This is a genomic window from Citrobacter sp. Cpo045 (assembly GCF_030332875.1).
Lineage (GTDB): Bacteria > Pseudomonadota > Gammaproteobacteria > Enterobacterales > Enterobacteriaceae > Citrobacter > Citrobacter portucalensis.
The window spans coordinates 1-57671 of record NZ_JAOWGZ010000091.1 but is presented as its reverse complement, the minus strand read 5'-3'; the positions used below and the strand labels follow the sequence as shown (position 1 = coordinate 57671).

General features: G+C 52.6%; 52 protein-coding genes (1 of these 52 running past the window's edge). 36 read left to right on the top strand and 16 right to left on the bottom strand.

The window, feature by feature from the left end; translation table 11 throughout:
- The 6 genes from OGY13_RS09070 to fhuB form a co-directional block, all read left to right on the top strand.
- A protein-coding gene (locus tag OGY13_RS09070) for a fimbria/pilus outer membrane usher protein (protein ID WP_191215149.1) crosses the window boundary here: on the top strand, positions 1-1892 show its 3' portion. 595 nt of this gene lie to the left of the window's left edge; the window shows 1892 of its 2487 coding nt (coding positions 596-2487); the start codon falls outside the window, past its left edge; it ends in the stop codon at positions 1890-1892.
- A gap of 34 nt (positions 1893-1926) precedes the next feature.
- Positions 1927-2925, top strand: coding sequence for a fimbrial protein (locus OGY13_RS09065; RefSeq protein ID WP_250153164.1), 999 nt, complete (start codon positions 1927-1929; stop codon positions 2923-2925).
- 210 nt (positions 2926-3135) lie between these two features.
- Entirely contained in the window at positions 3136-5385 is a 2250-nt protein-coding gene (gene fhuA / locus OGY13_RS09060) for a ferrichrome porin FhuA (RefSeq protein WP_048227070.1), read from the top strand.
- A gap of 47 nt (positions 5386-5432) precedes the next feature.
- On the top strand, positions 5433-6230 hold the full coding sequence (gene fhuC, locus OGY13_RS09055) for a Fe3+-hydroxamate ABC transporter ATP-binding protein FhuC (RefSeq protein WP_003829206.1): 798 nt from the start codon (positions 5433-5435) through the stop codon (positions 6228-6230).
- Complete coding sequence (gene fhuD / locus OGY13_RS09050) at positions 6230-7120, top strand: Fe(3+)-hydroxamate ABC transporter substrate-binding protein FhuD (protein ID WP_213752867.1); 891 nt, start codon at positions 6230-6232, stop codon at positions 7118-7120. Before fhuC ends, fhuD begins: the two co-directional genes overlap by 1 nt.
- 14 nt (positions 7121-7134) lie before the next feature.
- On the top strand, positions 7135-9174 hold the full coding sequence (fhuB, locus tag OGY13_RS09045) for a Fe(3+)-hydroxamate ABC transporter permease FhuB (protein WP_213752869.1): 2040 nt from the start codon (positions 7135-7137) through the stop codon (positions 9172-9174).
- A gap of 113 nt (positions 9175-9287) precedes the next feature.
- Here fhuB and hemL read toward each other — a convergent pair whose 3' ends face one another.
- Entirely contained in the window at positions 9288-10568 is a 1281-nt protein-coding gene (hemL, locus tag OGY13_RS09040; protein ID WP_100271481.1) for a glutamate-1-semialdehyde 2,1-aminomutase, read from the bottom strand.
- Between the two features lie 168 nt (positions 10569-10736).
- Between hemL and clcA the strand changes: the two genes are divergently transcribed.
- Genes clcA through erpA form a run of 3 tightly spaced genes read left to right on the top strand, consistent with a single transcriptional unit; the run spans position 10737 to position 12584 of the window.
- Positions 10737-12158, top strand: coding sequence for a H(+)/Cl(-) exchange transporter ClcA (clcA, locus tag OGY13_RS09035; protein ID WP_111466095.1), 1422 nt, complete (start codon positions 10737-10739; stop codon positions 12156-12158).
- A 23-nt stretch (positions 12159-12181) separates the two neighbouring features.
- The gene (gene yadW, locus OGY13_RS09030; RefSeq protein ID WP_122973801.1) at positions 12182-12247 is read left to right on the top strand and encodes a small protein YadW; all 66 of its coding nucleotides are present in this window, start codon (positions 12182-12184) and stop codon (positions 12245-12247) included.
- Positions 12240-12584 carry an iron-sulfur cluster insertion protein ErpA gene (gene erpA / locus OGY13_RS09025; RefSeq protein ID WP_008786260.1) on the top strand — a complete coding sequence of 115 codons (345 nt, stop codon included), beginning with the start codon at positions 12240-12242 and terminating at the stop codon, positions 12582-12584. The genes yadW and erpA overlap by 8 nt, the downstream gene beginning before the upstream one ends.
- A gap of 119 nt (positions 12585-12703) precedes the next feature.
- Here erpA and OGY13_RS09020 read toward each other — a convergent pair whose 3' ends face one another.
- From OGY13_RS09020 to mtnN, 3 genes are read right to left on the bottom strand one after another with little or no spacing between them, the layout of a single operon-like run.
- Positions 12704-13327, bottom strand: coding sequence for a TRIC cation channel family protein (locus tag OGY13_RS09020; protein ID WP_003829199.1), 624 nt, complete (start codon positions 13325-13327; stop codon positions 12704-12706).
- Positions 13328-13364: 37 nt separating this feature from the next.
- Complete coding sequence (gene btuF / locus OGY13_RS09015; protein WP_079934975.1) at positions 13365-14165, bottom strand: vitamin B12 ABC transporter substrate-binding protein BtuF; 801 nt, start codon at positions 14163-14165, stop codon at positions 13365-13367.
- On the bottom strand, positions 14158-14856 hold the full coding sequence (mtnN, locus tag OGY13_RS09010) for a 5'-methylthioadenosine/S-adenosylhomocysteine nucleosidase (RefSeq protein ID WP_079934974.1): 699 nt from the start codon (positions 14854-14856) through the stop codon (positions 14158-14160). The genes btuF and mtnN overlap by 8 nt, the downstream gene beginning before the upstream one ends.
- Before the next feature lie 83 nt (positions 14857-14939).
- On the opposite strand from mtnN, the gene dgt reads away from it, so the two are divergent.
- The 3 genes from dgt to cdaR all read left to right on the top strand — a co-directional run bounded on the left by dgt (position 14940) and on the right by cdaR (position 19326).
- On the top strand, positions 14940-16457 hold the full coding sequence (gene dgt, locus OGY13_RS09005) for a dGTPase (RefSeq protein WP_079934973.1): 1518 nt from the start codon (positions 14940-14942) through the stop codon (positions 16455-16457).
- Positions 16458-16586: 129 nt separating this feature from the next.
- The gene (gene degP / locus OGY13_RS09000; protein WP_003829191.1) at positions 16587-18020 is read left to right on the top strand and encodes a serine endoprotease DegP; all 1434 of its coding nucleotides are present in this window, start codon (positions 16587-16589) and stop codon (positions 18018-18020) included.
- A 148-nt stretch (positions 18021-18168) separates the two neighbouring features.
- Complete coding sequence (cdaR, locus tag OGY13_RS08995; protein WP_003829189.1) at positions 18169-19326, top strand: DNA-binding transcriptional regulator CdaR; 1158 nt, start codon at positions 18169-18171, stop codon at positions 19324-19326.
- Between the two features lie 94 nt (positions 19327-19420).
- On the opposite strand, the gene OGY13_RS08990 is transcribed toward cdaR, so the two are convergent.
- The 4 genes from OGY13_RS08990 to map all read right to left on the bottom strand — a co-directional run bounded on the left by OGY13_RS08990 (position 19421) and on the right by map (position 24353).
- Positions 19421-19807, bottom strand: a complete 387-nt coding sequence (locus OGY13_RS08990; protein WP_005132126.1) for a DUF3461 family protein — start codon at positions 19805-19807, stop codon at positions 19421-19423.
- Positions 19808-19916: 109 nt separating this feature from the next.
- Positions 19917-20741, bottom strand: coding sequence for a 2,3,4,5-tetrahydropyridine-2,6-dicarboxylate N-succinyltransferase (dapD, locus tag OGY13_RS08985; RefSeq protein ID WP_003829186.1), 825 nt, complete (start codon positions 20739-20741; stop codon positions 19917-19919).
- A 31-nt stretch (positions 20742-20772) separates the two neighbouring features.
- On the bottom strand, positions 20773-23445 hold the full coding sequence (gene glnD, locus OGY13_RS08980; RefSeq protein ID WP_003829184.1) for a bifunctional uridylyltransferase/uridylyl-removing protein GlnD: 2673 nt from the start codon (positions 23443-23445) through the stop codon (positions 20773-20775).
- Between the two features lie 113 nt (positions 23446-23558).
- Entirely contained in the window at positions 23559-24353 is a 795-nt protein-coding gene (gene map, locus OGY13_RS08975) for a type I methionyl aminopeptidase (protein ID WP_003829182.1), read from the bottom strand.
- A 449-nt stretch (positions 24354-24802) separates the two neighbouring features.
- Between map and rpsB the strand changes: the two genes are divergently transcribed.
- From rpsB to tilS, 20 genes are all read left to right on the top strand, one after another.
- Positions 24803-25528, top strand: a complete 726-nt coding sequence (rpsB, locus tag OGY13_RS08970; protein WP_003018553.1) for a 30S ribosomal protein S2 — start codon at positions 24803-24805, stop codon at positions 25526-25528.
- A 264-nt stretch (positions 25529-25792) separates the two neighbouring features.
- A complete protein-coding gene (tsf, locus tag OGY13_RS08965) occupies positions 25793-26644 on the top strand; it encodes a translation elongation factor Ts (RefSeq protein ID WP_186413705.1) in 852 nt (283 codons plus the stop codon).
- A gap of 145 nt (positions 26645-26789) precedes the next feature.
- On the top strand, positions 26790-27515 hold the full coding sequence (gene pyrH, locus OGY13_RS08960; protein WP_003018549.1) for a UMP kinase: 726 nt from the start codon (positions 26790-26792) through the stop codon (positions 27513-27515).
- A gap of 139 nt (positions 27516-27654) precedes the next feature.
- Positions 27655-28212 carry a ribosome recycling factor gene (frr, locus tag OGY13_RS08955; RefSeq protein ID WP_003018547.1) on the top strand — a complete coding sequence of 186 codons (558 nt, stop codon included), beginning with the start codon at positions 27655-27657 and terminating at the stop codon, positions 28210-28212.
- 183 nt (positions 28213-28395) lie between these two features.
- The gene (gene ispC, locus OGY13_RS08950) at positions 28396-29592 is read left to right on the top strand and encodes a 1-deoxy-D-xylulose-5-phosphate reductoisomerase (protein ID WP_003829176.1); all 1197 of its coding nucleotides are present in this window, start codon (positions 28396-28398) and stop codon (positions 29590-29592) included.
- A 187-nt stretch (positions 29593-29779) separates the two neighbouring features.
- Complete coding sequence (gene ispU, locus OGY13_RS08945) at positions 29780-30538, top strand: (2E,6E)-farnesyl-diphosphate-specific ditrans,polycis-undecaprenyl-diphosphate synthase (protein ID WP_008786266.1); 759 nt, start codon at positions 29780-29782, stop codon at positions 30536-30538.
- Positions 30539-30550: 12 nt separating this feature from the next.
- Positions 30551-31408 (top strand): phosphatidate cytidylyltransferase, encoded by an 858-nt coding sequence (gene cdsA, locus OGY13_RS08940; RefSeq protein WP_111466091.1) that lies wholly within the window; start codon positions 30551-30553, stop codon positions 31406-31408.
- Between the two features lie 11 nt (positions 31409-31419).
- The gene (rseP, locus tag OGY13_RS08935) at positions 31420-32772 is read left to right on the top strand and encodes a sigma E protease regulator RseP (RefSeq protein WP_060682721.1); all 1353 of its coding nucleotides are present in this window, start codon (positions 31420-31422) and stop codon (positions 32770-32772) included.
- A 29-nt stretch (positions 32773-32801) separates the two neighbouring features.
- Entirely contained in the window at positions 32802-35219 is a 2418-nt protein-coding gene (bamA, locus tag OGY13_RS08930) for an outer membrane protein assembly factor BamA (RefSeq protein ID WP_111466090.1), read from the top strand.
- A 122-nt stretch (positions 35220-35341) separates the two neighbouring features.
- The gene (gene skp / locus OGY13_RS08925) at positions 35342-35827 is read left to right on the top strand and encodes a molecular chaperone Skp (protein ID WP_003018533.1); all 486 of its coding nucleotides are present in this window, start codon (positions 35342-35344) and stop codon (positions 35825-35827) included.
- A gap of 3 nt (positions 35828-35830) precedes the next feature.
- Complete coding sequence (lpxD, locus tag OGY13_RS08920; protein ID WP_003018531.1) at positions 35831-36856, top strand: UDP-3-O-(3-hydroxymyristoyl)glucosamine N-acyltransferase; 1026 nt, start codon at positions 35831-35833, stop codon at positions 36854-36856.
- A 103-nt stretch (positions 36857-36959) separates the two neighbouring features.
- A complete protein-coding gene (fabZ, locus tag OGY13_RS08915; RefSeq protein ID WP_003018528.1) occupies positions 36960-37415 on the top strand; it encodes a 3-hydroxyacyl-ACP dehydratase FabZ in 456 nt (151 codons plus the stop codon).
- Between the two features lie 3 nt (positions 37416-37418).
- Entirely contained in the window at positions 37419-38207 is a 789-nt protein-coding gene (gene lpxA, locus OGY13_RS08910; protein ID WP_003018525.1) for an acyl-ACP--UDP-N-acetylglucosamine O-acyltransferase, read from the top strand.
- A complete protein-coding gene (gene lpxB / locus OGY13_RS08905) occupies positions 38207-39355 on the top strand; it encodes a lipid-A-disaccharide synthase (protein WP_003829168.1) in 1149 nt (382 codons plus the stop codon). The genes lpxA and lpxB overlap by 1 nt, the downstream gene beginning before the upstream one ends.
- Positions 39352-39948 (top strand): ribonuclease HII, encoded by a 597-nt coding sequence (gene rnhB, locus OGY13_RS08900; protein WP_048214887.1) that lies wholly within the window; start codon positions 39352-39354, stop codon positions 39946-39948. Before lpxB ends, rnhB begins: the two co-directional genes overlap by 4 nt.
- A gap of 24 nt (positions 39949-39972) precedes the next feature.
- Entirely contained in the window at positions 39973-43455 is a 3483-nt protein-coding gene (gene dnaE, locus OGY13_RS08895; protein WP_008786271.1) for a DNA polymerase III subunit alpha, read from the top strand.
- A 12-nt stretch (positions 43456-43467) separates the two neighbouring features.
- Positions 43468-44427 carry an acetyl-CoA carboxylase carboxyl transferase subunit alpha gene (accA, locus tag OGY13_RS08890; RefSeq protein WP_003829164.1) on the top strand — a complete coding sequence of 320 codons (960 nt, stop codon included), beginning with the start codon at positions 43468-43470 and terminating at the stop codon, positions 44425-44427.
- Between the two features lie 99 nt (positions 44428-44526).
- Positions 44527-46665, top strand: a complete 2139-nt coding sequence (ldcC, locus tag OGY13_RS08885) for a lysine decarboxylase LdcC (protein WP_048236098.1) — start codon at positions 44527-44529, stop codon at positions 46663-46665.
- A gap of 66 nt (positions 46666-46731) precedes the next feature.
- Positions 46732-47121, top strand: coding sequence for a VOC family protein (locus OGY13_RS08880; RefSeq protein ID WP_003829160.1), 390 nt, complete (start codon positions 46732-46734; stop codon positions 47119-47121).
- Between the two features lie 61 nt (positions 47122-47182).
- Positions 47183-48478: a tRNA lysidine(34) synthetase TilS gene (gene tilS / locus OGY13_RS08875; RefSeq protein WP_213752868.1), complete on the top strand. Its 1296-nt coding sequence runs from the start codon at positions 47183-47185 to the stop codon at positions 48476-48478.
- A 42-nt stretch (positions 48479-48520) separates the two neighbouring features.
- Here tilS and rof read toward each other — a convergent pair whose 3' ends face one another.
- Both rof and OGY13_RS08865 read right to left on the bottom strand, forming a co-directional pair.
- Positions 48521-48781 (bottom strand): Rho-binding antiterminator, encoded by a 261-nt coding sequence (gene rof, locus OGY13_RS08870; protein ID WP_003018503.1) that lies wholly within the window; start codon positions 48779-48781, stop codon positions 48521-48523.
- The gene (locus OGY13_RS08865; protein ID WP_003018499.1) at positions 48768-48968 is read right to left on the bottom strand and encodes a YaeP family protein; all 201 of its coding nucleotides are present in this window, start codon (positions 48966-48968) and stop codon (positions 48768-48770) included. Before OGY13_RS08865 ends, rof begins: the two co-directional genes overlap by 14 nt.
- 188 nt (positions 48969-49156) lie before the next feature.
- Here OGY13_RS08865 and OGY13_RS08860 point away from each other — a divergent pair, with 188 nt between their 5' ends.
- From OGY13_RS08860 to nlpE, 3 genes are read left to right on the top strand one after another with little or no spacing between them, the layout of a single operon-like run.
- Positions 49157-49702, top strand: coding sequence for a YaeQ family protein (locus OGY13_RS08860; protein ID WP_003018497.1), 546 nt, complete (start codon positions 49157-49159; stop codon positions 49700-49702).
- Positions 49699-50121, top strand: a complete 423-nt coding sequence (gene arfB, locus OGY13_RS08855; RefSeq protein ID WP_032942412.1) for an alternative ribosome rescue aminoacyl-tRNA hydrolase ArfB — start codon at positions 49699-49701, stop codon at positions 50119-50121. Before OGY13_RS08860 ends, arfB begins: the two co-directional genes overlap by 4 nt.
- Positions 50122-50151: 30 nt before the next feature.
- On the top strand, positions 50152-50850 hold the full coding sequence (gene nlpE, locus OGY13_RS08850) for an envelope stress response activation lipoprotein NlpE (protein WP_085951559.1): 699 nt from the start codon (positions 50152-50154) through the stop codon (positions 50848-50850).
- 44 nt (positions 50851-50894) lie between these two features.
- Here the strand turns inward: nlpE and proS are convergent, their stop codons facing one another.
- The 6 genes from proS to metN all read right to left on the bottom strand — a co-directional run bounded on the left by proS (position 50895) and on the right by metN (position 56489).
- The gene (gene proS, locus OGY13_RS08845; protein WP_057067120.1) at positions 50895-52613 is read right to left on the bottom strand and encodes a proline--tRNA ligase; all 1719 of its coding nucleotides are present in this window, start codon (positions 52611-52613) and stop codon (positions 50895-50897) included.
- Between the two features lie 113 nt (positions 52614-52726).
- Entirely contained in the window at positions 52727-53434 is a 708-nt protein-coding gene (gene tsaA, locus OGY13_RS08840) for a tRNA (N6-threonylcarbamoyladenosine(37)-N6)-methyltransferase TrmO (protein WP_003829147.1), read from the bottom strand.
- Positions 53431-53835, bottom strand: a complete 405-nt coding sequence (gene rcsF / locus OGY13_RS08835; protein WP_003018477.1) for an envelope stress sensor lipoprotein RcsF — start codon at positions 53833-53835, stop codon at positions 53431-53433. The genes tsaA and rcsF overlap by 4 nt, the downstream gene beginning before the upstream one ends.
- Before the next feature lie 116 nt (positions 53836-53951).
- The gene (metQ, locus tag OGY13_RS08830; protein WP_003829145.1) at positions 53952-54767 is read right to left on the bottom strand and encodes a methionine ABC transporter substrate-binding lipoprotein MetQ; all 816 of its coding nucleotides are present in this window, start codon (positions 54765-54767) and stop codon (positions 53952-53954) included.
- Positions 54768-54811: 44 nt separating this feature from the next.
- A complete protein-coding gene (locus OGY13_RS08825; protein ID WP_003018471.1) occupies positions 54812-55465 on the bottom strand; it encodes a methionine ABC transporter permease MetI in 654 nt (217 codons plus the stop codon).
- On the bottom strand, positions 55458-56489 hold the full coding sequence (gene metN / locus OGY13_RS08820) for a methionine ABC transporter ATP-binding protein MetN (protein WP_003829140.1): 1032 nt from the start codon (positions 56487-56489) through the stop codon (positions 55458-55460). The genes OGY13_RS08825 and metN overlap by 8 nt, the downstream gene beginning before the upstream one ends.
- Positions 56490-56678: 189 nt before the next feature.
- On the opposite strand from metN, the gene gmhB reads away from it, so the two are divergent.
- A complete protein-coding gene (gene gmhB, locus OGY13_RS08815) occupies positions 56679-57245 on the top strand; it encodes a D-glycero-beta-D-manno-heptose 1,7-bisphosphate 7-phosphatase (RefSeq protein ID WP_008786280.1) in 567 nt (188 codons plus the stop codon).
- Positions 57246-57671 lie beyond the last annotated feature (426 nt).

Below are 57671 nucleotides of genomic sequence, written 5' to 3'. Positions count from 1 at the left end.
ATTCCGGTCTAAATCTTGGCGCCTGGCGGCTTCGTAATTCAAGTACCTACAGCAATTCGGATGGCTGGGATGCGATCAGCACCACGCTGGAGCGGGATATTAAATTTCTGCAAAGCCAGCTTGAAATTGGCCAGACATATACCAACGGCGAACTGTTTGACAGCGTACAGATGACAGGGGTGAAGCTGGAAACCGATACCAGCATGTTACCCAATAGCTTACAAGGGTTTGCGCCTGTTGTGCGCGGAATTGCTAATAGCGATGCAAAAGTAACGATTAAGCAAAATGGCTACACGATATATCAGACTTATGTCTCCAGCGGCCCCTTTGAAATCAGAGATCTCAGTCAGGTAACAGCAGGGTCAGATTTACAAGTTACCGTTAAAGAGGCTGATGGAAGCGAGCATTCGTTTATTCAGGCAAGCGCTTCGGTACCCATCTTACAGCGTGAAGGTGCGCTGAAATATAGCCTTGCTGGTGGAAAATACCGTGATAGCGATAACGGCGAGGAACCTGGGTTTGGTCAGGCGACGGTAATCTACGGCATGCCTCATGGCATTACGCTGTATGGCGGAGCGCTCGACGCATCAATTTATCGTGCCGGTCTGGTCGGGGCGGGGGCCGATCTCGGTGAGCTTGGTTCTGTGTCTGTAGATGTTACTGCGGCCAGAACCCAGTTTGACGATGGGCGTGGTAATGCCAACGGTTTATCCTGGCGTGCACAATATTCCAAAGACTTTTCTGCAACAGATACCACGGTGACGCTGGCCAGTTACCGTTATTCCACTTCTGGTTTTTATACCTTCCAGGAAGCTCTCGATCAGCGCGATAGGGGCGAAGATGATGGAATTTACAATTACCGTAAAGCGAACAATCGCCGTAGCCGTTTACAGTTGAGTATGTCGCAATCATTGGGCTCTGTAGGGTCTGTGTATATCAATGGTTATCAACAAGATTACTGGGATATGAGTGGGCATGAGCGCAGTGCCAGTATGGGATTCAGCTCCAGTTGGCAGGACATCACCTGGTCTGTGAACTATAGCCTGACAAAAACACCAAACAGCGATAATGACCAGCAGGTTGCATTTTCCGTCAATATTCCCTTGTCACGTTGGCTGTCAAACAGTTGGGCGACCTATAACCTAAACAGCGCTAAAAATGGCAATACCGTGCATCAGGTTGGGATTGGCGGGACTGCGCTGGAAGATAACAACTTAAGTTATAACCTGCAGCAAAGCTATACCGATCACGATACTGGATATGGTGCGAGCATGACGGGGCGTTATCGTGGCTCATACGGTGAAATTGGGGCGAACTATAGCTATGCCAAAGATAGCAAACAGTGGAACTACAGCGCGCAAGGATCCGTCGTCGCACATCCTTATGGTATTACGCTGGGGCAATCTGTCCAGGATGCTTTTGCTATTGTCCATATTGACGAGGGAGCAGATGTTAAAGTCCAGAATATGCAAGGTATTTACACTGACTACTGGGGAAATGCGGTCGTACCATATCTAACTAATTATCGTCGTAATACCGTCACGGTGAACAGCGGGGAACGTGACGATCTGGATATCGAAAAACCGGCCAAAGATGTCGTACCTACGAAAGGGGCAGTTGTCGCAGCTAATTTCTCTGCCCGCCAGGGTATTCGCGCCTTATTAACACTTCACCATGGATCGAGTTTTGTGCCTTTCGGCGCGGTACTGTCAATTGAGGGGGGCTCCTCAATAGTCGGAGATGGTGGCGAAGTTTATCTGACCGGTTTGAAAGGTAATGTACCGTTTAAAGTACAGTGGGGTAGTGCTCCAGAACAGCGCTGTGAAGGAAATGCGCAGATCCCGGAAGATATCGAGTCCTCTATTTACCAGGCTGCGGTTGAGTGTCGATAGTGTAAAGGGAAAACATAAAATGGACTGTGGGAATATGAATAATTATATGATTTTTAGATTGATTCTATGTTGCGGTCTATTGTTCGCACAGCAATCAGTTCAGGCATCCTGCAAAATTGAGAATGATGCGTCGCCGTCAACCTCTACGTTCAATATGCCGTCGTTTACGGTAAATGCGGACGCCGCTCCAGGTACGATCATTGCAACCCAGGAAGTGACTGGCGATCTTATTAAAGTCGTGGACTGTACAGATAATGGCGATATCTATACAGGCTATACCGTATTCACGAGTAGCGATGCCCGCACGGATAATCCCCTTAGCCGCGTTTATCAAACAAATGTTCCGGGAATAGGTTTTCGGGTCGCCTGGGTTAAAGATAACGCTTCCGCCCTAACAGAAGGTTCGGTGGTTACCCCTATGCATCTAGGGACGTCAAAAACAACCCACTTAAGTGACTATAGTATTCAATCACGTGCGAGAGCTGAATTTGTCGTCACTGGTGTTGTGCAGTCAGGGGTTATTGACGTCAACATGCTCAATGCGGACTGGATTTATGATTCGCAGGTTATTGCTCAAATTCGCTTTGCGCCAATAGCGATTAACGTTACTGCTAACACCTGCAATTTAGTTGAAAAAAATATCACAGTGCCGCTAAAGAGAATCATGACTAGCGATATTGTGGAGGGCTATTCCGATGTTGTGTCTGATGATAGTTTCAAGATTCAGCTGGAACAGTGTGTTGCTGGCATCAAACTTGATTATAAATTCACCACTGCCGGTTCAACTGGCGTGAGTGGCAATAGCGACATCCTGGAGATCGCCAGTGGTAATGACGCAGCCGAAGGGGTCGGATTACAAATTCTCGACAGCAACAATAATGTGCTGAAATTTGATCATGATTACAACGCGGTAGCGCAAACAACCGATAGGCAGTCTGTCACTATCCCTTTGAAAGCGAGATATGTACAAACAGGCACTGTAAAAGCGGGAAAGGTTGACTCTGTTGCGACATTTAACGTTTTTTACCGCTAGCCAAAAATAGCCTGTGTATTTGCAGGCTTTTCTTTTCAACATTCCAGCCTAATTTATTAACCCTTTCTTTTCATCTGGTTATTTCTTAACCCCTCAGTTTTAGTAGGGACGCGTATTGCTTGCTATCTCGCCAGAGTTTCGAATATTATGCTGCCGTTATAATAATAATTCTCGTTTACGTTATCATTCACTTTCATCAGAGAAATACCAATGGCGCGTCTTAAAACTGCTCAGCCAAGTTCATCGCTGCGTAAAATCGCAGTAGTGGTAGCCACAGCGGTTAGCGGCATGTCTGTCTATGCACAGGCGGCGGTTGACCCGAAAGAAGAAACCATCACCGTAACTGCTGCACCTGCTCCGCAGGAAAGCGCATGGGGGCCTGCGGCAACCATCGCTGCACGACAGTCTGCTACGGCGACCAAAACCGACACTCCGATTCAAAAAGTTCCTCAGTCTATTTCAGTGGTCACCGCCGAAGAGATGGCGTTGCATCAGCCAAAATCGGTCAAAGAAGCGCTCAGCTACACCCCGGGCGTTGCCGTGGGTACGCGTGGCGCGTCCAATACCTATGACTACCTGATTATTCGCGGATTTGCCGCAGACGGCCAAAGTCAGAATAACTATCTGAATGGCCTGAAGATGCAGGGCAACTTCTACAACGATGCGGTCATCGACCCTTATATGCTGGAGCGCGCCGAAGTGATGCGCGGTCCGGTTTCCGTTCTGTACGGAAAGAGCAACCCGGGTGGGTTGTTGAACATGGTCAGCAAGCGCCCGACAACGGAGCCGCTGAAAGAAGTTCAGTTCAAAATGGGCACAGACAGCCTGTTCCAGACCGGTTTTGACTTCAGCGATGCGCTGGATGACGATGGTGTGTACTCATACCGCCTGACCGGCCTGGCGCGTTCCGCGAATGCGCAGCAGCAGGGCGCAGAAGAACAGCGTTATGCTATCGCGCCATCTTTCACATGGCGTCCGGATGATAAGACGAATTTCACCTTCCTCTCCTACTTCCAGAACGAGCCGGAAACCGGTTATTACGGCTGGTTGCCGAAAGAGGGGACCGTGTCTAAGCTGCCAAATGGTTCACGTCTGCCGACTGATTTCAACGAAGGTGCGGACAACAATACCTACTCTCGTAACGAGAAGATGGTGGGCTACAGCTTCGACCACGAATTTAACGACACCTTTACCGTACGTCAGAACCTGCGTTATGCCCAAAACAAAGTGTCGCAGAAAAGCGTGTACGGCTACGGCATGTGCTCCGATCCGCTGTATACCAAGGATCCGGCTAACAGCCCTTGTGCCAGTATCCCTCAGTCAGATTGGGATCACACGCTGACTCGTCAGTACGTTGACGATAATGAAAAATTGCAGAATTTCTCTGTTGATACCCAGTTGCAGAGCACATTCGCCACCGGTTCCCTGGATCACACATTGCTGACCGGCGTTGACTATATGCGTATGCGTAACGATATCAACTCCTGGTTCGGTTGGGCTGGTTCGGTAGCGCCGTCTGATATCTATAATCTTGATCGTAGCGATTTTGACTTTGGCTCGCACCCTGGACCTGGCGCAGCTTATCGCGTTCTGAATAAACAGGAACAAACGGGCCTGTACGCTCAGGATCAGATGCAGTGGGATAAGGTGCTGGTCACTCTGGGCGGTCGTTACGACTGGGCTAAGCAGGACTCTCTGAACCGCGTTTCTGGTGTGCTGGACTCCCGTGATGACCGACAGTTCACCTGGCGTGGCGGTGTTAACTACCTGTTCGATAACGGTGTAACCCCGTATTTCAGCTACAGCGAATCGTTTGAACCTAATTCTCAGGTTGGGGAAAGCGGCAATATCTTTGCGCCATCTAAAGGTAAGCAGTACGAAGCGGGCGTGAAGTACGTACCGAGCGATCGTCCGATCGTGTTGACCGGTGCCGTTTACCAGTTGACCAAAACCAACAACCTGATGGCCGACCCGAATGGATCGATCTGGTCAGTTGAAGGCGGCGAAATTCGTTCACGCGGTGTGGAAATTGAAGCGAAAGCGGCGCTGTCAGCCAGCGTTAACGTGGTGGGTTCTTATACCTACACCGATGCGGAATACACCACTGACACCAACTACAAAGGCAATACGCCTGCCCAGGTGCCAAAACATATGGCATCACTGTGGGGGGATTACACCCTCTATGATGGTGCGCTTTCCGGGCTGACGTTGGGTACGGGTGTTCGTTATACTAGTTCCAGTTATGGCGATCCGGCAAACTCCTTCAAAGTGGGAAGCTACACGCTGGTAGATGCGTTAGTACGTTACGATCTGGCGCGTGTTGGTATGGCTGGCTCCAACGTGGCGCTGCATGTGAACAACCTGTTTGACCGTGAATACGTCGCCAGCTGCTTCAATACTTATGGCTGCTTCTGGGGCGCAGAACGTCAGGTCGTTGCAACTGCAACCTTCCGTTTCTAATTTCTCTTTGGGCACGCTTTGCGTGCCCGTTTTACAAGTTGGCTGCTATGCAGGAAAACAGATCCCATCCCGACACCACTTTTGCGTTGCGTAATGTCTCCTTTCGTGTGCCTGGTCGCACGCTTTTGCATCCTCTCTCATTAACTTTTCCTGTAGGGAAAGTGACGGGTCTTATCGGCCACAACGGTTCCGGTAAATCGACATTATTGAAAATGCTGGGACGTCATCAGCCGCCGTCAGAAGGTGAAATCCTGCTCGACGAACAGCCGCTGGAGAGCTGGAGTAGTAAAGCGTTTGCCCGCAAGGTCGCCTATCTGCCGCAACAGCTGCCGCAGGCAGAAGGGATGACCGTACGCGAACTGGTGGCGATTGGTCGTTATCCGTGGCACGGGGCGCTGGGGCGTTTTGGCGTTGCCGACAGAGAGAAGGTAGAAGAAGCAATTTCGCTGGTCGGTTTAAAGCCGCTGGCGCACCGTCTGGTCGATAGCCTGTCCGGTGGGGAACGCCAACGCGCATGGATTGCCATGCTGGTGGCACAGGACAGCCGCTGTCTGCTGCTTGATGAACCGACTTCCGCGCTGGATATTGCCCATCAGGTTGACGTGCTGGCGCTGGTGCACCGCTTAAGCCAGCAGCGCGGGCTGACGGTGGTTGCGGTGCTGCATGATATCAATATGGCGGCCCGTTACTGCGATTACCTCGTTGCGCTGCGCGGCGGTGAGATGATTTCTCAAGGAACGCCTGCTGAACTGATGCGCAGTGAAACTCTGGAACAAATTTACGGTATCCCGATGGGCATTTTGCCGCATCCGGCCGGTGCCGCACCCGTGAGTTTTGTCTATTAATGATCGGATTACATCATATTACCCGTCGGCGGCTGCTTACGGCGATGGCGCTGTCGCCTCTGCTGTGGCGGATGAATACGGCGCACGCCGCGGCGGTTGAGCCACAGCGCATTGTAGCGCTGGAATGGCTGCCGGTAGAGCTGCTGCTGGCGCTGGGTATTACGCCGTATGGCATCGCAGATATCCCTAACTACAAGCTGTGGGTCAGTGAGCCTCCTCTGCCGGACTCGGTAATTGACGTCGGGCTACGTACGGAACCCAATCTCGAACTGCTGACCGAAATGAAGCCCTCATTTCTGCTCTGGTCGGCAGGTTACGGTCCTTCCCCTGAAAAGCTGGCGCGGATTGCACCTGGCCGGGGATTTAACTTCAGCGATGGCAAAAAGCCGCTGGCCATTGCGCGACAGTCGCTGCAGGAAATGGCGCAATTGTTCAATCTGCAAGCTTCTGCTGAACGCCATTTGACTGAGTACGATCATTTTATCGCCAGCCTGAAACCGCGCTTTATGCAACGCGGCGCGCGTCCCGTACTCCTGACATCCCTGCTTGATTCGCGGCATATGTTGGTGTTTGGCTCAAACAGCCTGTTCCAGGACGTACTGGACGAATATGGGATCCCTAACGCCTGGCAGGGAGAAACAAACTTCTGGGGCAGCACTGCCGTGAGTATTGACCGTCTGGCTGCTTATAAGGATGTCGATGTGCTGTGCTTTGATCATGGCAACGATAAAGAGATGGCTGCGCTGATGTCTACGCCATTATGGCAGGCGATGCCGTTTGTCCGTGGCGGACGTTTTCAACGTGTGCCTGCCGTTTGGTTCTATGGCGCAACGCTATCGGCCATGCATTTTGCCCGTATTCTGGATAATGCGTTGGGAGGCAAAGCGTGAGCAGGAAACTTGAAATGCCGGATGGCGGCGCGAAAAGCGCTTTATCCGACCTACGGTTTGGGCGCTTTGTAGGCCGGATAAGGCGAAGCCGCCATCCGGCGTTGCTGTTGTTGGTGCTGTTTGTTGCTGCCTGCTGGCTGACATGGGTTAACTTCTCCGTTGCGCTACCGCGCAGTCAGTGGCAACAGGCTATCTGGTCACCGGATATCGACATCATTGAGCAGATGGTTTTTCACTATAGCCTGCTGCCGAGGCTGGCGATATCGCTATTGGTCGGCGCCGGGCTGGGTCTGGTCGGCGTGTTGTTTCAGCAGGTGTTGCGTAACCCGCTGGCGGAGCCAACCACGCTGGGCGTTGCGACTGGTGCGCAGATGGGCATTACGGTTACCACGCTGTGGGCTATTCCTGGTGCGCTGACCACGCAATTTGCGGCGCTGGCGGGAGCATGTGTCGTTGGGGTGCTGGTGTTTGGCGTTGCCTGGGGCAAGCGTCTTTCTCCGGTGACGTTAATCCTTGCCGGGCTGGTGGTCAGCCTGTACTGCGGGGCGATTAACCAGTTGATGGTTATCTTCCATCACGATCAGCTGCAAAGCATGTTTTTATGGAGCAGCGGCACGTTAACGCAAACCGACTGGAGCGGCGTACAGCGTCTGTGGCCGCAGCTGTTGGGCGGTGTGATGCTGACTCTGTTGTTATTACGCCCAATGACGCTGATGGGACTGGATGACGGCGTGGCGCGCAACCTCGGTCTGGCGCTGTCGCTGGCACGTCTGGCGGCGTTATCGCTGGCCATTGTCATCAGCGCCTTACTGGTTAACGCGGTTGGGATTATCGGCTTTATTGGCCTGTTTGCACCGCTGCTGGCGAAAATGCTCGGTGCGCGTCGTTTGCTGGCACGTCTGGTGCTTGCCCCGCTGATTGGTGCGTTGATCCTCTGGCTCTCCGACCAAATCATTCTGTGGCTGACCCGCGTATGGATGGAAGTCTCCACCGGTTCAGTGACGGCGTTGATTGGCGCACCGTTGCTACTGTGGTTGTTGCCGCGCTTGAGGAGTATGAGCGCCCCGGATATGAACGCCAGTAATCGCATCGCCGCTGAGCGTCAGAATGTGCTGATGTTTGCGCTGGCAGGTGGCGTTATCTTGCTGCTAACCCTCGTGGTGGCGCTGTCGTTTGGCCGCGACGCACATGGCTGGACATGGGCCAGCGGCGCGATGCTGGATGAGCTGATGCCCTGGCGCTGGCCTCGCATTCTGGCGGCCCTGATTGCCGGGGTGATGCTGGCGGTAGCGGGCTGTATTATTCAACGTCTGACGGGCAACCCGATGGCCAGCCCGGAAGTGCTGGGCATTAGCTCCGGTGCGGCATTTGGCGTGGTGCTCATGCTGTTTTTGGTCCCCGGAAATGCTTTTGGCTGGCTGCTGCCTGCCGGAAGCCTCGGGGCCGCGGCTACTCTGCTTATCATTATGATTGCCGCCGGGCGCGGTGGTTTTTCACCGCATCGTATGCTGTTGGCCGGCATGGCGCTCAGTACGGCCTTTACTATGCTGCTGATGATGCTGCAGGCCAGCGGCGATCCGCGCATGGCGGGCGTGTTGACCTGGATTTCCGGCTCAACCTATAACGCGAGCGGAGAGCAGGTACTGCGTACCGGGATTGTGATGGTGATTCTGCTGGCGATGACGCCGCTGTGCCGCCGTTGGCTAACAATTTTACCGCTCGGCGGCGATACGGCGCGGGCTGTCGGTATGGCTATCACGCCATCACGCGTGGGGTTACTGCTGCTGGCGGCAGGGCTGACGGCGACAGCCACCATGACTATTGGACCGTTGAGCTTTGTCGGGCTGATGGCTCCGCATATTGCCCGTATGATGGGTTTTCGTCGGGCGATGCCGCATATGCTGATTTCGGCGCTGGCGGGTGGCGTGTTGCTGGTCTTTGCTGACTGGTGCGGCAGGATGGTGCTGTTTCCGTATCAGATCCCGGCGGGATTATTGTCGACGTTTATTGGTGCGCCGTACTTTATCTATCTGCTGAGAAAGCAGAGCCGCTGAGGCTGACCCCTTTCATGTAGGCCGGATAAGACGCTTTGCGTCGACATCCGGCAATAAAAAAGCCGGGTGGCGGCTTCGCCTTACCCGGCCTACATTTCTGCACGTTCTCTTGTTTACAATTTCGCAAACACCCGGCGCGCGGCGTCGATGGTGTTATTGATATCGTCTTCACTGTGCGCCACGGACATAAAGCCCGCTTCGAAGGCAGACGGCGCCAGATAAATTCCTTCATCCAGCATCATGTGGAAGAAGCGCTTGAAGCGTTCGACGTCGCATGCCATCACATCCTGATAGCAGGTTACGGTTTCTGCATCTGTGAAGAAAATCCCGAACATCCCGCCCACATGGTTAACCACCAGCGGAATATTCGCTTCTTCGGCAGCTTCCAACAGACCTTCCGCCAGACGCGTCGTCAGTTCGTTCAGCGTTTCATGAATACCCGGTTGGGCGACTTCGGTCAGACAGGCATAACCTGCCGCCATCGCGATCGGGTTACCGGAAAGCGTCCCCGCCTGGTAAACCGGACCGGTCGGCGCCAGTGCGTCCATCACATCGCGGCGACCGCCGAATGCGCCAACGGGCATTCCGCCACCGATGATTTTACCGAGGCAGGTCAGATCCGGCACGACGCCGTAATAATCCTGTGCTCCGGCCAGCGCTACGCGGAAACCGGTCATCACTTCATCGATGATCAACAGTGCGCCAAACTCATCGCACAGCGCACGCAGGCCCGGCAGGAATTCCGGCAGCGGCGGGATGCAGTTCATGTTGCCGGCAACCGGCTCAACGATGATGCACGCGATCTCCTGCGGATACTGTTCAAATGCCGCACGTACTGAAGCGAGATCGTTGTAGGTGCAGGTCAGGGTGTGTTTCGCGAAATCGGCCGGAACGCCTGGGGAGTTCGGCTGGCCCAGCGTTAATGCACCGGAACCAGCCTTAACCAGCAGGCAGTCGGCATGGCCGTGGTAGCAGCCTTCAAATTTGATGATTTTATCGCGACCGGTGAAACCGCGCGCCAGACGGATTGCGCTCATTGTCGCTTCCGTACCGGAGTTCACCATGCGCACCATGTCCATGGTCGGCACTAATTCGGTGACCAGCTCCGCCATTTTCACTTCCATCTCGGTCGGTGCACCGAAGCTTAAACCGCGCTCCGCAGCTTCAATCACCGCATTACGGATTGCCGGGTGGTTGTGACCCAGTACCATCGGTCCCCAGGAACCGACGTAATCGACATAGGCTTTACCATCGACATCGTACAGATACGCGCCGTCCGCTTTTTCGATAAACAGCGGAGTACCACCCACGCCAGTAAAGGCGCGAACGGGGGAGTTAACGCCGCCTGGGATAAGTTCGCGTGCTGCGCTGTAGAGATTTTCAGACTTACTCATGGATGGGGTCCTGGTTCGTAGAAAAAGTAAATGCCCGCTATTCTAGTTATTCAGAGAAGGTTATGAAAGTTTTACGCATTTGAAACAATGCGATTTGCAGGGGATTTTCGCGAAATGTGCGAGTAGAATGCCGATTCCGTATTTGTATTACCAATTAATGATCATCTGATGAAGACAGACACTCCCTCTTTTGAAGCACAGCAAATTGTGCGTTTACGCCGCAGGGATCAAATTCGTCGTCTCCTGGAACGAGACAAAACGCCGTTGGCGATCCTGTTGATGGCCGCAGTAGTGGGTACTGTGACAGGGCTTGTTGGCGTGGCATTTGAGAAAGCGGTGACCTGGGTGCAGAATCAGCGCATTGGCACGCTGGCTCAGGTTGCGGACCATGACATTCTGCTGTGGCCGCTGGCGTTTATTCTCTCGGCGTTGCTGGCGATGGTCGGCTATTTCCTGGTGCGTAAATTTGCGCCGGAAGCCGGTGGTTCGGGGATCCCAGAGATTGAAGGTGCGCTGGAAGAGCTGCGACCTGTGCGTTGGTGGCGTGTCCTGCCGGTGAAATTTATCGGCGGCATGGGCACGCTGGGTGCTGGCATGGTGCTTGGGCGTGAAGGTCCGACCGTGCAGATTGGCGGTAACCTCGGGCGCATGGTGCTGGATATTTTCCGCATGCGTAGCGCCGAAGCGCGGCATACCTTATTGGCTACCGGTGCCGCAGCGGGCCTTTCGGCGGCGTTTAACGCTCCGCTGGCGGGGATCCTGTTCATCATTGAAGAGATGCGCCCGCAGTTTCGCTATAACCTTGTGTCGATCAAAGCCGTGTTTACCGGCGTTATTATGTCGAGCATTGTGTTTCGTGTTTTCAACGGTGAAGCCCCGATAATTGAAGTCGGGAAACTGTCTAATGCGCCGGTGAATACGCTGTGGCTGTATCTCGTGCTCGGGCTTATTTTTGGCTGTGTCGGGCCATTGTTCAACACCATGGTGTTGCGCACCCAGGATATGTTCCAGCGCTTTCACGGCGGTGAAATTAAAAAATGGGTGCTGATGGGCGGCGCGATCGGCGGTCTGTGCGGTATCCTGGGATTAATTCAACCTGAAGCGGCAGGCGGTGGCTTTAACCTGATCCCGATTGCCGCAGCAGGCAATTTTAGCGTCGGTCTACTGCTGTTTATATTTATCACCCGGGTGATCACCACGCTGCTGTGCTTCTCATCCGGCGCACCCGGTGGGATCTTTGCCCCGATGCTGGCGTTGGGGACGTTGCTTGGTACGGCGTTCGGTATGGCTGCGGCGGCCTCTTTTCCGCAGTATCACCTGGAGGCCGGAACCTTTGCCATTGCCGGAATGGGGGCTTTGTTGGCTGCTTCGGTGCGTGCGCCGCTAACAGGTATTGTACTGGTGCTGGAGATGACCGATAACTATCAGCTCATTTTGCCAATGATTATTACTTGTCTTGGCGCAACACTATTAGCCCAATTTATGGGCGGAAAGCCGCTATACTCGACTATCCTGGCTCGTACGCTGGCAAAACAGGAAGCGGAGCAGGCGGCAAAAAGCCAGGGTACTGCCGCTGGCGAGAATACTTGAACGAAATACCAGGGTATTAGATAATGGCCCAAAATATTGGGTTGAAATTTACCCAATTGCCGATGTCGTTTGGAGCAAAATATGAGTGATGACGTAGCGCTGCCACTGCAATTTACTGAAGCAGCAGCCAATAAAGTTAAAAGCCTGATCGCTGACGAAGATAACCCGAATCTGAAATTACGCGTGTATATCACTGGCGGTGGTTGCAGCGGTTTCCAGTACGGTTTCACCTTTGATGATCAGGTCAATGAAGGTGATATGACCATCGAGAAACAAGGTGTTGGTCTGGTCGTTGATCCGATGAGTCTGCAATATCTGGTGGGCGGCGCGGTTGACTATACCGAAGGTCTGGAAGGTTCCCGCTTCGTTGTGACTAACCCGAATGCGAAAAGCACCTGCGGGTGTGGTTCTTCTTTCAGCATCTGATTGCTGTCTGTAATACTGATGGTCTGATGTTGTAGGCCCGGTAAGCGCAACGCCACCGGGCAATGTGCCGGATGGCGGCGTAAACGCCTTATCCGGCCTACATATTCTGTATCGTCATATCAACGCCCGTTATCATCCAGCGCAAACGTCGGCAATTTCAGATGCCAGCGAATGGCGGCAAGCCGAATCAGCAGCGTGACAATCATCCCCATCATACTGGCGTTTTCCAGTGAAACATCAAAGGTATAAAACGCTGTCGCATGCACGATCCCGCCGATAATACAGGCTGTGGCGTAGATCTCGGTGCGCAAAATCATCGGGACTTCACGAGCTAACACATCGCGAATGATCCCACCACCAACGCCGGTAATCACCCCCATACAAATCGCCACCAGCGGCCCTGTTCCTGCGAGAAATGCCTTGTTGACCCCAATACCTACGAACACAGCCAGACCAACGGCATCCAGCACCGGAAGGATCCATTTCGGTATGCGTCTTGGTTGACGTACCAACAGGATCGTCAGCATGCTGGTGATCATCGCCACCACCAGATCGGTCGGATCCTTAACCCAAAAAACCGGTCCATTATCCAGCGCCATATCGCGGATCGTTCCACCACCAACGGCGGTAACCACGCCAAGTACCAGGACGCCAAACGGATCCATACGTAATTTTCCGGCCAGTAATACGCCAGAGATTGCAAATACCGCGGTGCCGACAATATCAAGCCAATAGACGAGCATTTTTAAATCCTCACAACAGACCTGGTGGGGGCAGGCGCTAATTTATCTGTGAAAGCGCATTACAGAGTTGTTTTGCGGCGAGGATAATACGCGGGCTCGCGCGTTCGAACCAGTCACTATTAAGTGTAATAATGGGTATTTTTAGCTGGTTTCCCCAGTATTGCTCAATTTTCAGAGTTTCGCCTGGACCGCCGGTTGCAACAATAGCCTGGGGGGCTCGTGCCAGGACCTGCTCACGGCTAACCTGCGGCCAGGGAACCCGACTACCGGCAAAGATGTTTTCTCCGCCGCATACCTCAAGAACTTCGTGCTGAATAGAACCTTTTCCACTGGTAAACAGAGGATTGGCACCAAACTGGAGAAACACGCGTTTTTTCGGTTTGTTGGCATACTGAGATTTAAGTAAAGCATAGTCATCAAGCATGGTTTGCGCCGCTTGTTTAGCTTGTTCAGGCTTGGGGCTCCATGCTGCCAATTGGCGTAGCGCATCGGCAACCTGCTCAATGGTAACGGCGTCCACCCAGATGACCTTAATTCCCAGAGAGGTCAGTTGATTCACCTGCCGCTCAGCATTTCCCCCGCGCCAGGCGACGACCAAATCAGGTTTCAGCGCCACAATACGTTCAAGATTCATCCCTTGCCAGGTTGAGACTTCCTCAATACTTTTGGCTTCTGGCGGGTAGTTAGAATAGCTGCTGACGCCAACGGGGGTAATGCCAGCGGCAAAAGCGAGTTCAGTATTGGCAGGAGAAAGCGTCACAACACGCGGCGCGGCGTAAAGGAACGCCGGGAGAGTGAAAAGCAGGGCGACCAGCGCCCTGGAGAGTAATTTAGCCATGCGCCAGTTTCTGTACCAGCGTTTCAACCATCAGGCTTGACTGCTTCGCGGCAACCACCAGGAATTCGTCAAAGCTGAGATGGGACTGCTGATCGGCAACGTCAGAGATGGCGCGAACCACGACGAACGGTACGTTAAAGTTATGGCAAACGTGCGCAATAGCGGTGGCTTCCATCTCAACGGCAATCGCCTGTGGGAAGTTGTGCTTAATTTTAGCCAGCCCTACGGATCCATTAATGAAGGCATCGCCGCTGACGATAAGCCCACGAACGGCATGCAGATTCAGTTCCGCAATGCAGGATTCTGCTGCGGCAACCAGCGCAGGATCGGCTTTAAAACCCGCCGGGCAGCCCGGTAGCTGACCAAATTCATAGCCAAAGGCAGTGACGTCGGCGTCGTGATAGCGCGCTTCGTCAGAAACTACGATATCCCCGACTTTCAGCGTAGAGGCCAGGCCGCCCGCTGAACCGGTATTAATGATGGCGTCCGGCTTGCAGCGTTCAAGCAGCAACGAAGCGCCCAGTGCCGCAGCCACTTTACCGATACCCGATTTCAGCAGCGCAACCTCTGTACCGTTCAGTTGGCCGGTGTAAATTTCACAACCGCCGAGCGCGATGGTCTGACGGTTTTCGATTTTGTCACGCAGCAGCGTAACTTCTTCTTCCATTGCACCAATGATGCCGATTTTCATAGATTTACTCGCGATAAGCCAGATTTGAGGGCATAGTCTATCATGCGCTTAAGGGGTAGCGCATTTCTCAGGCGGGAGAGGACATGGCACAGATCGATTTCCGAAAAAAAATAAACTGGCATCGTCGTTACCGTTCGCCGCAGGGCGTGAAGACTGAGCATGAGATCCTGCGTATTTTCGAAAGCGATCGCGGACGTATTATCAATTCACCGGCCATTCGCCGACTGCAACAAAAAACGCAGGTCTTTCCGCTGGAGCGTAATGCGGCAGTACGCACGCGCTTGACGCACTCGATGGAAGTTCAGCAGGTTGGGCGCTATATCGCGAAAGAGATCCTCAGCCGACTGAAAGAACTAAAGCTGCTTGAGCTGTATGGCCTGGATGAACTGACAGGGCCATTTGAGAGTATTGTCGAAATGTCCTGCCTGATGCATGACATTGGTAATCCGCCGTTTGGCCATTTTGGGGAGGCGGCAATTAATGACTGGTTCCGCCAGCGGCTGTATCCCGCAGATGCAGAAAGTCAGCCCCTAAGTGATGACCGTTGCCAGGTGACGGCATTACGGTTGCGTGAAGGCGAAGAGTCGCTGAATGATATTCGCCGTAAGGTACGCCAGGACCTGTGCCATTTTGAAGGCAATGCGCAGGGTATTCGCCTTGTGCATACGTTGATGCGTATGAACCTTACCTGGGCGCAGGTTGGCGGTATTTTAAAATATACCCGTCCGGCGTGGTGGCGCGGCAGTGCACCCGAGACACACAACTATTTAATGAAGAAGCCGGGTTATTACCTTTCTGAAGAACCGTATATTGAGCGGTTGCGTAAAGAATTATCATTAGCGCCTTACAGTCGCTTTCCATTAACCTGGATTATGGAAGCTGCCGATGATATCTCTTATTGCGTGGCGGATCTGGAAGATGCCGTTGAGAAAAGAATCTTTAGCGTCGAGCAACTTTATCACCACCTGCATGAGGCGTGGGGGCAGCATGAAAAAGGTTCCCTGTTTAGCCAGGTTGTTGAAAACGCCTGGGAGAAGTCACGTTCAAATACATTAAGCCGGAGTACCGAAGATCAGTTCTTTATGTATTTACGCGTCAATACGCTGAATAAACTGGTGCCATATGCGGCCCAGCGGTTTATTGATAATTTGCCGCAGATTTATGAAGGCAGCTTTAATCATGCGCTGCTAGAAGATGCAAGTAGCTTCAGCCAGTTACTGGGTGTTTATAAAAATGTGGCGGTAAAACATGTGTTTAGCCATCCGGATGTTGAACAACTGGAACTACAGGGCTATCGGGTGATCAGCGGGTTGCTGGAGATCTATCAGCCGTTATTAAAAATGTCTCAGTCAGATTTTTCTGAACTGGTCGACAATGAAAGAGTAAAACGTTTTCCTATCGAGTCCCGTTTATTTCAGAAGTTGTCTACCCGCCATCGTCTTGCGTATGTTGAGGCGGTTAGTAAAATATCGACGGGGTGCGCCGAGTATTCGGTTCTGGAATATTATTATCGCTGTCGGCTGATTCAGGATTATATCAGCGGAATGACAGATTTGTATGCCTGGGATGAATATCGTCGCTTGATGGCCGTAGAACAATAAATACTCATTTGTAAAGACGGACAATAAAATTTTACTTTTTCCTTAAACTTAATTCTGGAACTTAGCGCTATAAAACGACTCTGACGTATACAGCAATTTTGCGTTACCTGTTAATCGAGAACGAAACACATGAAAAAAACCACATTAGCAATGAGTGCACTGGCTCTGAGTTTAGGTTTGGCGTTGTCCCCCCTGTCTGCTACAGCGGCTGAGACGTCGTCTTCAGCAATGACCGCCCAACAGATGCCAAGCCTGGCCCCGATGCTCGAAAAAGTGATGCCATCGGTGGTAAGTATTAACGTCGAGGGGAGCACGACGGTAAATACGCCGCGCATGCCGCGTAATTTCCAGCAGTTCTTCGGTGATAATTCACCGTTCTGCCAGGACGGTTCTCCGTTCCAGAGTTCTCCGTTCTGCCAGGGCGGCGCACCGGGCGCTGACAATGGCGGCGGCCAGCAGCAGAAATTTATGGCACTCGGTTCCGGCGTAATTATTGATGCCGCGAAAGGGTATGTCGTGACCAATAACCACGTGGTAGATAACGCCACGGTGATTAAAGTTCAGTTGAGCGATGGTCGTAAATTTGACGCGAAGATCGTGGGTAAAGATCCGCGCTCCGATATCGCGCTGATCCAAATTCAGGATCCGAAAAACCTGACGGCGATTAAGCTGGCAGATTCCGATGCGCTGCGCGTGGGTGATTACACCGTGGCAATTGGTAACCCGTTTGGCCTCGGCGAAACGGTGACTTCCGGTATCGTTTCTGCACTGGGCCGTAGCGGCCTGAATGCGGAAAACTACGAAAACTTTATTCAGACGGATGCTGCGATCAACCGGGGTAACTCCGGTGGTGCGCTGGTCAACCTGAACGGTGAGCTGATCGGTATTAACACCGCGATCCTCGCGCCGGACGGCGGTAACATCGGTATCGGTTTTGCGATCCCAAGCAACATGGTGAAAAACCTGACCTCGCAGATGGTTGAGTTTGGCCAGGTTAAACGCGGTGAGCTGGGCATTATGGGTACCGAGCTGAGCTCTGAGCTGGCGAAAGCGATGAAAGTTGACGCTCAGCGTGGCGCATTCGTCAGCCAGGTGATGCCGAACTCTTCCGCAGCGAAAGCGGGGATTAAAGCCGGGGATGTGATTACCTCCCTGAACGGCAAACCTATCAGCAGCTTCGCCGCCCTGCGTGCGCAGGTCGGTACGATGCCGGTTGGCAGCAAAATCACCCTGGGTCTGCTGCGTGACGGCAAGCCGGTCACCGTGAACCTGGAATTGCAGCAGAGCAGCCAGACTCAGGTTGACTCCAGCTCTATCTTTAAAGGCATCGAAGGTGCCGATATGAGCAACAAAGGCCAGGACAAAGGTGTCGTGGTAAGCGACGTGAAACCGAATTCTCCGGCTGCACAGATTGGCCTGAAGAAAGGGGATGTGATTATCGGCGCGAACCAGCAGCCGGTGAAAAACATCGCTGAACTGCGCAAAATCCTCGACAGCAAACCGGCTGTACTGGCGCTGAACATTCAGCGCGGTGACAGCTCCATCTATCTGTTGATGCAGTAATCTCCCTCAACCCCTTCCTGTACAGGAAGGGGTTTCTTTTTGTGATACTTCCCACAACTCCATACTTCTCCCTTTCGCTTTGTGCATTTGCACAATGTCGCCGCTTATTATCTTCCCTATGCTTGAGCTCTGCTCACAGGAGGGGTTTATGGCTGGTTGGCATCTTGATACCAAAATGGCGCAGGATATCGTGGCGCGTACCATGCGCATCATTGATACCAATATCAACGTAATGGATGCCCGTGGGCGGATAATCGGCAGCGGCGATCGCGAACGTATTGGTGAATTGCACGAAGGCGCGCTGCTGGTGCTTTCGCAGGGTCGGGTGGTCGATATCGACGATGCGGTGGCACGTCACTTGCACGGTGTACGACAGGGGATAAACCTGCCTCTACGTCTGGAAGGCGAAATCGTTGGCGTTATCGGCCTTACCGGCGAGCCGGAGCATCTGCGCAAATACGGCGAGTTAGTATGTATGACCGCCGAAATGATGCTGGAACAGTCGCGCTTGATGCATCTGTTAGCGCAGGATAGCCGTCTGCGTGAAGAGCTGGTGATGAACCTGATTCAGGCGGAAGAGAATACGCCAGCGCTGATGGAATGGGCCCAGCGTTTAGGCATTGATTTGAACCAGCCACGCGTGGTGGCGGTGTTGGAGGTCGATAGTGGCCAGCTTGGCGTTGACAGTGCGATGGCGGAGTTACAGCAATTGCAGAATGCGTTGACCACACCCGAACGTAATAATCTGATTGCGATTGTTTCCCTGACCGAGATGGTGGTGCTGAAACCGGCGCTCAATCAGTTTGGCCGCTGGGACGCTGAAGATCATCGTAAGCGCGTTGAGCAGCTTATTGCCCGTATGAAAGAGAACGGACAGCTGCGTTTTCGCGTATCGCTGGGCAACTATTTTACCGGGCCCGGTAGCATTGCCCGTTCGTATCGTACGGCGCGCACTACCATGATGGTCGGCAAGCAGCGGATGCCGGAAAGCCGTAGCTATTTCTATCAGGATTTGATGCTGCCAGTACTGCTGGACAGCCTGCGCGGCGGCTGGCAGGCCAATGAGCTGGCGCGTCCGTTGGTGAGGCTGAAAGCGATGGATAACAATGGGTTGCTGCGTCGGACATTGGCGGCATGGTTTCGTCATAACGTCCAGCCGCTGGCCACCTCAAAGGCACTGTTTATTCACCGCAATACGCTGGAATATCGCCTGAATCGTATTTCAGAACTGACCGGGCTGGATCTGGGGAATTTTGACGACAGACTGCTGCTGTATGTGGCGTTACAACTGGATGAACAACATTGATTAACTGCCTGATGGCGCTACGCTTATCAGGCCTACGAGGATATACCTATAGGCCGGATAAGGCGTAAGACGCCGCCATCCGGCAACAAACGGCTTATTTACGCGTCAGTTTTTCCAGATCGGCTTCAATTTCGCTGATCTTGTTGGTCACGACGCTTTCGAGATGACGTAAATCATCAAGGATCTTGCGTTTAAGATCGACTTCGCTGCGATCGCGCTGGCAGATCTGATCCAGTTCATCGATCACATAGCGCAGGTTGGGACTGATCTCCTGCACTTCTTTGTAACCCTGGCCGATGCCATCAGCTACCACCGTTTTGCGCTGACGGGGATATTTGAACTTCACGCTCTTGGCAAAAAACTCGCCTTTATCCTTTTGGAAATAGATTTTCAGGATATCGTTGTTGGCTTCTTGCCGCAGGCTGTAACGATCGATCTCTTCAGGATTAGTAATGCCCAGACTTTTCAGATTGTCATACATAGCGGTACCCTTAAGCTCACTATAACCATTGAATAATTAACGAAAAGCCTTGTTTATGCCACTCGCAGATGTAAAAAAAGCGGGCTAAGCCCGCTTTTTCAAATCGCTGTTAGTCGATAGTGCGCAACAGTTCGTTGATTCCCACTTTGCCACGCGTTTTGGCATCGACTTTCTTCACAATCACCGCGCAGTACAGGCTGTATTTACCATCTTTCGACGGCAGGTTGCCGGAGACGACCACGGAGCCTGCCGGAACGCGACCGTAATGCACTTCGCCAGTTTCGCGATCGTAAATACGGGTGCTCTGACCGATGTACACGCCCATGGAGATAACAGAACCTTCTTCGACGATCACGCCTTCAACCACTTCAGAGCGTGCGCCGATGAAGCAGTTGTCTTCGATGATGGTTGGGTTAGCCTGCAACGGCTCCAGTACGCCGCCGATGCCAACGCCGCCGGACAGGTGTACGTTTTTACCGATTTGCGCACAGGAACCGACTGTCGCCCAGGTATCAACCATCGTACCTTCATCAACATAAGCGCCGATGTTTACGTAAGATGGCATCAGCACGGTGTTACGGGCGATAAATGCACCCTGACGCACGGCCGCAGGCGGAACCACGCGGAAACCTTCCTTCTGGAAGCGCGCTTCGTCGTAGTTGGCGAATTTCATCGGTACTTTATCGAAGTAACGGCTTTCCGCACCTTCGATGACCTGATTATCGTTAATACGGAAAGAGAGCAGGACCGCCTTTTTCAGCCACTGATGCGTGACCCACTGACCCTCAATCTTCTCTGCGACGCGCAGTGCACCGGAATCCAGTAAAGAAATAACCTGATTCACCGCTTCGCGGGTTACGGTATCTACATTTGCCGGAGTAATGTCGGCACGGCGCTCGAAAGCGGACTCAATAACGTTCTGTAACTGCTGCATTGTTAAACTCTTTCCATAATAAATAAAAACATCACCCTTTATCGTTTGGATTGAGGGCCTCTGTCAACCGTTGATGCACTTCCTGCTGCAGCTCATTATTAAGGGCGCGCCGGTCGGCGGTGGCGATTATGAATAAATCTTCTACTCGCTCGCCAATGGTTGTAATTCGGGCGCCATGCAGCGAAATTCCCAGATCGGCAAAAATCTGCCCGACCCGCGCCAGCAGGCCGGGCTGGTCGAGAGCGATAAGCTCCAGGAATGATTTTCGGTCGGTATGGGTCGGCAAAAAGGTGACCTCAGTATCGACGGTAAAGTGGCGTAATTTTGCCGGCTGGCGACGCGGTTGCGGTGGCTGCCAACTGCGCTGCGTGATGGCCTGTTCCAGTCCAAAACGGATCGCTTCGTGTCGATCTGAAGACAACGGGCTGCCGTCCGGTTCCAGCACGATGAACGTATCCATCGCCATCCCATCGCGGGTAGTGAAAATCTGCGCATCGTGGACGCTAAGATTACGCCTGTCCAGTTCAGCGCAGACGGCGGCAAACAGGTAAGGGCGGTCAGGGCTCCAGATGAAAATTTCTGTCCCGCCGCGCGTGGCCTGTGGGCTGAGCAGGATCAGCGGCTTGCTGAGATCGTGTTGCAGCAGATGGCGCGCATGCCAGGCCAGCTGATTTGGGCTGTGACGCACGAAGTAGTTGGCGCGACAGCGTGACCAGATGTGGTGCAACGCTTCTTCATCAATGTTGTCCATTCGCAGTAGCGCCAGCGCCTGAAGCTGATGATGGCGTACACGCTCACGCATATCCGGCGTATTTTGCATGCCACGACGGAGTTGTTTTTCCGTTGCGAAGTACAGCTCGCGTAACAGGCTTTGCTTCCAGCTATTCCACAGCGTTTCGTTGGTGGCGCAAATATCCGCGACGGTCAGACACACCAAAAAGCGCAGACGGTGTTCCGTTTGTACCTCTTCGGCGAATTGCTTAATTACTTCGGGATCCTGAATATCGCGGCGCTGAGCGGTCACCGACATCAGCAAATGCTGGCGCACCAGCCACACGATCAGCTGCGTTTCGCGGGAATTCAGGCCGTGCAGTTCGGCGAACTTGAGCACGTCCTGAGCGCCGAGCACCGAGTGATCGCCGCCGCGACCTTTGGCGATATCGTGGAACAGCGCGGCAATCAGAATCAACTCCGGCTGTCGCAGACGCGGCCATAGATCCACGCATAGCGGATGGCGCTGACGGGTCTCTTCGTTGGCAAAACTTTCCAGCTTGAGCATTACGCGGATGGTGTGTTCATCCACCGTATAGGCATGAAACAGGTCAAACTGCATTTGGCCGACTATATGCGACCATTGCGGCATATAAGCCCACAACACGCTGTGGCGATGCATTGGCAGCAGACCGCGGCTCACCGCACCCGGATGACGCAACATACTGAGAAACAGCGATCGCGCTTCCGGGATGTAGCACAGCGGCTGCGTTAAATGACGGCGGGCATGACGCAAATGGCGCAGCGTGGTGGAGTAAATCCCGCTGATCGCGCTGTTACGCACCATGATGTAAAACATCCGCAGTATCGCTTCTGGTTTGCGGATAAACAGATCGTCGTTGCGCAGATCGATCAACGTGCCGCGCAGTTGGAAGTCGTCATCAATCGGGCGCGGTTTTTCATCGGCGGGCATGGCGAGGATCGCCTCGTCGAACAGTTGCAACAGCATGTGATTCAGTTCGCTGACCCGTCGGGTGACGCGGAAATAGTCTTTCATCATCCGCTCGATAGGCTCGTTGCCTTCGCCGCCGTAGTTTAGCCGTTGCGCCACGCTGAGCTGGCGGTCAAACAGCAGGCGGTTGTCGTAACGACTAACGACCAGATGCAGGGCGAAGCGAATCCGCCACAGGATATGCAAACATTCATTCAGCTCGGCGCGTTCAGCCAGTGTCAAAAAGCCGAAGCCGACCATTTCGTCCAGTGAGGTGGCGCCAAAATGGCGACGCGCCACCCATTGCAGGGTATGGATATCGCGCAGGCCGCCGGGACTGCTTTTGATGTCCGGCTCCAGGTTGTAGCTGGTGCCGTGATAGCGCTGGTGGCGCTGATTCTGCTCTTCCACTTTAGCGGCGTAAAACTTGTCGGAAGGCCAGAAACCTTCGCTAAAAATATGCTTTTGCAGCTCCAGAAACAGCGCCACATCGCCGATCAGCAAGCGTGTTTCAATCAGGTTGGTGGCGACGGTTAAATCTGATAATCCTTCCAGCAGACACTCTTCCAGCGTACGCACGCTATGCCCAACCTCCAGCCTCACGTCCCATAGCAGCGTTAACAGCTCACCGACTTTCTCGGCCTGCGCATCAGGCAGCTTTTTACGACTCAGGATCAGCAGGTCAATATCGGAAAGCGGGTGCAGTTCGCCTCGCCCGTAGCCGCCAACGGCAACCAGCGCCAGATCGGCTATTTGCCCGAACCCAGCTTCTATCCACAAACGCTGTAGCAGTTGGTCAATAAATTCGGTGCGGGCCTCAATGAGCTGTTCTGCGGAAATTCCACTGTCAAACGCTTCGCCTAACCAGTTCTGGAAGGTGTCGATATGCGCTTTAATGCCAGAGCAGTTGAGATCTTGCTGTGGCCATGTCCCTGGGTTTTGCGGTTGGCCAGGCAGGGTGGGGAGGGCAGTATTTGCGTGCTGTTCAGGAAGAGTATTCATTATGCGCCACCCATTAAAAAGCCGGATGATGGCGTGAACGCCTTATCCGGCCTACTAAGTAGTACAATTTGTAGGCCTGATAAGATGCGAATGCATCGCCATCAGGCAAAACATTATTCGCCGTGTGTGATGATCGCCGGGATGGTGTCATCCTTGCGTAACGTCAGAATTTCACAGCCGTTTTCCGTCACTACAATAGTATGCTCGTACTGTGCAGACAAGCTCCGGTCTTTGGTTTTCACCGTCCAGCCGTCTTTCATGGTGCGGATGCGGTAATCACCGGCATTCAGCATCGGTTCTATGGTGAACGTCATGCCCGGCTGCAGTACCACACCACCGTCGTCTGCATCGTAGTGCAGAACCTGTGGCTCTTCATGGAAGCCGCGACCGATACCGTGACCGCAGTATTCACGAACAACAGAGAAACCTTCGCCTTCCGCGTATTTCTGAATCGCAGCGCCCAGCGTGCGCAGGCGAATGCCCGGTTTTACCATTCGCAGCGCCAGGTACAGGCTTTCCTGTGTGACGCGGCACAGACGCTCGCCCAGAATAGTAGGTTTGCCGACGATAAACATCTTGGAGGTATCGCCGTGGTACTCGTCTTTAATCACGGTTACGTCGATGTTGACGATGTCGCCGTCTTTCAGAAGTTTGGCGTCGTCCGGGATCCCGTGGCACACGACTTCATTAATAGAGATACATACGGATTTCGGATAGCCGTGATAGCCCAGGCAGGCGGAAATAGCCTGCTGCTCATTCACGATGTAGTCATTACAGAGGCGATCCAGCTCGCCGGTGCTGACGCCCGGTTTAACAAACGGCGCGATCATTTCCAGTACATCAGCGGCCAGGCGGCCAGCGACGCGCATTTTTTCGATTTCTTCAGGGGTCTTGATTGAGATAGCCATAAATTCTGTCCATCAGTGCCGATGATATCGGCAATAATTGTTTAAGTGCTGCCAATGGTATCAGTCTGGGGTGTACCCTGCCAAATTGAGAATCATTCTGAACTTCGCCTTTCGTGCCACAGATGCGTTGGCTACATTTTTTCACCCCAGTCACTTACTGGTTGTAAGCTCCCGGGGATTCAAAAATTTGCCGCCTTCCTGTAACACGAAATTCATCGTTCATTCAGCACAGACCGCCAACAATTATTGGTGTCGGTGGCGTATTTGTGGTATAAAGCGCGCCGGACTTCCGATCCATTCGAAGACTACACACGATGGACGGGAGCGACAAATCTCACTTTGTGTAACAACACACACGTATCGGCACATATTCCGGGGTGCCCTTTGGGGTCGGTAATATGGGGTGCGTGGAGGCTTAACCCCAACTTTTATATATAGAGGTTTTAATCATGGCAACTGTTTCCATGCGCGACATGCTCAAGGCTGGTGTTCACTTCGGTCACCAGACCCGTTACTGGAACCCGAAAATGAAGCCGTTCATCTTCGGTGCGCGTAACAAAGTTCACATCATCAACCTTGAGAAAACTGTACCGATGTTCAACGAAGCTCTGGCTGAACTGAACAAGATCTCTGCTCGTAAAGGTAAAATCCTTTTCGTTGGTACTAAACGCGCTGCAAGCGAAGCGGTGAAAGAAGCTGCTAACAGCTGCGACCAGTTCTTCGTGAACCATCGCTGGCTGGGCGGTATGCTGACTAACTGGAAAACCGTTCGTCAGTCCATCAAACGTCTGAAAGATCTGGAAACTCAGTCTCAGGACGGTACTTTCGAAAAGCTGACCAAGAAAGAAGCGCTGATGCGTACTCGTGAGCTTGAGAAACTGGAAAACAGCCTGGGCGGTATCAAAGACATGGGCGGTCTGCCGGACGCTCTGTTCGTAATCGATGCTGACCACGAGCACATTGCTATCAAAGAAGCAAACAACCTGGGTATCCCAGTATTTGCTATCGTTGATACCAACTCTGATCCGGACGGTGTTGACTTCGTTATCCCGGGTAACGACGACGCAATCCGTGCTGTGACCCTGTACCTGGGCGCTGTAGCTACTACCGTTCGTGAAGGCCGTTCTCAGGATCTGGCTTCCCAGGCGGAAGAAAGCTTCGTAGAAGCTGAATAATAAGGCACGCTCGTTAGAGCGACCCCTTATATATCCAAGATAATTCGAGTTGCAGGAAGGCGTTGACGCAACGAATCCCCCGGAGCTTACATAAGTAAGTGACTGGGGTGAGTAAGGAAAACAACGCACCTGCAGCTGGAAGAATGACGGATATAGGCCAGGTAGTATCACGTTTGGTTAGGGGGCCTGTATATGGCCCCCTTTTTCACTTTTAAATCTGTGCGGTTTCATGCCGGGCAGATCAAATCTTCCGAGGATTTTAGAATGGCTGAAATTACCGCATCCCTGGTAAAAGAGCTGCGTGAGCGTACTGGCGCAGGCATGATGGATTGCAAAAAAGCACTGACTGAAGCTAATGGCGACATCGAGCTGGCAATCGAAAACATGCGTAAGTCCGGTGCAATCAAAGCGGCGAAAAAAGCAGGCAACGTTGCTGCTGACGGCGTAATCAAAACCAAAATCGACGGCAACATCGCTTTCATTCTGGAAGTTAACTGCCAGACTGACTTCGTTGCTAAAGATGCTGGTTTCCAGGCATTTGCTGACAAAGTACTGGACGCTGCCGTTGCTGGCAAAATCACTGACGTTGAAGTTCTGAAAGCACAGTTCGAAGAAGAACGTGTTGCTCTGGTTGCTAAAATCGGTGAGAACATCAACATCCGTCGCGTTGCTTCCCTGGAAGGCGAAGTTCTGGGTAACTACCAGCACGGTGCTCGTATCGGTGTTCTGGTTGCTGCAACTGGCGCTAACGAAGAACTGGTTAAACAGCTGGCAATGCACGTTGCTGCAAGCAAACCAGAATTCGTTAAACCGGAAGACGTTTCCGCTGAAGTGGTAGAAAAAGAATACCAGGTTCAGCTGGACATCGCTATGCAGTCTGGCAAGCCGAAAGAAATCGCAGAGAAAATGGTTGAAGGCCGCATGAAGAAATTCACCGGCGAAGTTTCTCTGACCGGTCAGCCTTTCGTCATGGAACCGAGCAAATCTGTTGGTCAGCTGCTGAAAGAGCATAACGCTGACGTAACTGGTTTCATCCGCTTTGAAGTGGGTGAAGGCATCGAGAAAGTTGAGACTGACTTTGCAGCAGAAGTTGCTGCGATGTCCAAGCAGTCTTAATTTTTAAAGGAGCCGCCTGAGGGCGGCTTCTTTTTGTGTCTGGCTTGTAAATTCAGCGAACCGCTATAGTGGTCATGCTGAAAAGCGACATACAATGTCGCCGGAATTAACTCATCTCATTCGTTGACAGTCTCAGGAAAGAAACATGGCTACCAATGCAAAACCCGTCTACAAACGTATTCTGCTTAAGTTAAGTGGCGAAGCTCTGCAAGGTTCAGAAGGCTTCGGTATTGATGCAAGCATCCTCGACCGCATGGCTCAGGAAATCAAAGAGCTGGTTGAGCTGGGTATTCAGGTTGGCGTAGTGATTGGTGGTGGTAACCTGTTCCGTGGCGCTGGTCTGGCGAAAGCGGGGATGAACCGCGTTGTGGGCGACCACATGGGCATGTTAGCCACCGTAATGAACGGTCTGGCGATGCGCGATGCGCTTCACCGCGCCTATGTGAACGCTCGCTTGATGTCCGCAATTCCTCTGAACGGCGTGTGTGATAACTACAGCTGGGCCGAAGCTATCAGCCTGCTGCGTAACAACCGCGTTGTTATTTTGTCTGCGGGTACCGGCAATCCGTTCTTCACCACCGATTCTGCAGCCTGCCTGCGCGGTATTGAAATTGAAGCGGATGTGGTTCTGAAAGCCACCAAAGTCGATGGTGTATTTACTGCCGACCCGGCTAAAGATCCAACGGCGACCATGTACGAACAGTTGACCTACACTGAAGTACTGGATAAAGAGCTGAAAGTAATGGATCTTGCCGCGTTCACGCTGGCTCGTGACCACAAATTACCGATTCGTGTCTTTAACATGAACAAACCAGGTGCACTGCGCCGTGTTGTTATGGGTGAAAAAGAAGGCACGTTAATCACGGAATAATTCCCGTTGCGGCTAAATGCAGGTAATATTCCGCTTTAATGTCGCGGGATACGTCCCTCAAAATTAATCAAGACTATACTTGTCACATCTTGCGTGGCGGGTATGGTCTGACTGAAACAAGCTTTCAAGGATTCGTAACGTGATCAACGATATCAGAAAAGATGCTGAAGTACGCATGGACAAATGCGTCGAAGCGTTCAAAAACCAAATCAGCAAAATTCGCACGGGTCGTGCTTCTCCTAGCCTGCTGGATGGTATTGTCGTGGAATATTACGGCACGCCGACTCCGCTGCGCCAGCTGGCAAGCGTAACGGTTGAAGATTCCCGTACCCTGAAAATCAACGTATTTGACCGTTCTATGGGTCCAGCCGTTGAGAAAGCAATCATGGCTTCCGACCTCGGTCTAAATCCAAGCTCTGCGGGCTCTGACATCCGCGTTCCGCTGCCGCCGCTGACCGAAGAACGTCGTAAAGATCTGACCAAGATCGTACGTGGTGAAGCTGAAGGCGCGCGTGTTGCGGTACGTAACGTACGCCGCGATGCAAACGACAAAGTGAAAGCGTTGTTGAAAGAAAAAGAGATCAGCGAAGATGACGATCGCCGTTCTCAGGACGACGTACAGAAACTGACTGACGCAGCAATCAAAAAAGTTGATGCGGCGCTGGCAGAGAAAGAAGCAGAACTGATGCAGTTCTGATTCGCCTGTACGCTAAAAACGCCGCTTAGAAGGCCTGAGAAGGCTGGATGGCGGCGTTTTGCTTTTTTCTGTCTACATACTCTAAATAATTCAAGTTGCAGGAAGGCGGTGACGCCAAAGGCCGAGTAAAGCCAACGTACATGCAACTTGAAGTATGACGAGTAAAATTCTTCTGGATGTCCGATGAAGCAATTAACCATCCTGGGATCAACCGGTTCCATTGGTTGCAGTACGCTGGATGTAGTACGCCATAACCCGGAAAAATTTCGTGTTGCTGCGTTGGTGGCGGGTAAAAATGTTGCCCGTATGGTAGAGCAATGCCTGGAGTTTGCGCCTCGCTATGCGGTAATGGATGATGAAAAAAGCGCGGCACAGGTAAAAGCTGCTCTTTTGGCACAGGGTAGCCGTACCGAGGTGATGAGCGGGCAGCAGGCTGCCTGTGATATGGCTGCGCTGGATGATGTTGATCAGGTCATGGCGGCGATTGTCGGCGCAGCGGGTTTGCTGCCGACGCTGGCGGCAATTCGTGCGAGCAAAAGCATTTTGCTGGCGAATAAAGAATCTCTGGTGACCTGCGGTCGTCTGTTTATGGACGACGTGAAACGCCACAAAGCGCAGCTTTTGCCGGTAGATAGCGAGCATAACGCGATTTTTCAGAGTTTACCGCAACCTATCCAACACAATCTGGGATACGCTGACCTTGAGCAAAACGGCGTCATGTCAGTTCTGCTTACCGGGTCTGGTGGCCCATTCCGTGAAACGCCATTGCGCGATCTGGTCTCTATGACCCCCGATCAGGCATGCCGTCATCCGAATTGGTCGATGGGACGAAAAATCTCTGTCGATTCCGCCACCATGATGAACAAAGGTCTGGAATACATTGAAGCGCGTTGGTTATTTAATGCCAGCGCAAGCCAGATGGAAGTGCTGATTCACCCGCAGTCGGTTATTCATTCGATGGTCCGTTATCAGGATGGTAGTGTTCTGGCGCAGTTGGGTGAACCTGATATGCGTACACCTATTGCCCATACGATGGCATGGCCAGAACGTGTGACGTCCGGTGTTAAGCCTGTCGACTTTTGCAAACTCAGTGCGTTGACGTTTTCCGCACCTGATTACCAGCGTTATCCGTGCCTGAAACTGGCGATGGACGCGTTTGAGCAAGGTCAGGCGGCGACGACCGCACTCAATGCCGCGAATGAAATTACCGTTGCCGCATTCCTGGCGCAGCAGATCCGATTTACCGATATTGCCGATCTCAATTTATCTGTACTGGATAAGATGGATTTGCAGGAACCACAGAGTGTTGACGACGTGTTGAAGGTCGATGCCATCGCGCGGGAAGTCGCCAGAAAAGAAGTGATGCGACTCTCAAGCTGATGATAATCCCTCTACGGAGAATCGTGCTATTTGTTAGCGTTGGGCTTCAGTGATATAGTCTGCGCCACCCGATCGCGGGTATTTGCTTTTTTTCGGTCGGGTAAGCCGTGGTTTGACACGGCTTTTTTGTGGATAGGCTTCAGTATTCCTGAGTACCGTAAATCCTTTCAGGGACTAATAACGCGTTATGTTGTCTGCAACTAAACCATTAAGCGAAAATTTGCCAGCACATGGTTGTCGCCATGTCGCAATTATCATGGATGGCAATGGCCGCTGGGCGAAAAAGCAAGGGAAGATTCGCGCCTTTGGGCATAAGGCTGGAGCAAAATCCGTCCGCCGGGCTGTCTCTTTTGCTGCCAATAACGGTATTGATGCGTTAACGCTGTATGCCTTTAGCAGTGAGAACTGGAACCGACCTGCGCAGGAAGTGAGCGCGTTAATGGAACTGTTTGTGTGGGCACTTGATAGCGAAGTGAAAAACCTGCATCGCCATAACGTACGCCTGCGTATTATCGGGGATATCAGTCGATTTAACTCACGTTTGCAAGAACGGATTCGCAAATCAGAAGCGATTACCGCCCAGAATACCGGGTTGACGCTGAATATTGCAGCGAATTACGGTGGACGGTGGGATATTGTCCAGGGAGTCAGGCAACTGGCACAACAGGTGCAGGACGGTGTGCTGCATCCTGAGCAAATCGATGAAGAGATGCTTGGGCAGCAAATTTGTATGCATGAGCTGGCTCCTGTGGATTTAGTGATAAGGACTGGGGGAGAGCACCGAATTAGTAATTTTCTGTTGTGGCAAATTGCCTATGCCGAACTTTACTTTACCGATGTTCTCTGGCCCGATTTCGATGAACAAGACTTTGAAGGTGCGCTGCATGCCTTTGCTAATCGTGAGCGTCGTTTCGGCGGCACCGAACCCGGTGATGAAAAAGCCTGATGGGGGTCGCTTTTGCTGAAGTATCGCCTGATTTCTGCTTTTGTTTTAATACCCGTTGTCATCGCGGCGCTGTTTTTGCTGCCGCCGGTGGGGTTCGCCATTGTTACGTTGGTCGTCTGTATGTTGGCCGCCTGGGAATGGGGACAGTTAAGCGGTTTTACCACGCGTACGCAGCGAGTCTGGCTGGCGGTTTTGTGCGGGCTATTGCTGGCACTGATGCTATTTTTGCTGCCAGAGTACCATCGCGATATCCATCAACCGCTGGTTGAAGTATCGCTGTGGGCGTCGCTGGGCTGGTGGGTCGTAGCACTGTTACTGGTATTGTTTTACCCAGAGTCTGCGTCGGTCTGGCGTAATTCCAAAACATTACGCATAATTTTCGGCGTGTTAACCATTGTCCCATTCTTTTGGGGAATGCTGGCGCTACGTGCATGGCACTATGATGAGAATCATTATAGTGGCGCGCTATGGCTGCTGTATGTCATGATCCTCGTCTGGGGAGCGGACTCTGGTGCGTATATGTTTGGTAAGCTATTTGGCAAACATAAGCTGGCGCCGAAGGTTTCTCCTGGAAAAACCTGGCAGGGTTTTTTTGGCGGACTCGCCACTGCGGCCGTAATCTCATGGGGTTATGGCATGTGGGCGAATCTTGAAGTTGCGCCTGTCACCTTGCTCATTTGCTCCATCGTTGCAGCCCTGGCCTCCGTGCTGGGTGACCTGACCGAGAGTATGTTTAAGCGTGAAGCAGGTATTAAGGACAGTGGTCACTTAATTCCAGGACACGGCGGTATTCTGGATCGTATTGATAGCCTGACGGCTGCGGTACCGGTCTTTGCCTGCCTGTTGTTACTGGTGTTCAGGACGCTCTAACGGATGGTCTTATGCTGAGTATTCTCTGGAATTTGGCTGCATTCATCATCGCACTTGGTGTGCTTATCACCGTGCATGAATTTGGTCATTTCTGGGTTGCGCGGCGCTGCGGAGTCCGCGTCGAACGCTTTTCCATTGGCTTTGGAAAAGCGCTTTGGCGGCGTACCGATAAATCAGGTACGGAATACGTCATCGCCATGATTCCCCTCGGCGGTTACGTCAAAATGCTGGATGAGCGCGCTGAACCGGTCGCACCGGAATTGCGCCATTACGCCTTCAACAATAAAACGGTTGGACAACGTGCTGCCATTATCGCCGCGGGTCCGATTGCAAACTTCCTTTTTGCTATTTTTGCTTATTGGCTGGTGTTTATCATTGGTGTCCCTGGCGTTCGTCCGGTTGTTGGTGAAATAACACCCAACTCGATTGCTGCACAGGCGCAAATTCAGCCGGGTACGGAACTAAAAGCGGTTGATGGCATCGAAACCCCTGATTGGGATGCCGTGCGATTGCAACTGGTATCCAAAATTGGCGATGAGCATACGACCCTCAGCGTGGCGCAGTTTGGCAGTAACCAGCGACAGGACAAAACGCTGGATTTACGCCATTGGGCATTTGAGCCAGACAAAGAGGATCCTGTCTCTAGTTTGGGTATGCGTCCGCGTGGTCCGCAGATTGAACCGGTACTGTCAGAAGTGCAGGTTAACTCCGCTGCAAGTAAGGCAGGTTTGCAAGCTGGCGACAGGATCGTTAAAGTCAATGGTCAGTCGCTGACGCAATGGATGACGTTCGTGGCGCTGGTGCGCGATAATCCGGATACGCCGTTAGCGCTAGATATTGAAAGACAAGGAAGTTCCTTGTCTTTAACGTTAACCCCAGATTCAAAACAGGTTAACGGTAAGGCAGAAGGGTTTGCGGGCGTGGTGCCTAAAGTTATTCCTCTGCCTGATGAGTATAAGACTGTACGCCAGTATGGGCCATTCAGCGCCATCCTCGAAGCCTCGGATAAAACGTGGCAGTTGATGAAGCTGACGGTCAGTATGCTGGGAAAATTGATTACCGGTGATGTAAAACTGAACAACCTCAGTGGGCCGATTTCTATCGCCCAAGGGGCTGGGATGTCAGCGGAGTTCGGGATTATTTATTACCTGATGTTCCTTGCGCTTATCAGCGTGAACTTAGGGATAATCAACCTGTTTCCGTTGCCCGTTCTTGACGGGGGGCATCTGCTGTTCCTGGCGATTGAAAAGCTGAAGGGCGGTCCGGTATCCGAGCGGGTTCAAGACTTTAGTTATCGCATTGGCTCTATCTTGCTGGTGTTGTTAATGGGGCTTGCACTTTTCAATGATTTCTCTCGGTTGTAAGAGAGTGTTAGGAAGAACGCATAATAACGATGGCGATGAAAAAGTTGCTCATAGCGTCGCTGCTGTTTAGCAGCGCCACCGTATACGGTGCTGAAGGGTTCGTAGTGAAGGACATTCATTTCGAAGGCCTACAGCGAGTCGCCGTTGGTGCGGCTCTCCTCAGTATGCCGGTGCGCACAGGCGACACGGTTAATGATGAAGACATCAGTAATACCATTCGTGCTCTGTTCGCCACCGGAAACTTTGAGGATGTCCGCGTCCTGCGCGATGGTGATACCCTTCTGGTTCAGGTAAAAGAACGTCCGACGATTGCCAGCATCACTTTCTCCGGTAACAAATCGGTGAAAGATGACATGCTGAAGCAAAACCTCGAGGCGTCTGGCGTGCGTGTTGGCGAGTCTCTGGATCGCACAACGCTTGCCGATATCGAAAAGGGCCTGGAAGATTTCTACTATAGCGTCGGTAAGTACAGCGCCAGTGTGAAAGCGGTGGTGACGCCGTTGCCGCGTAACCGCGTTGACCTCAAGCTGGTCTTCCAGGAAGGTGTTTCGGCGAAGATCCAACAGATCAATATCGTCGGCAACCATGCCTTCTCGACTGACGAACTTATCTCTCACTTCCAGTTGCGTGACGAAGTGCCGTGGTGGAACGTGGTGGGCGATCGTAAATACCAGAAACAGAAGCTGGCGGGCGACCTTGAAACCCTGCGTAGCTACTATCTGGATCGCGGTTATGCTCGCTTCAATATTGATTCCACTCAGGTCAGCCTGACGCCGGATAAAAAAGGCATCTACATTACCGTTAACATCACTGAAGGCGAGCAGTACAAGCTTTCTGGGGTTCAGGTGAGCGGTAACCTGGCCGGGCACTCCGCCGAAATTGAGACCCTGACGAAGATCGAGCCAGGTGAACTCTATAACGGCACCAAAGTGACCAAAATGGAAGATGACATCAAGAAGCTTCTGGGTCGCTATGGCTATGCCTATCCGCGCGTTCAGTCGCAGCCTGAAATCAACGACGCCGACAAAACCGTTAAATTACGTGTAAACGTGGATGCGGGTAACCGTTTCTATGTGCGTAAGATCCGTTTTGAAGGTAACGACACTTCTAAAGACTCCGTTCTACGTCGCGAAATGCGTCAGATGGAAGGCGCATGGTTGGGCAGCGATTTGGTCGACCAGGGTAAAGAGCGTCTGAACCGTCTGGGTTACTTTGAAACCGTTGATACCGATACTCAGCGTGTTCCGGGCAGCCCGGATCAGGTTGATGTGGTCTACAAGGTCAAAGAGCGTAACACCGGTAGCTTTAACTTCGGCGTCGGTTACGGTACCGAGAGCGGCGTGAGCTTCCAGGCTGGCGTTCAGCAAGATAACTGGTTAGGTACCGGTTATTCTGTCGGGATTAACGGCACCAAAAACGACTACCAGACCTATACTGAGTTGTCTGTCACTAACCCGTACTTCACCGTTGATGGTGTGAGCCTTGGTGGCCGCGTCTTCTATAACGACTTTGAAGCGGATGATGCAGACCTGTCCGACTATACCAACAAAAGTTATGGTACAGACGTGACGCTGGGCTTCCCGGTCAACGAATACAACACGTTGCGTGCGGGCCTGGGTTATGTACATAACAAACTGTCCAATATGCAGCCGCAGGTTGCGATGGATCGTTATCTTGAGTCAATGGGTGAGACCAATACCAACAGCTTTGCTGCGGATGACTTCACCTTTAACTATGGTTGGACATATAACAAGCTTGACCGCGGCTACTTCCCAACGGAAGGTACGCGCGTCAACCTGAACGGCAAAGTCACCATTCCGGGTTCTGACAACGAATACTATAAAGCGACGTTGGATACCGCGACCTATGTGCCGATCGATGACGATCATAAATGGGTCGTCCTGGGTCGTACCAAGGTAGGTTATGGAGACGGTATAGGCAGCAAAGAGTTGCCGTTCTACGAGAACTTCTATGCGGGTGGCTCCAGCACCGTGCGTGGTTTCCAGTCTAATACCATCGGTCCGAAAGCGGTCTATAAACCTGGGGCTTACGCCGGCGATACTGACAGCTACGAAGAGTGTACCAATAAAGACGGTTCGTACTGTAAATCAGACGATGCGGTCGGTGGTAACGCCATGGCCGTAGCCAGCCTGGAATTTATTACCCCGACGCCGTTTATCAGCGATAAGTATGCTAACTCGGTCCGTACCTCCTTCTTCTGGGATATGGGTACCGTTTGGGATACTAACTGGCAGGATAGCGATCAAACTCGCGCTATTGGGGTTCCAGATTACGGTGATCCGAGCAATATCCGTATGTCTGCAGGTATCGCGTTACAATGGATGTCCCCATTGGGGCCGTTGGTTTTCTCCTACGCCCAGCCGTTCAAGAAGTACGATGGAGACAAAGCGGAACAGTTCCAGTTTAACATTGGTAAAACCTGGTAACTGTTCTTCGCAAAGGAATGTAGTGGTAGTGTAGCGATGACTTTAGGCGATCTTGCATGGGATCGCCTGGCCACGCAAAGAACTGCACCTTCGGGTGCAAATGGGATGGTAAGGAGTTAATTGTGAAAAAGTGGTTATTAGCTGCAGGTCTCGGTTTAGCGATGGCAACGTCCGCACAGGCTGCTGACAAAATTGCAATCGTCAATATGGGTAGCCTGTTCCAACAGGTTGCACAGAAGACGGGTGTTTCTGCTACGCTGGAAAACGAGTTCAAAGGCCGTGCCAGCGAACTGCAGCGTATGGAATCCGATCTGCAATCTAAAATGCAGCGTCTGCAATCAATGAAAGCAGGTAGCGATCGTACCAAGCTGGAAAAAGACGTCATGGCTCAGCGCCAGACTTTCTCTCAGAAAGCTCAGGCTTTCGAGCAGGATCGTGCACGTCGTTCCAACGAAGAACGTGGCAAACTGGTTACTCGTATCCAGACAGCTGTGAAATCTGTTGCCAGCAGCCAGAGCATTGATCTGGTCGTTGACGCAAACACCGTTGCATACAACAGCAGCGATGTAAAAGACATCACCGCTGACGTACTGAAACAGGTTAAATAAGTAATGCCTTCAATTCGACTGGCTGATTTAGCAGAGCAGTTGGATGCAGAATTACACGGTGATGGCGATATCGTCATCACCGGCGTAGCGTCCATGCAATCTGCGCAAACTGGCAATATCACGTTCATGGTGAATCCTAAATACCGTGAACATTTAGGCGTATGCCAGGCGTCTGCCGTTGTGATGACGCAGGACGATCTTCCTTTTGCTAAGAGTGCGGCGCTGGTAGTGAAGAATCCCTACCTGACCTATGCACGTATGGCGCAAATTTTAGATACCACGCCTCAGCCTGCACAGAACATTGCACCCAGTGCAGTGATCGATGCAACGGCGAAGCTGGGTAATAATGTCTCTGTGGGCGCAAATGCGGTCATTGAGTCTGGCGTAGAACTGGGCGATAACGTGGTTATCGGTGCAGGTTGCTTCGTCGGAAAAAATACCAAAATCGGTGCAGGTTCACGCTTGTGGGCGAATGTGACGATTTACCACGACATCCAGATCGGTGAAAATTGCCTGATCCAGTCCAGCACTGTCGTTGGATCTGATGGATTTGGTTACGCGAACGATCGTGGTAACTGGGTGAAGATCCCCCAGCTTGGTCGCGTGATTATCGGCGATCGCGTCGAGATCGGCGCTTGTACCACCATTGACCGTGGTGCTCTGGACGATACTGTGATCGGTAATGGTGTTATCATTGATAACCAGTGCCAGATTGCGCATAACGTTGTGATTGGCGACAATACGGCGGTAGCCGGTGGCGTCATTATGGCGGGTAGCCTGAAGATTGGCCGTTATTGCATGATTGGCGGTGCCAGCGTGATCAATGGGCATATGGAAATATGCGACAAAGTTACGGTAACTGGCATGGGTATGGTGATGCGTCCTATCACTGAACCTGGCGTCTACTCCTCAGGCATTCCGCTACAACCCAACAAGGTATGGCGTAAAACAGCTGCACTGGTGATGAATATTGATGATATGAGCAAGCGCCTCAAAGCGATTGAGCGCAAGGTTAATCAACAAGACTAAAGCACCGTTTTTGCATGTCTGACTTTTCGGCCTGTCCCATTCATACGATTGCGACAGGCCGTGTTATTATTGCCTTTTAGTATATTTTGACAGGAAGAGTATTTTGACTACTAACACTCATACTCTGCATATTGAAGAGATTTTAGAACTTCTGCCGCACCGTTTTCCGTTTCTGCTGGTTGACCGCGTGCTGGATTTTGAAGAAGGTCGTTTTCTGCGCGCAGTGAAAAATGTATCCGTTAACGAGCCTTTCTTTCAGGGCCACTTCCCGGGTAAACCTATTTTCCCTGGCGTATTGATTCTGGAAGCGATGGCACAGGCTACCGGTATCCTCGCGTTTAAAAGCGTAGGAAAACTGGAACCAGGCGAACTGTATTATTTCGCTGGTATTGATGAAGCACGCTTTAAGCGTCCTGTAGTGCCTGGCGATCAGATGATCATGGAAGTGACTTTCGAGAAAACGCGCCGTGGCCTGACCCGTTTTAAAGGGGTTGCGCTGGTCGACGGTAAAGTTGTGTGCGAAGCAACGATGATGTGTGCCCGTAGCCGGGAGGCCTGATACGTGATTGATAAATCCGCCTTTATTCACCCGACCGCCATTGTAGAAGAGGGCGCCAGCATTGGTGCCAATGCTCACATTGGCCCATTTTGTATTGTTGGACCCCATGTTGAAATTGGTGAGGGTACCGTACTGAAGTCTCACGTTGTCGTGAATGGCCATACAAAAATTGGTCGCGATAACGAGATCTATCAGTTTGCCTCCATCGGTGAAGTTAACCAGGATCTTAAATATGCTGGTGAACCGACCCGTGTGGAAATTGGCGATCGCAACCGCATCCGCGAAAGCGTCACCATTCATCGTGGCACAGTGCAGGGCGGTGGAGTGACGAAGGTGGGCAGCGATAACTTACTGATGATTAATGCGCACGTCGCGCATGATTGTACGGTAGGCAACCGCTGTATTCTGGCGAATAACGCCACGCTTGCCGGACATGTTTCGCTTGATGATTTTGTTATCATCGGCGGCATGACTGCGGTGCATCAGTTCTGCATCATCGGTGCACATGTGATGGTTGGCGGCTGTTCTGGTGTAGCCCAGGACGTGCCTCCGTACGTTATCGCCCAGGGCAACCACGCGACGCCGTTTGGCGTCAATATCGAAGGTCTGAAGCGTCGTGGATTCACCCGCGAAGCGATTACCGCGATTCGTAACGCCTACAAAGCGTTGTACCGTAGCGGTAAAACGCTGGAAGAAGTGAAACCAGAAATCGCGGAACTGGCGAAACAGTACCCCGAAGTTCAGGCTTTCAGCGACTTCTTTGAGCGCTCAACGCGTGGCCTGATTCGTTAATGACTGAACAGCGTCCTTTAACGATTGCCCTCGTCGCCGGAGAAACCTCCGGCGATATTCTTGGTGCAGGGTTAATCCGTGCACTCAAGGCTCGCGTTCCCAATGCGCGTTTTGTTGGCGTGGCGGGTCCGCTGATGCAGGCCGAAGGTTGTGAAGCCTGGTACGAAATGGAAGAGCTGGCGGTCATGGGCATTGTTGAAGTGCTCGGACGCCTGCGCCGTTTACTGCATATTCGTGCCGACCTCACTCGCCGATTCACCGACTTAAAGCCGGATGTTTTCGTCGGCATTGATGCGCCTGATTTCAATATTACCCTCGAAGGGAACTTGAAAAAACAGGGCATTAAAACCATTCATTATGTCAGTCCGTCCGTCTGGGCGTGGCGACAGAAACGCGTTTTCAAAATAGGCAGATCCACCAACATGGTGCTGGCCTTTCTGCCTTTCGAAAAAGCGTTTTATGACAAATTTAACGTCCCGTGCCGCTTTATCGGTCATACCATGGCGGATGCCATGCCGTTGGACCCGGATAAAAATGCGGCACGTGATGTTCTGGGCATTCCTCATGACGCTCACTGCCTGGCGCTACTGCCAGGAAGCCGCGGTGCAGAAGTGGAGATGCTCAGCGCCGATTTTCTGAAAACGGCGCAGCTATTACGCCAGCATTATCCGGATCTCGAAGTGGTGGTGCCGTTGGTGAATGCCAAACGTCGCGAGCAGTTTGAACGCATTAAAGCGGAAGTTGCACCGGAGCTTTCTGTACATCTGCTCAATGGGATGGGACGTGAAGCAATGGTGGCCAGCGATGCCGCACTGCTGGCTTCAGGTACCGCCGCGCTGGAGTGTATGCTGGCAAAATGCCCGATGGTGGTTGGCTACCGTATGAAACCCTTCACCTTTTGGCTGGCGAAGCGCCTGGTGAAAACGGATTACGTTTCGCTACCTAACCTGCTGGCGGGAAGAGAGCTGGTTAAAGAGCTGTTGCAGGAAGAGTGTGAACCGCAGGCGCTGTCGCAAGCGCTGTTGCCATTGCTGGCAAATGGTAAAACCAGCCATGCGATGCACGACACATTCCGTGAACTGCACCAGCAGATCCGTTGCAATGCTGATGAGCAGGCGGCGGATGCGGTCCTGGAGTTAGCGCAATGATTGAATTTGTGTATCCGCATACGCATTTAGTGGCGGGTGTGGATGAAGTCGGGCGCGGCCCTTTGGTTGGCGCAGTCGTCACTGCTGCCGTCATTCTGGATCCGGCTCGCCCTATTATCGGTCTTAACGATTCAAAAAAACTGTCAGAAAAACGTCGCCTGGCGCTGTTTGATGAAATTAAAGAAAAAGCGTTAAGCTGGAGCCTTGGTCGGGCGGAACCGCATGAAATCGACGAGCTGAACATTTTGCATGCCACCATGCTGGCCATGCAGCGTGCTGTTGCGAGTCTACATATTGCGCCCGAATACGTGCTGATTGACGGCAATCGTTGCCCGGCATTACCGGTACCGTCGATGGCGGTGGTCAAAGGTGATAGCCGCGTGGCGGAGATTAGCGCCGCATCGATTCTGGCAAAAGTGACCCGTGACGCGGAAATGGCGGCGCTGGATACGGTTTTTCCACAGTATGGTTTTGCACAGCACAAAGGCTATCCAACCGCATTTCATCTGGAAAAATTGGCACTGCATGGTGCGACTGAGCACCATCGCCGCAGCTTTGGCCCCGTCAAACGCGCACTGGGACTCTCGTCCTGATTCTTGTGTCGAAGGAATCTGAAGATGTCTGAACCACGTTTCGTCCACCTACGGGTGCACAGCGACTACTCCATGATCGATGGGCTGGCGAAAACCGGGCCGCTGGTGAAAAAGGCGGCCGCGTTAGGCATGCCTGCGCTGGCGATCACCGATTTTACCAACCTGTGTGGTCTGGTGAAGTTTTACGGAGCGGGCCACGGCGCGGGTATTAAGCCGATAGTTGGCGCAGATTTTCATGTCCGCAGTGAGCTGTTGGGCGATGAACTCACGCAGCTCACCGTGCTGGCCGCAAATAATACCGGCTATCAGAACCTGACGTTGTTGATTTCGAAAGCCTATCAGCGCGGCTATGGCGCAGAAGGACCGGTTATCGACCGGGACTGGTTGGTTGAGCTAAAAGAAGGTTTGATTTTGCTCTCCGGCGGTCGCATGGGCGATGTCGGACGCAGCCTGCTGCGCGGCAATAGCGCACTGGTTGACGAGTGCGTGGCGTTTTACGAAGAACATTTTCCCAATTGCTATTTCCTCGAACTGATTCGCACCGGCAGGCAAGATGAAGAAAATTATCTGCACGCAGCTGTAGCGCTAGCCGAAACGCGTGGTCTACCGGTGGTGGCGACTAACGATGTCCGCTTCCTGGAAACCGGAGATTTCGATGCGCATGAAATCCGCGTAGCGATCCACGACGGGTTCACCCTTGATGACCCGAAACGCCCGCGTAATTATTCGCCGCAGCAGTACATGCGCAGCGAAGATGAGATGTGCGAGCTGTTCTCCGATATTCCGGAAGCACTGCAAAACACCGTCGAGATAGCCAAACGCTGCAACGTGACGGTGCGTCTGGGCGAATACTTCCTGCCGCAGTTCCCGACCGGCGATATGACCACCGAGGATTTCCTCGTGGCGAAATCACGCGAAGGGCTGGAAGAACGTCTCGAATTTTTGTTCCCTGACCCTGAAGTTCGTGCGCAGAAGCGCCCGCCTTACGATGAACGTCTGGAAGTTGAACTTAAAGTTATCAACCAGATGGGATTCCCTGGCTACTTCCTGATCGTTATGGAATTTATCCAGTGGTCGAAAGATAACGGCGTACCGGTAGGCCCGGGACGTGGTTCCGGCGCTGGCTCACTTGTTGCCTATGCGCTGAAAATTACCGATCTCGATCCGCTGGAATTTGACCTGCTGTTCGAACGTTTCCTTAACCCGGAACGTGTCTCAATGCCCGACTTCGACGTTGACTTCTGTATGGAGAAACGCGACCAGGTTATCGAGCACGTGGCGGAAATGTACGGTCGTGATGCGGTTTCGCAGATTATTACCTTTGGTACGATGGCTGCAAAAGCGGTTATCCGCGACGTGGGCCGCGTGCTGGGGCATCCGTACGGTTTCGTTGACCGTATTTCGAAACTGGTGCCGCCCGACCCGGGCATGACGCTGGCAAAAGCCTTTGAAGCCGAACCCCAACTGCCGGAAATCTATGAGGCAGATGAAGAGGTTAAAGCGCTGATCGATATGGCGCGTAAGCTGGAAGGCGTCACGCGTAATGCCGGTAAGCACGCCGGTGGTGTGGTTATCGCACCGACAAAAATTACTGATTTTGCGCCTCTGTACTGCGATGAGCAGGGGCTGCACCCGGTTACTCAGTTTGATAAGAACGACGTGGAATATGCCGGTCTTGTGAAGTTCGACTTCCTCGGCCTGCGTACGCTCACCATCATCAACTGGGCGCTGGAAATGATCAACGCGCGCCGTGAAAAGAACGGTGAGCCACCGCTGGATATTGCGGCTATCCCGCTGGATGACAAGAAAAGCTTCGATATGCTGCAACGCTCGGAGACCACGGCGGTCTTCCAGCTTGAATCCCGCGGTATGAAAGACCTGATCAAACGTCTGCAGCCTGACTGCTTCGAAGACATGATCGCACTGGTGGCTCTGTTCCGCCCAGGTCCGCTACAGTCGGGGATGGTAGATAACTTTATCGACCGTAAGCATGGTCGCGAAGAGATTTCCTACCCGGACGTACAATGGCAGCATGAGTGTCTGAAACCGGTACTGGAGCCGACCTACGGCATTATCCTGTATCAGGAACAGGTTATGCAGATTGCCCAGGAGTTGTCCGGGTACACCCTTGGCGGCGCGGATATGCTGCGTCGTGCGATGGGTAAGAAAAAGCCGGAAGAGATGGCTAAGCAGCGCGGCACCTTTGAAGAAGGGGCGAAAAAGCGCGGCGTAGACGGCGAACTGGCGATGAAAATCTTTGACCTGGTGGAGAAATTCGCCGGTTACGGATTTAACAAATCGCACTCCGCAGCCTATGCGCTCGTCTCTTACCAGACGCTGTGGCTGAAGGCGCATTATCCTGCTGAGTTTATGGCGGCGGTAATGACCGCCGATATGGATAACACTGAGAAAGTGGTCGGGCTGGTAGATGAATGCTGGCGTATGGGGCTCAAAATCCTGCCGCCGGATATCAACTCCGGGCTTTACCATTTTCACGTGAATGATGATGGCGAGATTGTTTATGGCATCGGCGCGATAAAAGGCGTGGGTGAAGGACCAATTGAAGCTATTATTGAGGCGCGTAACGAAGGCGGTTACTTCCGTGAGCTGTTTGATCTCTGTGCGCGCACGGATATCAAAAAACTTAACCGCCGGGTGCTGGAAAAGCTAATTATGTCTGGGGCGTTTGATCGCCTTGGTCCGCATCGCGCGGCGTTGATGAATTCGCTCAACGATGCGCTAAAAGCCGCCGATCAGCATGCAAAAGCCGAAGCCATCGGTCAGGCCGATATGTTTGGCGTACTGGCAGAAGAACCGGAGCAAATTGAACAATCCTATGCCAGTTGCCAACCGTGGCCGGAGCAGGTGGTATTAGATGGTGAGCGTGAAACGTTGGGGCTTTACCTGACGGGACACCCCATCAACCAGTATTTAAAAGAAATTGAGCGCTATGTCGGAGGCTACAGGCTGAAAGACATGCATCCGACAGAACGTGGTAAAGTCACCACGGCTGCGGGGCTCGTCATTGCTGCGCGGGTAATGGTCACCAAGCGCGGCAATCGTATCGGCATCTGTACACTGGATGACCGTTCCGGACGTCTGGAAGTTATGTTGTTTACCGATGCTCTGGATAAATACCAGCAATTGCTGGAAAAAGACCGCATACTTATCGTCAGCGGACAGGTCAGCTTTGATGACTTCAGCGGCGGGCTTAAAATGATGGCCCGTGAAGTCATGGATATTGACGAAGCCCGGGAAAAATATGCTCGCGGGCTTGCTATCTCGCTGACGGACAGGCAAATTGATGACCAGCTTTTAAACCGACTCCGTCAGTCTCTGGAACCCCACCGCTCGGGGACAATTCCAGTACATCTCTACTATCAGAGGGCGGATGCACGTGCGCGGTTGCGTTTTGGCGCGACGTGGCGTGTCTCTCCGAGCGATCGTTTGCTAAACGATCTCCGTGGCCTTATTGGTTCGGAGCAGGTGGAACTGGAGTTTGACTAATACAGGAATACTATGAGTCTGAATTTCCTTGATTTTGAACAGCCGATTGCAGAGCTGGAAGCAAAAATCGATTCTTTGACTGCGGTTAGCCGTCAGGATGAGAAACTGGATATTAACATCGATGAAGAAGTGCATCGCCTGCGTGAAAAAAGCGTAGAACTGACGCGTAAAATCTTCGCCGATCTTGGCGCATGGCAGGTAGCCCAACTGGCGCGCCATCCACAGCGTCCGTACACCCTGGATTATGTCCGCCTGGCGTTTGATGAATTTGATGAGCTGGCGGGCGATCGTGCCTATGCGGATGATAAAGCTATTGTCGGCGGTATCGCGCGTCTGGATGGCCGTCCGGTGATGATCATTGGTCATCAGAAAGGCCGTGAGACCAAAGAAAAGATTCGCCGTAATTTCGGCATGCCAGCGCCGGAAGGCTATCGCAAAGCGCTGCGTCTGATGGAAATGGCCGAGCGTTTCAACATGCCGATCATTACCTTTATCGACACCCCAGGGGCTTACCCGGGCGTGGGCGCGGAAGAGCGTGGTCAGTCAGAAGCGATCGCACGCAACCTGCGTGAAATGTCGCGTCTGAGCGTACCGGTAATCTGCACCGTTATCGGTGAAGGTGGTTCCGGTGGCGCGCTGGCGATCGGTGTAGGCGATAAAGTGAATATGCTGCAATACAGCACCTATTCCGTTATCTCCCCGGAAGGTTGTGCTTCCATTCTGTGGAAAAGCGCCGACAAAGCACCGCTGGCCGCAGAAGCGATGGGAATTGTTGCCCCGCGTCTGAAAGAGCTGAAGCTTATCGACTCTATCATTCCGGAACCGTTAGGCGGCGCACACCGCAATCCGGAAGTGATGGCTGCGTCCCTGAAAGCACAGTTGCTGGCCGATCTCGCCGATCTTGACGTGTTAAGCAAAGACGATCTGAAAAACCGTCGTTACCAGCGTCTGATGAGCTACGGTTACGCGTAAACTGCATTAATTCCGAAAAGGGCCACAACGTTGTGGCCCTTTTTTTTACCTGTGGTTTGGCCAGGCTATGATTAACTAAGGTTTTTCCAGGAGGAACGCATGAATATCATTGCCATCATGGGACCGCATGGCGTCTTTTATAAAGATGAGCCCATCAAGGAACTTGAACGTGCGCTGCAACAGCAGGGATTTCAGATTATCTGGCCGCAGAATAGCGTTGACCTGCTGAAGTTTATCGAACACAACCCGCGAATTTGCGGCGTCATTTTTGACTGGGATGAATATAGCCTGGAGCTGTGTAGTGACATCAATCAGCTCAACGAGTATCTCCCGCTCTACGCCTTTATTAATACCCATTCGACGATGGATGTCAGTGCGCACGACCTGCGCATGGCGCTGTGGTTTTTTGAGTATGCGCTGGGTCAGTCTGAAGACATTGCCACCCGCATTCGCCAGTACACCAGCGAATACCTCGATAACATCACGCCTCCGTTCACCAAGGCGCTGTTTACCTATGTGAAGGAAGGAAAGTATACCTTCTGTACGCCCGGGCACATGGCGGGTACGGCGTACCAGAAAAGCCCGGTCGGCTGCCTGTTCTATGATTTCTTTGGCGGCAATACGCTGAAAGCCGACGTGTCCATTTCCGTAACCGAACTGGGTTCATTGCTTGATCATACCGGACCACACCTCGAAGCGGAGGAGTACATCGCGCGTACTTTTGGTGCCGAACAGAGCTATATGGTGACCAACGGCACCTCGACATCGAACAAGATTGTCGGCATGTATGCTGCGCCTGCAGGCAGTACGTTACTGATTGACCGCAACTGCCATAAGTCGCTGGCGCATTTGCTGATGATGAGCGATGTGGTGCCAATCTGGCTGAAGCCTACGCGTAACGCGTTGGGGATCCTCGGCGGTATACCCCGTCGGGAATTTACCCGTGCAAGTATTGAACGCAAGGTAGAAGAGACGACTCAGGCGCAATGGCCGGTACACGCGGTGATCACCAACTCCACCTATGACGGGCTGCTTTATAACACCAACTGGATCAAGCAAACCCTGGATGTGTCCTCCATCCATTTTGATTCAGCCTGGGTGCCGTATACCCATTTTCATCCGATCTATCAGGGGAAAAGCGGGATGAGCGGCGAACGGGTACCGGGAAAGGTGATATTTGAAACCCAGTCCACCCACAAGATGCTGGCGGCGTTGTCACAGGCTTCGCTGATCCACATTAAGGGTGACTATGATGAAGACACGTTCAACGAAGCCTTTATGATGCACACCTCCACGTCTCCGAGCTATCCGATTGTGGCGTCGATAGAAACGGCGGCGGCAATGCTGCGTGGCAATTCCGGCAAGCGGTTAATCAATCGTTCGGTGGAACGGGCGTTGCATTTCCGTAAAGAAGTGCAGCGTCTGCGCGAAGAGTCGGATGGCTGGTTCTTTGATATCTGGCAGCCGGAAAAGGTCGATGAAGCAGAATGTTGGCCGGTAGCGCCAGGTGAAGACTGGCACGGATTTGTTGATGCTGATGCCGACCACATGTTCCTCGACCCTGTGAAGGTCACGATTCTGACGCCGGGAATGGATGAACAGGGAAATATGAGCGAAGAGGGGATCCCCGCGGCGCTGGTGGCGAAATTCCTTGATGAACGCGGCGTCGTCGTCGAAAAAACGGGACCGTATAACCTGTTATTCCTGTTCAGTATTGGCATAGATAAAACCCGGGCGATGGGGCTGCTACGTGGCTTGACGGAATTTAAGCGCTCGTACGATCTGAATTTACGCGTGAAAAATATGCTGCCGGATCTGTATGCTGAAGATCCCGATTTCTATCGCAATATGCGTATTCAGGATCTGGCACAGGGGATCCATAAGCTGATCCGCCAGCACGATCTCTCCGGACTGATGCTGCGGGCATTTGATACTTTGCCGGAAATGAAAATGACACCGCACCAGGCCTGGCAGCGGCAGATCAAAGGTGAGGTGGAAACTGTGGCGCTTGATCAACTGGTAGGACGCGTGTCCGCCAATATGATCCTGCCTTATCCTCCAGGCGTGCCGCTCTTGATGCCCGGGGAAATGATCACAGCCAAAAGCCGGGCTGTCCTCGATTTTCTTCTGATGCTGTGTTCAGTGGGGCAGCGCTACCCGGGATTTGAAACCGATATCCATGGCGCTAAACTGGGCGAGGATGGCGTGTATCGCGTGAGAGTCTTAAAAATGGCATAACGACTTGCCTGACCCTAAGACGTACGAGTAACGTGCTGACAGAAAAATGAAAGAGGCGATGACGCTATGCTGGGATTAAAACAGGTTCACCATATTGCCATTATTGCGACGGACTACGCGGCGAGTAAGGCATTTTACTGCGATGTGCTTGGCTTTACACTGATGAGCGAAGCCTATCGAGAAGAGAGAGACTCGTGGAAAGGCGATCTGGCATTGAACGGCCAGTATGTGATTGAGCTTTTTTCTTTCCCGTTTCCACCTTGCCGTCCGAGCCGACCGGAAGCCTGCGGTTTGCGTCATCTGGCGTTCAGCGTGGAGGATGTGGAAAAGTCGATCGCGCATCTGGAAGCACACCACGTGAAGTGTGAATCCATACGTATCGATCCATTTACCGGTAAACGCTTTACGTTTTTCAACGATCCGGACGGATTGCCCCTCGAACTGTACGAGCTGTAAGGCTTGTCATTGTGGCGTTAGCCCGGTAACGTGCCGGGCAATGCCATTGTAAGTAACCATCATGACGACACTCACGCTGAACACTTCACTGCTGAATTCTCAATCGATTTTGGTCGCCTTTAGCGGCGGGCTGGACTCAACCGTACTCCTGCATCAGCTGGTGCAGTGGCGAGCGCAGCATCCTGAGGTCGCTTTACGCGCAATCCATATTCATCACGGATTAAGCCCACATGCAGACAGTTGGGTGCAGCACTGTGAGTCAGTATGTATGCAGTGGCAGGTGCCGCTGGTGGTTGAGCGGGTACACCTTGAGGATGATGGTCTGGGCATCGAAGCTCAGGCACGACGCGCGCGCTATCAGGCATTTGCGCAGACCTTACTACCGGGCGAGGTGCTAATGACTGCCCAGCATCTCGATGACCAGTGTGAAACCTTTCTGCTGGCGCTTAAGCGCGGCAGCGGCCCTGCCGGACTTTCCGCCATGGGCGAAAACTCACCGTTCGCCGGAACCCAGCTGATTCGACCGCTGCTGGCGCAAACGCGTGAGGTGCTTGAAACATGGGCGCGGCAGCATGAATTATGCTGGATTGAAGATGAAAGCAATCAGGATGATACCTACGATCGCAATTTCCTCAGATTGCGCGTTACCCCATTGCTGCAACAGCGCTGGCCGCACTTCGCGCAAGCCGTAGCCCGCAGCGCCGCGCTGTGTGCTGAGCAGGAGAGTTTACTGGATGAACTGCTGGCCAGCGATTTAGCCGATTGCATCACAGCCCACGGCACACTGCTACTGGTACCGTTAATGATGATGAGCGACGTGCGTCGTGCCGCGCTGCTTCGTCGCTGGCTGGCGGGGTTAAATGCGCCGATGCCTTCTCGTGATGGACTGGATCGTATCTGGCAGGAAGTGGCGCTGGCGCGGGAAGATGCCTCACCCTGTTTTCGCCTCGGGGAGTACGAGGTCCGTCGTTATCAGTCACAGCTGTGGTGGGTGAAGTCAGTCGATGGGCAAAGCGAAACCGTTATCCCATGGTTAGAGTGGAAAACACCGTTGGCGCTGCCTGCCGGATTGGGTTCGGTTCAGTTAATTTCTGCGGGTGAATTGCGCATGCCGCAAGCGGATGAAGCTGTCAGCATTCGTTTCAAAGCACCAGGGTTATTGCATATTGTCGGGCGTAACGGTGGACGGAAATTAAAGAAAATCTGGCAGGAGCAGGGGATTCCACCCTGGCGACGAGATACCACACCGATGCTGTTTTACGGCGAAACGTTGATTGCGGCTGCGGGTGTTTTCGTGACGCGTGAGGGAGCGGCGGAAGATGAAGAAGGCGTGAGTCTGGTTTGGCGTGGAAAGTAGGCCGGATAAGGTGCTTTGCACCGTCATCCGGCACCAAAATAATCAGGATTCGCTGACCACCACGGTACCGATCTGCGGGTGGCTGAAGCTGGCAATTTTGTCGAGGCGAAGCTCCCGGGTTTCACCTGCGACATCTGCGACCAGATACTCCACGTTTTTGCGTGAAACCAGGTCGTTCGCTTTCGCCTGCAAAACTTCGCCATCTTTTAACGCCAGCGTCAGTAACAAATGGTGCTGGCAGGCGAGTTCAAGATTGTCGTAATCATCGCAGTTGATGGGTTGATACGTTTCATTCATTGACATAATCGCTCACCAGTAAGTTCGCGGCAGCATAGGCCGCTTTTTCCCTGACCGACTCTGGAAGGGCGCTGTCTGCCGCCACTTCATTAAGCACCTTCAATACGCAACCCAGCGCATCCGGGATATACCCTAAGTCTCCGCTGGCGATTTCCGCGTACCGCTTGCGTATTAACTCACAATATTTTTCCACATGCCCTCCTGTCAGCACTCTGACTTAACCGTGGATGCAAGTCTAAGCCTACGAAGATAAACTCTGTTTAGCAAGGTGACTATACCATACTCATTCAAGCAATATCAGCGCCTTGATAGATGAGCAGTTAGCAGCCTTTTGCCGCAGTTTTCGCTACAATGTGCGCCTGATTCGAAAGGAGTTCTCCCATGGCGCTTAAAGCGACAATTTATAAAGCCGTCGTCAACGTAGCGGATCTTGACCGCAACCAGTTTCTTGACGCGGCCTTGACGCTGGCGCGTCACCCCTCTGAAACCCAGGAGCGCATGATGCTGCGCCTGCTGGCCTGGATTAAATATGCCGATGAACGGCTGCAGTTCACGCGTGGCCTGAGTGCGGAAGACGAGCCTGAAGCATGGCTGCGTAACGACCATCTGGGCATCGATCTTTGGATTGAGCTGGGTCTGCCGGATGAGCGCCGTATCAAGAAAGCCTGTACCCAGTCTGGTGAGGTTGCTCTGTTTGCCTACAACAGCCGTGCGGCTCAGATCTGGTGGCAGCAAAACCAGAACAAATGTGCGCAGTTTAAAAATCTCACCGTGTGGTATCTGGATGATGAACAGCTGGCGCAACTGAGTGATTTTGCTGGTCGTACAATGGCGCTGCAGGCGACTATTCAGGACGGCGCTATTTGGCTGTCCGACTCTCAGAACAATCTGGAAATTCATCTGACCGCGTGGCAGCCGCGTTCATGATTGTTCTCTCCCGAAACGTCTCTATCCCTGATAATGAGCTGGAAATCACGGCGATTCGGGCACAAGGCGCGGGTGGTCAGCACGTTAACAAGACCTCGACGGCTATCCATTTGCGCTTTGACATTCGGGCCTCGAGCCTGCCAGAGTATTACAAGGAACGCCTGCTGGCCGCCAGCCATCATCTGATTAGCGGCGATGGCATTATTATCATTAAGGCGCAGGAATACCGTAGCCAGGAGCTCAATCGGGAAGCGGCAATCTCCCGACTGGTGGCGGTGATAAAAGAATTAACCGCGGTGCAAAAAAGCCGACAGGCAACTCGCCCTACGCGCGCCTCGAAAGAGCGCAGGTTGTCATCGAAGGCGCAAAAATCCACAGTGAAAGCACTGCGCGGGAGAGTTCGTCGAACGCAAGACTGACGAGCGGGAATAAAAATTAATAAGGAATTGATAGTGAAAACAGCAATATTGTCCGTGGTCGCTGCATGCACGCTTTTTTCCTTGATCGGCTGTAATAACCGTACTGAAGTTGAAGTACTACAGCCGACGCGGGCGGCAGAATTAAAACCGATGCAGCAAAGCTGGCGTGGCATCTTACCTTGCGCGGACTGCGAAGGGATTGAAACCTCTCTGTTTCTGGAAAAAGACGGCACATGGGTGATGAACGAACGCTATCAGGGCGTGCGGGATGAACCGTCTTCGTTTGCCTCTTATGGCACATGGGCGCGTACAGCCGACAAACTGGTGCTGACCGACAGTAAAGGTGAAAAATCGTACTACCGGGCTAAAGGCGAGGCGCTGGAAATGCTCGATCGTGAAGGTAACCCGATTGAGTCACAGTTTAACTACACGCTCCAGCCGGTTTCCGCCAGCTTACCGGTGACGCCAATGCCGATGCGAGGCATGTATTTCTACATGGCTGACGCGGCAATCTTTACCGACTGCGCAACGGGTAAACGGATGCCGGTGGCGAATAACGCTCAGCTTGAACGCGACTATTTAGCCGCTCGTGCGGAAAACGGACAGTCCGTACTGCTGACGCTTGAGGCGCATTTCACGCTGGAGTCAAACCCGGATACAGGTGAGAAAGTGAAAACGTTGATGGCGGATAAAGACGCGAAATTTATCCCTGGTAAAGCGTGTAATTAATCGATAGAAAAAAGGCCCTGATTATCAGGGCCTTTTTGTTGGTATTAGCCTTTAATGGCTTTGACCAGGAAGTCGACGATGTCGCCGGTTTTAATCAGCTCTTTCTCGCCGTTACGACGGTATTTGTATTCGATATCGTCGTTGTCGAGGTTACGGTCGCCCAGCACGATGGTGTGTGGGATACCGATCAGTTCCATATCGGCAAACATCACGCCCGGACGCTCTTTACGATCGTCCATCAGCACTTCGATACCCTGCGCGCGCAGCTCAGCGTACAGCTTTTCAGCCAACTCCTGCACACGGTAGGATTTGTGCATGTTCATCGGCAGAATGGCGACCTGGAACGGGGCAATGGCATCTGGCCATACGATGCCACGATCGTCAAAGTTCTGTTCAATAGCAGCAGCGACTACGCGAGTGACCCCGATACCGTAGCAGCCCATAGTCAGCGTCTGGTTACGGCCATCTTCGCCCTGAACGGCGGCTTTCATCGCTTCAGAGTACTTGGTACCCAACTGGAAGATGTGGCCGACTTCGATACCGCGTTTGATCATCAGCGTACCTTTGCCGTCCGGGCTAGGGTCGCCGGCGACTACGTTACGGATGTCAGCAACTTCCGGGGTGGCCACGTCGCGATCCCAGTTGATACCGAAATAGTGTTTACCGTCGATGTTGGCACCGGCAGCGAAATCGCTCATTACTGCAACGGTACGGTCGATAACCACCGGAATTGGCATATTCACCGGACCGAGCGAGCCAGGACCTGCTTTTACCAGCGCACGAATTTCTTCTTCGGTGGCAAAGGTCAGCGGGCTGGCAACCTGCGGCAGTTTTTCCGCTTTGACTTCGTTCAGCTCGTGATCGCCACGAACCAGCAGGGCGACCAGCGGGTAGCTGCTGCCTTCAACCGCTTTCACCAGCAGGGTTTTCACGGTTTTTTCGATAGGCAGGTTGAACTGCTCAACCAGTTCGGCGATGGTTTTAGCGTTCGGCGTATCTACCAGCGTCATTTCCTGGGTTGCTGCCCCGCGCGGCTCTTTCGGCGCAACGGCTTCGGCAAATTCGATGTTCGCCGCATAGTCAGAGGAGTCGGAGAAGATCACATCGTCTTCGCCGCTCTGCGCCAGCACCTGGAATTCGTGAGAGGCGCTGCCGCCGATAGAACCGGTATCCGCTTGTACTGCACGGAAATCCAGCCCCATACGGCTGAAGATTTTGCTATACGCAGCGTACATCGCGTCGTAGGTTTCCTGCAGGGATTCCTGAGAGGTGTGGAAAGAGTATGCATCTTTCATCAGGAATTCGCGGGAGCGCATCACGCCGAAGCGTGGACGGACTTCGTCACGGAATTTGGTCTGAATCTGATAGAAGTTCAGCGGCAGCTGTTTGTAAGAGCTCAGCTCGTTACGGATCAGGTCGGTGATCACTTCTTCATGCGTTGGGCCGAGGACGAACGAACGATCGCCACGGTCAGCAATTCGCAGCAGTTCCGGGCCGTATTGTTCCCAACGGCCGCTCTCTTCCCACAGTTCAGAAGGCTGAACGACCGGCATCAACACCTCGATCGCACCGGCGTTGTTCATCTCTTCACGCACGATGTTTTCGACTTTTTTCAGGACGCGCACGCCGGTCGGCAGCCAGGTATATAACCCGGAGGCCAGCTTGCGGATCATCCCGGCGCGCAGCATCAGCTGGTGGCTGATGACTTCGGCGTCGGCAGGTGTCTCCTTCAGAGTGGAGAGCAGATATTGGCTAGTACGCATGTTGTTACGGTTCCAGTTGAACGATCGAACAGGCTCAAAACGAGCCTGGCACAAAACAAAAGTGGTTTAGTTTACCAGCGAGAAAGGGATGTCAAAAGAGTACGCGACGCAAATTAGCGGGCTTCCAGAGCAAAGACCTCAAATCCTGACGGCGTGACGCGCCAGCGGACGTTAAAGTCCAGCAGCCAGACGGCGTAGGTTTTGCCTTCTTCCTCGTTTTTACGGTAGGCAGGACGCGGATCCTGCGCCAGCACTTCGGCAATAAACTGACGAAGATGTGGGTAACGTTGTTCGAGCTTCGGTAGCTGCTCCGCGAGATCTTCACTGAACGTCACGTCTACGCTGGCCTGGGGGGCATCCTGAGCATAGCTGGCGCGAGCATCGGGTAACGATTCGGCAAACGGCAGATACGGTTTTATATCTACGACTGGCGTGCCATCAACAAGATCCAGCCCACCGAGTTCGAGGATCACGTGCTCTTTATGGCAGCGGATGCCCCGTAGCTCAACCAACGACATGCCAACAGGGTTAGGACGAAACGTTGAACGCGTGGCAAAGACACCCATTCTGGCGTTGCCGCCAAGACGGGGAGGGCGCACGGTCGGACGCCATCCACCTTCCATTGTCTGGTGAAAAACAAAAATCACCCACAAATGACTGAAGGCTTCCAGGCCGCGAACGGCATCGGCCTGGTTATAAGGTGCGAGCAAATGCAGTTCACCGCTGGCGCTTTTCACCAGACCGGGCTGGCGTGGAACGGCGAACTTTTCTTTATAAGGTGAGCGGATAACGCCTATTTGCTCGAACTGAAAATGGCTCATTTCGCCGAAATGTTCAGTGCAGAACCGATGCAAACCGCCTGACGATAGCAACCCGGCGTTCCGCTGGTCACTTCGCAACTGTGCAGCAATACCGCATTAGCTTTCATTTTTGATGCGTTAATCTGCATGCGTTTGCGTGCGGTTGGAATGCTCGGAGGGGAATCCTGGTTTGAAGCCTGGCAGGATTCACCGCTAACTTCGCCAAGATCGCGGAACGGTTTGCCTACTAAATCTTCAGCGTTAGTAATGATTCTTACCGGCGTAGCGCGCGGTGCTTTCGGTTTTTCCGGCTCCGCTTTCGGCGGGGTTGCGGTGCTTTGAACGGGTTCAACAGGGGATCTGCTTAACATAGAACAGCCGCTCAGCAAGAGTGCTACTAAACAGATCGGTAAAGCACGCATAATATTTCCTCAATGAATGATCTAAACGTCAGATATTGAATCAGGTGCTTGCATAAATGACAAGACGGGCAAGCGCCCGTCCTGATGATATTACAGATTCTGTAAACAGCCTAAAATTACCAGCCCTTAACAGCACCGCCGTTGAAGACTTTGTTTGCTGCTTCGTACACTTCGTCAGACTGGTATGCTTCAACGAATTTCTTCACGTTCTCAGCATCTTTATTGTCTTCACGAGTTACAATCAGGTTTACGTACGGGGAATCTTTATCTTCAACAAAGATACCGTCTTTTGCCGGAGTCAGGCCGATCTGGCTGGCGTAGGTGGTGTTGATGACCGCCAGTGCGATTTGTGCATCGTCCAGGGAACGCGGCAGCTGCGGTGCTTCCAGTTCAACCAGCTTCAGGTTTTTCGGGTTTTCAATCACGTCCAGCGCGGTTGGCAGCAGGCCAACACCGTCTTTCAGTTTGATTAAGCCCACTTTTTGCAGCAGCAGCAAGGAACGGCCAAGGTTAGTCGGGTCGTTTGGAATCGCAACCTGGGAACCGTCCTGCAGCTCATCCAGTGATTTGATTTTTTTGGAGTAGCCCGCAATCGGGTAAACAAAAGTATTGCCTACAGCAACCAGCTTGTAACCACGATCTTTGATCTGCTGGTCCAGGTATGGTTTGTGCTGGAAGGCGTTAGCATCGATATCGCCTTTGCTCAGCGCTTCGTTAGGCAGAACGTAATCGTTAAACGTGACCAGCTCAACGTCCAGACCGTATTTTTCTTTTGCCACTTTCTGCGCGACTTCTGCAACCTGCTGCTCTGCGCCAACAATAACGCCCACTTTGATGTGATTAGGATCTTTTTCATCCTGACCGCAACCCACAAGTGCCAGAGAACCGATCAGGGCTCCAACTGCCGCAAAGGTTTTGAATTTGAACGCCATGCTTATTTCCTTTTCTTAATGAGTTTTTAGTGTTGTGTGCAACGTTATTTGTGCGTGACAGCCCGGACGATGCGATCGCCGGATAACTGAATTAAATAAACCAGAACGACGAGCAATACCAGTACTGTATTCATTACGGTAGCGTTGTAACCAATATAGCCGTACTGATAGCCAATCTGTCCAAGACCACCGGCACCGACGGCACCGCCCATCGCGGAGTAACCAACCAGCGTGATAAGGGTGATGGTGGCCGCATTGACCAGTCCTGGCAGCGCTTCTGGCAGTAATACCTTACGTACAATTTGCAGCGGCGTGGCGCCCATCGCACGAGAGGCTTCTATCAGCCCGGTCGGGATTTCGAGCAGCGCGTTTTCCACCATACGGGCGATAAACGGCGCGGCACCGACGGTCAGCGGAACGATAGCTGCCTGCAGTCCGATAGAGGTGCCTACGATCATGCGGGTGAACGGAATCATCCACACCAGTAAGATGATGAACGGGATGGAACGGAAAATGTTCACCAGCGCAGAGAGCGTACGGTAGAGCTTCGCGTTCTCAATAATTTGCCCCGGACGCGTTACGTACAGCAACACGCCGACCGGCAGACCAATCACAAAGCCAAAAAAACCGGACACAAAGGTCATTGCCAGCGTTTCCCATACGCCGCGAACCAGCAGCCACATCATCGGCTCAGACATAACCCAGTACCTCTACTTTTACATGGTGTTCCTGCAACCAGCTAATGGCTGCTTGTGTATCTTCCTGTGTGCCGTGCATTTCAGTCAGCATGATGCCGAACTTCACGCCGCCGGCGTAATCCATCTGCGCGCTAATAATGTTGTTATTCACATTAAAGCGACGGGCCGTCTCAGAAAGTAGCGGTGCATCGACCGAATGACCGGTGAATTCCATACGCAGCATCGGCACGCTGTCGGCTTCCGGCTCCGCTTTTAAACGTTCCAGATAATCTTCCGGAATATCCAGGTGCAGCGTGGACTGGATAAATTTCTGTGCCAGCGGCGTTTTCGGGTGTGAGAACACTTCACTAACGGTGTCTTGCTCAATCAGTTCACCATTACTGATGACCGCCACGCAGTCACAAATACGTTTTACAACGTCCATCTCGTGAGTAATCAGCAGAATGGTGAGTCCCAGACGACGATTAATATCTTTCAATAATTCCAGAATCGAGCGTGTCGTTGCCGGATCGAGTGCGCTGGTGGCTTCATCGCACAGCAACACTTTGGGATTACTTGCCAGCGCACGGGCGATCGCCACACGCTGTTTTTGTCCACCGGAAAGGTTGGCCGGGTAGCTATCGTGCTTGTCTCCAAGACCAACCAAATCCAACAGTTCTGTTACGCGGCGTTTGATCTCTTCTTTTGGCGTGTTATCCAGTTCCAGCGGTAGTGCGACGTTACCGAACACCGTACGGGAAGAGAGCAGGTTAAAGTGCTGAAAAATCATGCCGATTTGACGGCGAGCTTTAGTCAACTCCGACTCAGAAAGCGTGGTCAGCTCCTGACCGCCAACCTGAACGCTGCCTTCGGTAGGGCGTTCGAGTAGGTTAACGCAGCGGATGAGCGTACTTTTACCGGCGCCGGAGGCGCCAATAACGCCATAAATCTGCCCGGCAGGAACATGCAGGCTGACATTATTTAGCGCCTGAATGGTGCGAGTCCCCTGCTGGAACACTTTGGTGATATTCGAAAGTTTAATCATTGGTTATTTATTATCGTAATTAAGTTAGCCGTGGCATTTTCGTCTGTCAGGTACGGTCGAAGCCGTCAACAAGATGGATGTTAAGGCATCCAGACGTCTAAATCAATCGGGCTTTGCACGATGAGCACTTTCTTGCCCGCTGAAACATGCGATACTAGAGTCACATGCCTTATTCAGGAGCTATAAAAGGTGGCAAAGTCTGTACCCGCAATTTTTCTCGACCGTGACGGTACCATTAATGTGGACCACGGTTATGTACATGAGATCGACGAGTTTGAGTTTATCGACGGCGTTATTGATGCCATGCGTGAACTTAAAAAGATGGGTTACGCGCTTATTATCGTGACGAACCAGTCTGGTATCGCGCGTGGTAAATTTACTGAGGCGCAGTTTGAAACGTTGACCGAATGGATGGACTGGTCGCTGGCCGATCGCGACGTTGAGCTGGATGGTATCTACTACTGCCCGCATCACCCGCAGGGTACTGTAGAAGAGTATCGTCAGGTCTGCGACTGCCGTAAACCGCATCCTGGCATGTTTATCTCCGCCCGAGACTTCTTGCACATCGATATGGCCGCTTCTTATATGGTTGGCGACAAAATTGAAGATATGCAGGCGGCGACAGCTGCGAATGTTGGCACGAAGGTATTGGTGCGCACAGGCAAACCCGTCACGCCGGAAGCAGAAAATGCGGCAGATTTGGTCATAAATAGTCTGGCAGACCTGCCAATGGCGATCAAAAAGCAGCAAAAGTAAGCGTTGTGGATAAAAGGTGAGCGGTTGAAACAAAAATGCATTTTTCCGCTTGTCTTCCTGAGTCGACTCCCTATAATGCGCCTCCATCGACACGGCGGATGTGAATCACTTCACACAAACAGCCGGTTCGGTTGAAGAGAAAAACCTGAAAATGAGGGTTGACTCTGAAAGAGGAAAGCGTAATATACGCCACCTCGCGACAGAGCGCCAAAGCGCGTCGCAACTGCTCTTTAACAATTTATCAGACAATCTGTGTGGGCACTCGAAGATACGGATTCTTAACGTCGCAAGACGAAAAATGAATACCAAGTCTCAACGAGTGAACACGTAATTCATTACGAAGTTTAATTCATTGAGCATCAAACTTTTAAATTGAAGAGTTTGATCATGGCTCAGATTGAACGCTGGCGGCAGGCCTAACACATG

Coding starts and splice junctions, on each gene's coding strand:
- OGY13_RS09065 (WP_250153164.1), top strand. CDS start 1,927: ATGAATAATTATATGATTTTTAGATTGATTCTATGTTGCGGTCTATTG.
- fhuA (WP_048227070.1), top strand. CDS start 3,136: ATGGCGCGTCTTAAAACTGCTCAGCCAAGTTCATCGCTGCGTAAAATC.
- fhuC (WP_003829206.1), top strand. CDS start 5,433: ATGCAGGAAAACAGATCCCATCCCGACACCACTTTTGCGTTGCGTAAT.
- fhuD (WP_213752867.1), top strand. CDS start 6,230: ATGATCGGATTACATCATATTACCCGTCGGCGGCTGCTTACGGCGATG.
- fhuB (WP_213752869.1), top strand. CDS start 7,135: ATGCCGGATGGCGGCGCGAAAAGCGCTTTATCCGACCTACGGTTTGGG.
- hemL (WP_100271481.1), bottom strand. CDS start 10,568: ATGAGTAAGTCTGAAAATCTCTACAGCGCAGCACGCGAACTTATCCCA.
- clcA (WP_111466095.1), top strand. CDS start 10,737: ATGAAGACAGACACTCCCTCTTTTGAAGCACAGCAAATTGTGCGTTTA.
- erpA (WP_008786260.1), top strand. CDS start 12,240: ATGAGTGATGACGTAGCGCTGCCACTGCAATTTACTGAAGCAGCAGCC.
- OGY13_RS09020 (WP_003829199.1), bottom strand. CDS start 13,327: ATGCTCGTCTATTGGCTTGATATTGTCGGCACCGCGGTATTTGCAATC.
- btuF (WP_079934975.1), bottom strand. CDS start 14,165: ATGGCTAAATTACTCTCCAGGGCGCTGGTCGCCCTGCTTTTCACTCTC.
- mtnN (WP_079934974.1), bottom strand. CDS start 14,856: ATGAAAATCGGCATCATTGGTGCAATGGAAGAAGAAGTTACGCTGCTG.
- dgt (WP_079934973.1), top strand. CDS start 14,940: ATGGCACAGATCGATTTCCGAAAAAAAATAAACTGGCATCGTCGTTAC.
- degP (WP_003829191.1), top strand. CDS start 16,587: ATGAAAAAAACCACATTAGCAATGAGTGCACTGGCTCTGAGTTTAGGT.
- cdaR (WP_003829189.1), top strand. CDS start 18,169: ATGGCTGGTTGGCATCTTGATACCAAAATGGCGCAGGATATCGTGGCG.
- OGY13_RS08990 (WP_005132126.1), bottom strand. CDS start 19,807: ATGTATGACAATCTGAAAAGTCTGGGCATTACTAATCCTGAAGAGATC.
- dapD (WP_003829186.1), bottom strand. CDS start 20,741: ATGCAGCAGTTACAGAACGTTATTGAGTCCGCTTTCGAGCGCCGTGCC.
- glnD (WP_003829184.1), bottom strand. CDS start 23,445: ATGAATACTCTTCCTGAACAGCACGCAAATACTGCCCTCCCCACCCTG.
- map (WP_003829182.1), bottom strand. CDS start 24,353: ATGGCTATCTCAATCAAGACCCCTGAAGAAATCGAAAAAATGCGCGTC.
- rpsB (WP_003018553.1), top strand. CDS start 24,803: ATGGCAACTGTTTCCATGCGCGACATGCTCAAGGCTGGTGTTCACTTC.
- tsf (WP_186413705.1), top strand. CDS start 25,793: ATGGCTGAAATTACCGCATCCCTGGTAAAAGAGCTGCGTGAGCGTACT.
- pyrH (WP_003018549.1), top strand. CDS start 26,790: ATGGCTACCAATGCAAAACCCGTCTACAAACGTATTCTGCTTAAGTTA.
- ispC (WP_003829176.1), top strand. CDS start 28,396: ATGAAGCAATTAACCATCCTGGGATCAACCGGTTCCATTGGTTGCAGT.
- ispU (WP_008786266.1), top strand. CDS start 29,780: ATGTTGTCTGCAACTAAACCATTAAGCGAAAATTTGCCAGCACATGGT.
- rseP (WP_060682721.1), top strand. CDS start 31,420: ATGCTGAGTATTCTCTGGAATTTGGCTGCATTCATCATCGCACTTGGT.
- bamA (WP_111466090.1), top strand. CDS start 32,802: ATGGCGATGAAAAAGTTGCTCATAGCGTCGCTGCTGTTTAGCAGCGCC.
- lpxD (WP_003018531.1), top strand. CDS start 35,831: ATGCCTTCAATTCGACTGGCTGATTTAGCAGAGCAGTTGGATGCAGAA.
- lpxB (WP_003829168.1), top strand. CDS start 38,207: ATGACTGAACAGCGTCCTTTAACGATTGCCCTCGTCGCCGGAGAAACC.
- rnhB (WP_048214887.1), top strand. CDS start 39,352: ATGATTGAATTTGTGTATCCGCATACGCATTTAGTGGCGGGTGTGGAT.
- dnaE (WP_008786271.1), top strand. CDS start 39,973: ATGTCTGAACCACGTTTCGTCCACCTACGGGTGCACAGCGACTACTCC.
- accA (WP_003829164.1), top strand. CDS start 43,468: ATGAGTCTGAATTTCCTTGATTTTGAACAGCCGATTGCAGAGCTGGAA.
- ldcC (WP_048236098.1), top strand. CDS start 44,527: ATGAATATCATTGCCATCATGGGACCGCATGGCGTCTTTTATAAAGAT.
- OGY13_RS08880 (WP_003829160.1), top strand. CDS start 46,732: ATGCTGGGATTAAAACAGGTTCACCATATTGCCATTATTGCGACGGAC.
- tilS (WP_213752868.1), top strand. CDS start 47,183: ATGACGACACTCACGCTGAACACTTCACTGCTGAATTCTCAATCGATT.
- rof (WP_003018503.1), bottom strand. CDS start 48,781: ATGTCAATGAATGAAACGTATCAACCCATCAACTGCGATGATTACGAC.
- OGY13_RS08860 (WP_003018497.1), top strand. CDS start 49,157: ATGGCGCTTAAAGCGACAATTTATAAAGCCGTCGTCAACGTAGCGGAT.
- arfB (WP_032942412.1), top strand. CDS start 49,699: ATGATTGTTCTCTCCCGAAACGTCTCTATCCCTGATAATGAGCTGGAA.
- proS (WP_057067120.1), bottom strand. CDS start 52,613: ATGCGTACTAGCCAATATCTGCTCTCCACTCTGAAGGAGACACCTGCC.
- tsaA (WP_003829147.1), bottom strand. CDS start 53,434: ATGAGCCATTTTCAGTTCGAGCAAATAGGCGTTATCCGCTCACCTTAT.
- rcsF (WP_003018477.1), bottom strand. CDS start 53,835: ATGCGTGCTTTACCGATCTGTTTAGTAGCACTCTTGCTGAGCGGCTGT.
- metQ (WP_003829145.1), bottom strand. CDS start 54,767: ATGGCGTTCAAATTCAAAACCTTTGCGGCAGTTGGAGCCCTGATCGGT.
- OGY13_RS08825 (WP_003018471.1), bottom strand. CDS start 55,465: ATGTCTGAGCCGATGATGTGGCTGCTGGTTCGCGGCGTATGGGAAACG.
- metN (WP_003829140.1), bottom strand. CDS start 56,489: ATGATTAAACTTTCGAATATCACCAAAGTGTTCCAGCAGGGGACTCGC.